Genomic DNA, 57,671 nt, shown 5'->3' with positions numbered 1-57,671 from the left:
TTGACCATATCGTCGGCGAAGGCTTCGTTCGTGCGCCACACCGTGACATGCTGCAAGTGAGCGAATCGCCAGACACCCTGCTCGACGCCCTCGATCAGTGGAAGCCGACCGTCACGCCGAAGTGGGTCGACCAAAAACCCGGCTAACCGCCGGACACCGATACAGGGCAGAATACGCGCCGCTCAACCTCACCTTCGACCCCAGAGGATCGCCCATGGCCAAACCCAATTACTCCTTCGCCAAACGTCAACGAGACCTGGCAAAGGAACAGAAGAAAGAGGAAAAGCTTCAGCGCAAGAAACAAATGGCTGAAGAAGCGGCACTGAACCCTGACGGTGAAGTGGCGACTGATGACGATGATGATGTTGAAGCACCGAAAGATCAGGCGCCCGACGCCTGAGCTGATTGCTGATTCGCTCCCTGAGGGAGCGATCTGTGGCGAGGGGATTTATCCCCGATGGGTCGCGAAGCGGCCTCTGTGTCCGGCCTAATCGAATGAGTTGTCTGGACTGGGCGACTGCTTCGCAGCCGATCGGGGATAAATCCCCTCGCCACAAAAGCTCCTCACGCTCGAGTTGTCTTCAGTCCAGTGGCATCACGGTGACCCGCACTTCCGGGTCGTGGCTACCGCCCCCCAGAATCACCCCTCGCAACGGCGACACATCGGAAAAGTCCCGGCCCCACGCCAGGGTGATGTGCTCCAGCGCCGGCTGCACATTGTTGGTCGGATCGAAATCCACCCAACCCAATACCGGACAGAACACTGACACCCAGGCGTGCGACGCATCGGCGCCGATCAGACGTGGCTGTCCCGGCGGTGGCTGGGTCAGCAGATAGCCGCTGATGTAACGCGCCGCCAGCCCTCGCGAGCGCACACAGGCGAGCATCAGGTGGGCGAAGTCCTGACACACGCCACGCCGGCGCTCCAGCACCTCCACCAGCGGCGTCGCCACCTGCGTGGCCTCGGCATCGAACGTGAACTCGCTAAAAATCTTCTGCATCAAGGCCTGCACTCCCAGCATCAAAGGCCGGCCCGGCGGGAAGCAGCTTTCGGAGAACTCGACGAAGCTGCGTTTCAGGTGCACGTAGGGTGACTGAAAGCGATAACGACAAGCCTCCAACATTGCGGCGGACAACGGCTGACTGCTGTAGGTCAGCGCATTGCACGTCTGCTCCCACGCCGGGGACAGATTGAAGTCCGCCAGCGGTCGCGCCAGCACTTCAACGGTGAGCCGTGCGTTGACCTGTAACTCGTCGTGCGGCCGCTCGAAGGCCAGACGGGTCAGTGGATTGCCGAAGACATCGAGTTCGTCACGCCGGGTTGTCGGCTCCGGACTGATCAGCAATTGCTGTTCGGTGCAGCGCTGCCATGTGCATTCACGGGGCCACAAGTGCGCCAATTGCTGCGCCAGCGACACCGGGCTGTCGTAGTGATAACAAGTGTCGTGGAAGATCTGGTAATTCGCGCTCATCAGACCGACACCGTGCGCTGGCTGACATCATCGACATGGGCAAAGTGGCGCAGGGCCAGGCGATCCGAGACTTGCCCGCTGGCCTCGGCGATGTCTTGCAGCAAGTCCGCCAGACCATCGAGTGCGGCGCGCACGCTGGATTCGCCGAACAGCGAATTCTCCAGACAACCCAGATCAAAGCGTGCCAGACGCTCGACCAGTTGCGGCAGTCCGGCCTCGCGGGGCACGCCGAAATCATCGTTCAGGCGTTTCAGCGTGCGGGTCACCAGTTTCAACTGGAACAACACTGCATGCGGGTTCTGTTCGTCGAGCAGCAACAAGTCGAGCACCGGGATCAACTGCGCCACCGCCAGATAACGAGAACGGTAAGTGATGCTGCTGTTGCCCAGCTCCAGCAGCCACTCAAGCCCCGCCTGATCGAACGCGGCGCTCCCTCGCAGGAACGCCGCAAGGCTGCTGCTGAGAAACTGCAGGCGTTCGATGCGCCGGCCGATCATCAGGAAGCGCCAGCCTTCGTCGCGGGTCATGTCGTCCAGGGCGAACCCGGACAGCGCCGCCAGCGACATCACCAGGCGGTTGAGAAAGTCCAGCAGCTCGCCGAAGTCCGGCGCGTCGGTGTCCAGCTCCATGGCTTCGCGCTGCAACTCCACCAAGGCCTGCCAGTTTTCCCGGGAGAGCTTGCCGCGCACCTGCGAGGCGGCCCACTGCAAGCGCTGCAGGTTGGAACGCAGGCTGAATGACCAGTCTTCACCGAGCAATGCGGCGAGCAGTCGCTCCGGCAATTCACCTTCGTCTGGCAACAACGTCAGCCGCTCGCCGAGATCGACCGCCGCTTGCAAGGCCTGCGGATCATCGCCATCGACATACCGCGCGAGCATGATGCGCAGCAATCGCGCACTGTCATCGCAACGCTCGCAATAGCGGCCGAACCAGAACAGGTTTTCCACCACCCGTGACGGCAGATATGGATCGCGGCGCACCAGATCATGCACACCGACATTGCGCTGAGTTTTCCATTGCTCACCACTCGGCGGGCGCTCGCCCAACACCCAGGTGTCCTTGCTCGCACCGCCGCGTTGCATCGACACCACTTCGGCATCGGCCTCGGCGGCCACCCGGGTCAGGCCACCGGGCAGCACGCGGTAGCCGTCGCGACTGGCCACGGCGTACATGCGCATGCCGATGGCCCGCGGTTGCAACTGGCCGTCCTCGGCTTGCCAGATCGGTGCCTGTGACAGCTGCGCCAGCTCTTGCGCCACGTAGGCATAGGGCCGGGCCTGCATGCGCTCGGCGAGCGCCTGACGCTGTTGCTCACTCAGATCCCGGCCGAACACCGGGGCAAAACTTTGTGAGGGGAAGGCCGGTTTGATCAGCAGCTCCGGCAGTTTTTCCAGGGCCTGCGCCAGCACCGGCGCCTCGCCGCACCACCAGGTGGCGATGGACGGCAGGATCAGCTCTTCGCCAAACAGGTATTGATTGATCTTCGGCAGAAACCCGAGCAACCCCGGTGACTCCAGCACACCGCTGCCCAGGGCGTTGGCCACCAGCACCCGACCCTGCCGCACCGCTTCCAGCAAGCCGGGCACGCCGAGCGCCGAATCGGTACGCAGCTCAAGCGGATCGCAGAAGTCATCGTCGAGGCGACGCATGATCGCGTGGACCCGGCGCAAACCGCTGAGGGTTTTCAGGAACACCGTGGCATCGCGCACCGTCAGATCGCCGCCTTCAACCAGCGGATAACCGAGCTGGCGCGCCAGATAAAGGTGTTCGAAATAGCTTTCGTTGAAGCGTCCGGGCGTCAGCAGCACCACCAGCGGCGCGTCGTCGTCACAGGGCGCCTGCCGCGCGAGGGTTTCCTGCAGGGTACGGAAGAACCCGGCCAGGTGCTGCACCTTCAGATCGCGGTACAACTCGGGAAACGCCCGCGAGACGATGGTGCGGTTTTCCAGCGCATAACCGGCCCCCGACGGCGCCTGGGTGCGATCCGCCGTCACCCACCAGCGCCCGTCCGGCGTGCGCGCCAGATCCACTGCGTACAGATGCAGAAAGTTCTCTTCCGGCGGCGCAATGCCTTGGCAAGGCCAGAGAAAATTGTTGTGACCGAAGACCAGCTCCGCCGGCAACAGCCCTTCGCTGATCAACCGTTGCGGGCCGTACAGATCGGCCAGCACCGCATTGAGCAGGCGCGCCCGCTGGGCGATTCCGGCTGACAGGTGCTGCCACTCGTCAGCGGCGATCACGTGCGGCAACAGGTCCAGCTCCCACGGCCGATCAGCGCCCTTCGGGTCGGCGTAGACGTTATAGGTGACGCCGTTTTCCTGAATCTGCCGGGCCAGCAACGCCTGACGCTGCACCAGTTGCGCCGGGCTGCTGCGCTGTAAATGATCGAACAGCCGCTGCCAGTGCGGGCGCACTGCACCACTGCCATCGAGCAGTTCGTGATAAGTGCCCGCAGTGAGCGGGTAGCGGTCTAGCAGGTCAGGCATGGAAAGCTCGGCAGACAGCAAGGAACGGTCAGACTAACGCAGGCAGATGACGCCCGGATATACGAAAAATCCGCACGTCGCGCAGGAATTAGAAACGTCGCAAATCGAGCGTCATCGGCAGTTCGTCGGAAACGGTCGGATTCGGTATCGGAAGTTTCCCCGGCGTGTGGCCGATGCGGAAGAAACGCGCCATGCGCCGGCTCTCCGCCTCGTTGGCATTGACCGGCAGTGTCTCGTAGTTGCGCCCGCCCGGGTGCGCCACGTGGTACTGACAACCGCCCAGCGAACGTTGCATCCAGGTGTCGAGCAGGTCGAACACCAGCGGCGCGTGCACCGGAATCGTCGGCTGCAGGCAATTGGCCGGTTGCCAGGCCCGAAAGCGCACGCCGGCGACGAACTCGCCGATCCGCCCGGTCGGTTGCAGCGGCACCGGGATGCCGTTGCAGGTCAGCAGGTAACGCTGCGGCGGCAAGCCCTTGAGCCTGACCTGCAAACGCTCCAGCGACGAATCGACATAACGCACCGTGCCACCCGCCGTGCCCTCCTCGCCCAACACATGCCAGGGCTCCAGCGCCTGCCGCAGTTCCAGTTCGATGCCATTGACCGCGTAATCGCCCACCTTGGGAAAGCGGAATTCCAGATGCGCGGCGAACCATTCGGCGCGCAATGGATAACCGGCATTGTTGAGTTCGACGATGACGTCGGCGAAATCCTGCTCGATGAAATGCGGCAGCATGAATCGGTCGTGCAGTTCAGTCCCCCAGCGCGCCAGTTTCGGCGGCGCATAGGGCTCGCGCCAGAATCGTGCAACCAGCGCCCGCAACAACAACTGCTGAGCCAGACTCATGCGCGCATGGGGCGGCATCTCGAAGGCGCGCAGCTCCAACAGACCGAGGCGCCCGGTGGCACCGTCCGGGGAATACAGCTTATCAATGCAGAATTCGGCGCGATGGGTGTTGCCGGTGACGTCGATCAGCAAGTTGCGCAACAGCCGGTCGACCAGCCACGGCGCACACTCCTCGCCCGGCGCCGGCATTTGCGCGAAGGCGACTTCCAGCTCATACAACGCATCGTTACGCGCCTCGTCGACCCGTGGCGCCTGGGAGGTCGGGCCGATGAACAAGCCGGAAAACAGATACGACAGCGACGGGTGGTTGTGCCAATAACTGATCAGACTGCGCAGCAGGTCCGGACGGCGCAGAAACGGCGAGTCCGCCGGTGTCGCGCCGCCGAGCACGAAATGGTTGCCCCCGCCGGTGCCGGTATGGCGGCCGTCGATCATGAATTTCTCGGTGGTCAGGCGGGTCTGGCGTGCCTGTTCATAAAGAAACTCGGTGCGTTCGACCAACTCGTCCCAGGTTGCCGACGGCTGCACGTTGACCTCGATCACGCCCGGATCCGGGGTGATGCGCAAGTTGCTCAGGCGCGGATCGCCTGGCGGTTCGTAGCCTTCCAGCAGCACCGGGCAACGCAGTTCTGCGGCCGTCGCCTCAATGGCCGCGACCAGCTCCAGATAGTCCTCGAGCCGCTCCAGCGGCGGCATGAACAGGTACAAACGCCCCTCGCGAGCTTCGGCGCAAAATGCGGTGCGGGTCAGCCAGTCGGCGGACTCGTCGATCTGCGGCACACGCTCGTCAACACTCGCAGGTTCAGCGTGGCGGTTGAGCTGCGCGGTATCCGGCAACGCGGGAAAATCCTGATTCGGATCCTGAGGATGGATGAACGGATACTCGGCGGCTTTTACCCACGGCTGCGAACCGAGCGGCAGCCGATAGCCCAGCGGCGAATCCCCCGGGACCAGACGGCAATGTTCGTCGCGCAGATACCAGCGCCCGCTCTGCCATTGATCGCCCTTGGCCGTGCGCGCCAGCGGCAGTACCTGGCCGATGACCTTGTCGAGACCCTGGCTGAACACCTTGCGCAGCCGGGCGCGCTCCAGAGGTTCTTCCAGACGCGAATCCTCGGCGCTGACATTGCCCGGCAACGTCCCCTCGCGCCACAGGTAATAGAAATGGTCCTCGTAAGCCGGGAAGACAAAGCGCGCGGGCAATTTCAGACGCTCGGCGACGCTCGCCAGAAAGCGTCCGGCCAGCTCGCCGTCAGCGCCGTAGTCTTGCTGCTCATCGGCGATCAGTGCGTCGTTGTGCCAGATCGGCACGCCATCACGGCGCCAATAACAATTGAGCGACCAGCGCGGCAGCTGCTCGCCCGGATACCATTTGCCCTGCCCGAAATGCACCAGCCCTTGCGGTGCGTAATGCTTGCGCAGGCGCTGGAACAGTTCGGCCGAAAGCCGACGCTTGTCCGCCCCCAGGGCGGCGGTGTTCCATTCGGCGCCGTCCGGGTCATCAATGGAGACGAACGTCGGTTCGCCGCCCATGGTCAGGCGCACATCCCCTTCCAGCAGGTCGGCATCGATCTGGCGGCCCAGCGCCTGAATCGCCAGCCATTGCTCCTCGCTGTAGGGCTGGGTGACCCGTGGGGCTTCCCAGATCCGTTCCACCGACATTTCGTGGCTGAACTCGCACTCGCACGGTTCGACCAAGCCACTGATCGGTGCCGCCGAGGACGGATCGGGACTGCAGGCCAGCGGGATATGCCCTTCGCCGGCGAACAGCCCGGAAGTGGCGTCGAGGCCGATCCAGCCGGCGCCCGGCAGATAGACTTCGCACCAGGCGTGCAGATCGGTGAAATCGACTTCGGTGCCGGACGGACCATCGAGGCTTTTCACATCGGCGGTCAGTTGAATCAGGTAACCGGAGACGAATCGCGCCGCAAGGCCAAGGTTACGCAGCAATTGCACCAGCAACCACGCCGAGTCGCGACACGAGCCAGAGGCGTGTTCGAGGGTGTGTTCCGGGGTTTGCACGCCCGGCTCCATGCGGATCAGGTAATTGATGTCTTCGCTCAGACGCTGGTTGAGCGCTACCAGAAAGTCCACGGCCGGCAACGGCGTGCGGTCGATGCCGTCCAGATAGGCTTTGAAGGTCGGCGTCAGCGGCAGGGTTTCGAGGTACGGCGCCAGCTCCTTGCGCTCATCGGCGGCATAGGTGAAGGGGATTTTCTCGGCGTAGGGCTCAAGGAAGAAGTCGAACGGGTTGAACACGGCCATCTCGGCCAGCAGATCGACTTCGATGCGCAACTCATCGGTTTTCTCGGGGAACACCAGACGCGCCAGGTAGTTGCCCTGGGGATCCTGCTGCCAGTTGATGAAATGCTGCTCGGGCGAGACTTTCAGTGCATATGAAAGAATCCGCGTGCGGCTGTGGGCAGCCGGGCGCAGGCGAACGATCTGCGGGCCGAGTTCGACAGCGCGGTCGTAGCGGTAATGCGTAACGTGATGCAATGCGACATGAATCGACACGGCGTGCCTCCTGCGAGCCCAAGCGTATTCGAAAGCGCGCAAGACTTATGCCATGCACAGGCTTGGGCGCTTTCCCGGAATGCTCAGGGCAGTACAGCACCAAAATCGGGCGATGCGGGGAAATGGTTTGGCCTCATTGCACGTAAATGTTGCGAAGAGCCCCTCACCCTAGCCCTCTCCCGGAGGGAGAGGGAACTGACCGAGTTGACCATTCGAGCTACACCGACCTGAAACTCCGAGCCGAACTGCGATTTTGAAAAGCACACAGATCGGCTCCCTTCCTGGCCCTTTCCCCGGAGAGAGAAGGGACTGACCGAGTTGATCATGCGAACTACACCGATTTGAAGCTCCGAGCCGAACTTCGATTTTGAAAAGCACTCAGATCGGCTCCCTTCCCTGGCCTTTCTCGGAGGAAGAGGGTACGCCGGCGTGAAAGTCTTGAGTCGGACTCAGATCTTGAAAAGCATGAAGATCTGCTCCCTTCCCCCTCGCCCCCCCATGGGGGAGAGGGTTGGGGTGAGGGGGATGGATCTTGCAGCCAACATAAATCCAATCCCGGAAACGCAAAACGCCAACCCGAAGGTTGGCGTTCTGTTCAGCTCAAGCGTTGCTTAGCGCGGGACGACCGGCTTGCGCGCCGGTTTCGGTCCTTTACCCTTGGCCGCGTCCTTACGCTCCTTGGCCGCCTGCTGGTTGCGGGCGAATGCCGCCGCCTTGGCCTGCTCACGCTTGTCCCACGGATTACCACCATCACTGGCACGCGGCGGCAGGCCGTTGTGCTGGGTGAGGATCTTGGTGGTCTTCTCTTTGCCTTCTTTCGCCACTTTATGGCTGCCGGCCGGCGTCGAGTTCTTGCGACGGGCGCTCTGGTAGCTGTCGGTAGACGGCTGGTGCATCGGAATCAATTGGTCCTTGCCCGAACCGATCAGATCAGCGCGGCCCATGCGGATCAGCGCTTCACGCAGCATCGGCCAGCCTTTCGGGTCGTGATAACGCAAGAACGCCTTGTGCAGACGACGCTGCTCTTCGCTCTTGACGATGGTCACGCCGTCGCTCTTGTAGGTGACCTTGCGCAGCGGGTTCTTGCCCGAGTGGTACATCGCGGTGGCGGTGGCCATCGGCGACGGGTAGAACGCCTGCACCTGGTCGGCACGGAAACCGTTGCCCTTGAGCCACAGCGCCAGGTTCATCATGTCTTCGTCGGTGGTGCCCGGGTGGGCGGCGATGAAGTACGGAATCAGGTACTGCTCTTTGCCCGCTTCCTTGGTGTACTTCTCGAACATGCGCTTGAACTTGTCATAGCTGCCGATGCCCGGTTTCATCATCTGGTTGAGCGGACCTTCCTCGGTGTGTTCCGGGGCGATCTTCAGGTAGCCGCCGACGTGGTGGGTCACCAGTTCCTTGACGTACTCCGGCGACTCGACCGCGAGGTCGTAACGCAGGCCGGAAGCGATCAGGATCTTCTTCACGCCCGGCAAGGCACGGGCGCTGCGGTACAGCTGAATCAGCGACGAGTGGTCGGTGTTCAGGTTCGGGCAGATGCCCGGGAACACGCAGGACGGCTTGCGGCACGCGGATTCGATTTCCGGCGTTTTACAGGCGATGCGGTACATGTTCGCGGTCGGGCCGCCGAGGTCGGAAATGACCCCGGTGAAGCCTGGCACCTTGTCGCGGATCTCTTCGATTTCGCGAATGATCGACTCTTCGGAACGGTTCTGGATGATCCGGCCTTCGTGCTCGGTGATCGAGCAGAAGGTGCAGCCGCCGAAGCAGCCACGCATGATGTTCACCGAGAAACGGATCATGTCGTAGGCCGGGATCTTTTCCTTGCCGTACGCCGGGTGCGGAACCCGGGCGTAAGGCATGCCGAACACGTAGTCCATTTCTTCAGTGGTCATCGGAATCGGCGGCGGGTTGAACCAGACGTCGATCTCGCCGTGCTTCTGCACCAGCGCACGGGCGTTGCCCGGGTTGGTTTCCAGGTGCAGCACGCGGTTGGCGTGGGCGTACAGCACCGGGTCGTTACGCACCTTTTCCATCGACGGCAGGCGGATCACGGTCTTGTCGCGGGTCATCTTCGGGCTGGCCAGGATCTGCACGACCTTGGCTTCCTCGGGATCATCCACCGGGCCTTTTTCTTGCTCGATGGCGCAGGCCTGGGTGTCCTGGGTGTTCACGTACGGGTTGATGATCTTGTCGATCTTGCCCGGACGGTCGATACGCGTGGAGTCGACTTCGTACCAGCCTTGCGGCGTGTCACGACGGATGAACGCGGTGCCACGCACGTCGGTGATGTCTTCGATCTTGTGACCGTAGGACAGACGCTGGGCCACTTCGACAATGGCGCGCTCGGCGTTGCCGTACAGCAGAATGTCGGCGCTGGCGTCGATCAGGATCGAGTTACGCACGCGGTCCTGCCAGTAGTCATAGTGCGCGATGCGGCGCAGCGAAGCTTCGATGCCGCCGAGCACGATCGGTACGTGCTTGTAGGCCTCTTTGCAGCGCTGGCTGTAAACCAGGCTCGCGCGATCCGGACGCTTGCCGGCCATGCCGCCCGGCGTATAGGCGTCGTCGGAGCGGATTTTCTTGTCCGCGGTGTAGCGGTTGATCATCGAGTCCATGTTGCCGGCCGCCACCCCGAAGAACAGGTTGGGCTCGCCAAGCTTCATGAAGTCGTCTTTGGACTGCCAGTTCGGCTGCGCAATGATCCCGACGCGGAAGCCCTGGGACTCCAGCAGCCGGCCGATGATCGCCATGCCGAACGACGGGTGATCGACGTAGGCATCACCGGTAACAATGATGATGTCGCACGAATCCCAGCCAAGCTGATCCATCTCCTCCCTGCTCATTGGCAGGAATGGCGCTGGTCCGAAACATTCGGCCCAATATTTTGGATAGTCAAATAACGGCTTGGCTGCTTGCATGTCGACGACCGGTGTTGAGATGAAAAATCGCGGGCGCGGAATATAGCACAAATTTTGACCAATTCCGACGGCAATGGTCGGCTTCTCTTTGAGCCGATACCTTGCCGGTCTCGCCCCCCCCCTGCGGCGCCAAAACCGGCCACACAACCTGACTCCCCATCGGCCAGCCATTATCGGCAGCCGATGTGACAACCCTTCAAGGATGAAGAAATGTCACCGAAACCACCCATCAGGGGCACGGCAATTGTCGATGTCCATCCACGTCCCGGCGCTGTCGTCAGCGGGCAAGCGCCGCGCACGCGAGTATCCAGCGCCGGTGCGCGCCCCCCTGCCCGGTATACACCGGACAGCCCTGATCTGGATGCTATCCACCGCGTGCCTGCGGTCACAATCACGGCGGCGTCCTCCTCGCCTGTCAGTCACCGTCCTGAGATGCGATCGCTGGAAGATTACTGGCAGAGCGCCGATATCCGCTTGCCGCCTGCCGATGACCAGGGATTACGGATGTTCAAGGGACGCTACTACGTCGACCTGCCAGACGACCGCGTCGCGCTGGTGAAGAAGGATCCGGACACGGGACTCTACCGGGCCCGCCTGCCCAGTGAGCTCAGCCCCTCCGGCCCCGTGTTGATACGCGATGCACAGAGCCGGCTGTGGCATCCGCTCGATGATGCCAGACCGGCCACTTTTCTCCTGTCTGACGCACGCCTCGAAGCCTTTCGTACGGCGCTCGATTTCAGCGGTATCGAACCCGGGACGGATCGTCTGTACCGATTCAACGGCAAGCTGTATGCAGTCATCGCAGAACACGCGTATCAGGTGCTGCATGATCTGGACGCGTCCTCACCGAGGTCGACGGTCATGCGCATCGTTCATCCCGCAGATCCCGTGGCCCGGGACCACGGCAATATTTACATCGGGACACGCCCGGGGCGCTCGGAGCCGATCGTTTTCGATGCGCGGCATGGCTGGGTCGCCGCCCAGGTGGGCGGTACCAGCGGGATGCGCAGACGGGGGCAAACGTCCGCCGCCAGCCATTCAGCCGATCTGGCCTTGGAGCTGCGGTTGATGGATCTGGAATTAGAGCAGGCGATCACCATGACCGATCAGCTGGGATACCGATGGCTGGCAGCCAAAGACAAGCAGAACGAGCGAAACATCCTGGTGCAACTGGAAGACCAGCACCGGCGAGAACTGGGAATACTGGAAAAAACCGTCAGTCTGCACCTCGAACACAAGGAGGCCGTCGTCGCCATCAAGGGCCGTGAGGCCTACAAAAACAAACTGATCACGCTGCGCAAGGGACAGATCCTGTCCTGCAACCAGTTGATGATCGCCAACGATTCACGCAAGTTGCTCGACGGCCCGATCTTCGGCGGCCCCGACACCGAATACCGCGCAGTCGCCGCACATCTGGCGGACAAGCTGGCAATCATGAAACAGCGTGAGCATTTTGCCGAGGAACTGTTGCACAAGTGGCGCCTGTCCGAGGAGGAGTTGAAGGCGGCGGCGTACGACCCGATAGAAATTCATGAAATCGTCGCCTTCTGGGTCTATGCCGAAAGTCGCACGCTGCCCGATGCCGCAACCTCCCTGGCCAGCCATGACTTCAATGCCAAGTACCTGGCGTATTCGTTCGGCCAGGTAACGTTCTCCTACCGGGCACTCAAGGGCATGCCGGAAGAAACCCGCGTTGCGGTGCTGAGCAGCCTGTTCGACCAATGCACGGCCATTCGCGCCGCGTTCGAACACATGCCGTTGCCGCCCGGCGCCGAGCCTGCCCGTTCACACGCAAAGATCGTCGAGGCGGTCCAGGCTTTCGAAACCACACTTGAAGAAAGCCTGAACCGTTATCACCGGCAATTGCTGAAGACGTCGATGCTGCCGGCGCACGAACAGCCCATCGACTTCGACTTCATCCCGCCGCAGGACCGCAGCGCACCGCCCGCCAGCCTCCGACGGGTTTTCCGCGCCAGGCACCACGGGGTCGACAAGATCAAGGTCGGGCGCCCGCGCCGCTCCGAGACCGGCGTGGAAGTGATTGATGTCATGAGCCCCGTGGACGCCGTTCAGGTCATGCATACCTACGCACTGCAAGAAGGCCAGTGGCGCCCGATCGTGCCTCTGCAGGCCACGCCTCTGCCAGCGCTCAGGGCACAGGCCGGGCAGCAACTGCAACGCACGCAATCCTGGCTCGACCGGGCCTGGCAGGACGAACGGGAAAAACGCAATGCCACCAATATTGTCGAGTTTCTCGTCAGCAAGGCGGACGCTTGCGATCACCTCGCCAGACAGATCGATACCGCTCCCGATCGCACCGACGCCGACACCGCCACCTTCGTCCAGCGTCTGCAGCAGGACAGCCTCCGCCTGCGCAGCGAAGGCGAACACATCCGGATTCGCCTGTACAAAGACAAGGCGTTTCTCAGCGCCGACCGACTGGCCTACTTGATCGCCAAGGAACAGATCAGCGTGGTGCAGACCCAGCCACGCACGGTCTCCGGCAAGGGCTCGGACAAACACTTTCTCGACGTTTATTCGCTCAACGACAGAAGCACCGGCGCCCCCCTCTGGCACGCGCACTTTCACTACGACCGCATGAACAGCCCCAAGCAGGGCTTCACCGCACGCGGCGGCCACCTCAAGACCCTCGAGCAGAGCCGCCTGGGCATTACCTCGCAACGCAGGGACGCCCGAAGCGGACACGAGCATGCCCCCATCTGGCGCGAAAGCATTGATGGCAAAACTGCACAGAAAATATTCGAACTGGCGACATGAGCCACTCACAGCACACTTTTCAAGGATGAAACCATGGTGATCAAACCACCCACCCGCCTCAATGTAGCGGTCGACGTTCACCCTCCGGCCCGGCCTCCGAGTACGCCCCCCCCTTCACACCACATCGACGCAGGCCGGGTCAATTCGACACGCCGCACAGTGCCATCGCGGTCCGAGACGGGCGACATCAATGCGGACGCGATAATGCCCACGCGGGCGCCTTCGGTGACGCTCAACGAGTCGCCCCTCAGGAGCCAGCCGACAACACCGCAGTCGATCGAGGGTTACAGCATGCCGGCCATCCCCGCGCTGCCGGACGCCAACAGCGATGGCTTCAGGGTGCACAGGGGACGGCGCTACGTCGATCTGGCCAACAGCCGTGTCACGCTGGTTGCGAGAGATCCGGACACGGGACTGTTCAGAGCCCGACTGCCCAGCGAGCTGATCGCTTCCGGCCCGCTGCTTCTGCGCGATCCCGTCAGCCGGCTCTGGCACCCGCACACGCCACTCGACGCGGACAGCTTGCCGCTGACCGATACGCGTCTGGCTGCCTTTCGCACGGACCTGGACTTCAGGACTGCCGCCGCCGATGTCGACGGTCTGTTCAGTCACGCAGGCAAACGCTACGTGGTCATCCGTGGCCATGCTTATCAGGCATTGCAGGATCTCGATGCCTCCACGCCCGAACGGGCGGTCTGGCGCATCGTCAAACCGGCTGACCCCGTGGCCACCGACACCGCCAATACCTATAACGCCAGTCGCGCCGGGGCAACCCTGGCAGTCACCCGAAACGAGCGAAACGAATGGCTGGCAATCAACACCGGTCTCAAGGGCGGCATGCCACGCCATCCGGCGTTCAAACCGATACATGACGAACTGATGCAGCGCTACCAGCCCATTCATAACGCGCACAAGGCCATTGAAAGGTCATCGCAACAATACGATGCCCTGCATGAGCAGGTGCGGCTGCAACCCGAAGGCAGTACCGAAAGAACCGAGGCCCTGATCAAGCTTGAAGTGCACATGCTCAAACTCCTCAAAATGCAGGCGGACTTCGTGCAGTCGCTGATCGATAACAGGGAATGGCTCAAGCATTTGAAAGCCAGCGGGCAATATAAGCGGGAATTGCGAACGTTCCAGAAGGAACGGGTGGAGAACCTGAACCGGCTCATGGTGATCATGGACATGCGAGTCAAACCTCTCGCCTTGGCCGTGTCCGTAAGCACTTACCGGAGAGTCATTACCCATCTGAACAAGAAGCTCAAGCTGCTCGAAGACCGTCAGGCCTTGATGGAACACATCAAGAAATCCGACCCCAGCTCAGTGTCTGACCTGGATGAATTGAACAACAAGCTCCCCGGCGTCGATCAGATCAAATTCAACCAGTTGACGCTTTACCTGCGCCTGCTGACGGATGACTCTCCGAATCCGCCCAGTCCGGGCATGGAATCGTTACGGGCGATCGACCTGTTCACCGAAAGTCTGAAGAGCATTCCCGAGCACCAGCAACCGTTGGCGTTGTTATTGGCCGTCGATCAGCTAAAGAACGAGAAAGGCCGATTCGCAGCGTTAATGACGCTGGAAAGTCCGGAAAAGGTCGGCTACATCAAAGAAATCATTACGCTGATCGAGCAATACGAAAGCAAAATCGAAAGTCGCCTGACCACTATCTATGACAGGTTCGAGCGCAACACCGAGCTTCCGCATCTCGATCAGGAGATCGATTTCGACTTTGTTCCGCCGCAGTCGAATACCTCGCCAGCCGTTCCGGCGCCGCCCAGGAAAATGTTCCGTACCCGCCAACACGGCACTTACAAGGTACTGGTGGGAGAAACGGAAATCGCTGCCGATGGTAATGTCACGCTCAAGGTGCCCGACCCGTTCCGCCCCGACAGCCCGCCGCAGCGCTACGAAAAACACCAGGGCGAATGGTTGCCGGTGCGCCCGCACATTGTCGACACACCACGGCCCGAACGCCTCAGCGAAGCCCGTCGCCTGCTGGCCGGCGTCGCCGGACACTTGGCCGAAGCAAAATCCAGGGAAGCCAGAAAAACCAACCCGACGGATATTCTCGAGTATCTGGGCGCCGAGGCCGATCGCCTCAACGATCAGGCAAGATTGCTGGAAAACCATCAACAGGCCGTCGATGACAGCGAAACTGCCGGGCTGGTCGCACGCTTGCGCAGCGCTGGCGACTCACTGACCGAAGAAGGACAAAACGTTCTGGTGCGCATGTACAAAAACAGAGCCGTGCTGGATGTCATGCGCCTGAATTATCTGCTCGACCATGGCGAACTCGATGTGGTCCGTAAGGTGTCTCGCAAACCGATGGGCAAAGGCGCGAAAAAAACATTTCTCGACGTTTATTCGATCAATGATCGCTCTGACACCACGCCGTTATGGGAAGCCCATTTCCACTACGAGGCCCACGACAGCCATGCGCTGAATTTCACGGTCAAGGGCGGGCATCTGAAAACCCTTGAGCAGGCCGGACGCGGCACGTTGTCCCAGCGCCGGGATGAACAGGCCGGTTTACCGCACGTGGCCATCTGGCGTGAAACCTTCGATGGCAAAACCGCACAAAAAATATTCAACCTGGCGGCTTAAGACCGCCGGATAAACCTCAAGGCAATGACGCCAAATGCCTCACGGCTCTCGTTCGCGAGGGTCGAGGGGCAACCCTGCAAGGATGAAAATATGAAGATTCGCCCCCCCGTCAGAGGCACCACCACTGTCGACATCCATTCCCCTGCGACCTCCCCCGCACTGGCCCCCTCGTCGTCGCTCGACAGACCGGGCCGGATCGATGTCTGGGCGCCAACCACGATGCTGGCGCGGTACCACCCCGAGCCTGGCAGAGCACGACCCGACGTCAATCCCGATGCGATTGCGCCAGCCCCTCCATTGACCGTTCATGAGCTGCCGACGGCTGCAACCCTGCCCTCGCCCCGTGCGCAAACAACCATCGAGTCCTACTGGATCGCCACTGGCGCACGCTTGCCGGAGGCTGACGCACAAGGTTTTCGTACACTCAAGGGACGCCCATATGTCGATGTGCCGGACGGCGGCATCGTGCAGATCGGCATCGATCCGCTGACCGGTCTGTACCGCGCCAGACTGCACAGCGAACTGACCCCTTCCGGCCCGGTGCTGGTGCGTGATGCCGACAGCGCGCTCTGGCATCCGCGCCCGGACCTTGAGTCGATCATCTTCACACTGTCCGAGACCCGCCTTGAAGCCTTCCGGACAACGCTGGACTTCGCCCACGTCGAAGTCGATGGCGACGGCCTGATCCGTCACGAGGGCAAACTCTACGTGGTGATCCACGAACGCACCTATCAGGTCCTGCATGATCAGGAGGCGTCGTCGCCCCACGCGGCGGTGATGCGCATCATCCGGACGCAGGATCCGGTGGCCCGTGACCCGGACAACGTGTATATCGCCACTCGTCCCGGCCGATCGGAAGCCATCGTGTTCGACCCCCGGGATGGCTGGGTGGGCGTCAACGTCGCGGGAACGGGCGGAATGCGCCGTGGCGAACCGGAACGGCCGGTGCGCCAAAGTCTGGCCGAGCGCTTGGCCGCTTTCGTCAATCGCCCGAAAAGGCTGGAGCCTCGCGTGCGCAAACTGTTCCCCTCCTTTGACGATCAACAGGTTGCGACCTGGCTCCAGTCGTTTGGCGACACCGCCAGCGCCGCGCTGACTCGCAAGGAAGCTGAATACAAAACCCTGAAAAAGGATTTGCTTGCCTGGATCGAAAGCGGCGCGCAGACCTCCTCAGCTTCAGAGGTCAAGGCGAAGCTGATCGCCGATGAGATCAAACGCTGCTGGCGTCACGAGACCGCGGCGCGGCTGATATTGCCCGCCGAAGGCATATCCCTGCCGGTACTGAGCGCGGATTTCCGTCACGTGCGCGTGTTAACGCTTTCGGGCGTCAACGGGTCGGCTGCCGCCGAGACTTTTCTGTCCGGTTTTTCCGACCTGCGCAGCTTGTCCATCAAGCATTCCAGCCTTGAAAAACTACCGGCTCCGGTGGCGGACATGCGCAAGCTGACACGGCTGGACTTGAGTTCGAACCACATAGAACTGGATCAGCAAGGCGCTGCAAGGCTGGCCGGCCTGAACCAGTTGATCTCGCTCGACCTTTCCCATAATCCTTTGAACAACACACCGGACTTCAGTGGCATGACCGGATTGAATTCGCTGGATCTCAGTCACACCGGAATCACCCACTGGCCGACAGGCCTGGAGGAGATGAGCGCATTGACAGACCTGAATCTGAGCCACAACGCGCTTCGGGAAGTGCCACAGGCCTTCATTAATCCGGCCGCAGAACGCCTGGCGTCAGTGGCGCGTATCAACTCGGTCACACACCTGGCGGGGAACGACTTCCCTCCGGGCTACTGGAGAGAATTCGACAGTTACTGGCGGCGACTGAACAGAGAACATCCCGAGCTGATCAAGACGACGCACCCGACAGCCTTTGATACCGAAGATTCAGGGGTTCAGCGCTATCGGCGCTTGTATCCGGGCAAAAGCATCAAGGCCTGTCGGGACTTCATCTGGAGCCTTGAACAGGACGCCGCAGGCATCCGGCTCAATAACCTCGAACAGGAGTTCAGCATGCTGAAAGGCCAGCTCGATGCCTGGGTGTTTTCCGGCGGTGGCATCCGTCAGCGCTATATTCGGGCGAATCAATTGCAGATCAACGCGCAAAACCGTAACGACCGGACCGAGGCGAGCAATCGGATACTCGCTTGCTGGCGGCGTGAAACACCCCAGAAACTGGCCAACGACCAAACGCCGATCGGCCTCGAGCTGGACCTCAGCGGTCTGAACCTGCCCAGCCTGCCGGACATTGATGTGGACTTCAGTCATGTCGGTTCGCTGAAACTGAGCAACATGAGCCTGAGCACGTCGCCCGAAGGTTTTCTGACCCGTTTTCGCCATGTGCGCTGGCTGGACCTTTCGCGCAATCAACTGCGTGAACTACCGCCCGCCGTTGGCGAAATGCACGGTCTGACCCGTCTGTTTTTGCAGGACAACCAGATTGCCCTGACCGCCGAGAGCGCCCAGGTTCTGGCTGGACGCAGCACACTGCGCGCCCTGTGGCTGAACGACAACCCTCATTTGGCTATCACCCCGGACTTCAGCCAGATCCTCGATATGCGCTCGCTCAATCTGGCGAGCACTGGCATCGACGCATTCCCCACGGGACTTGTCGACCAGCCCTTGCTCGACACCGTCAATCTGCGTCACAACCGGATCACGGAAATTCACGACGCGGTCATCGCGCCACCGGACGAGCGCCTGGCGCACACCGCACGGGTCAACAACGTCACCGACATTGGCAGAAATCCGTTATCCGCCGAAACCCTTACACGCCTCAACCGTTACAACGAACGCCTGATAGAAGCCGAGACACCGTTGACCGGCCGCAACAATCTGATCGACTCCGCCCGCGGACGGGGCCCGGCCGTCGTTCGGGCCATGGCTGATGACCCGATGGCACGCTGGACCGCCGGCCTGTCCGCCGACGAGGTGTCCGCCAGAAGAACTCAATGGCAGACCCTGCGTGATCAGCAAGGTTCGGACGGTTTGTTCGATACCCTTGAACGCTTGCTGCAAGATCCCGCCGGCCACCAGGCACTGCAGCAAAGGGTCTGGAAGGTGATTGATAGCATCACCGAAAACAGTCCGGAGTCCGAACGCTTGCGCAGGGAGCTTTTCTCTCGGGCGGGCGAAGCGACCTGCTGTGACCGGGCGGCCTTCACATTTGCCAATCTTGAAGTGCGGACAATGATGTACAACGCGCGGACCCAGGCCCGTGACCAGGCACAAGGCCCGGAGCTGTCAGCGCTTTCCAAAGCGTTGTTCCGCCTGCACGAGGTGGACAAAATCGCATCGGCGGACATCGCACGGCGTGAAGCGGCCATCAGCGAAACGCGAGGAACCCAGGCAGGCGCGGCCCATGTACAGGAAGAGGTCGAAATCCGGCTCGCCTACCGCCACGGCCTGAAAGATCGCCTGCAACTGCCGGGACAACCCGAGCGGATGGGCTTTGCACAGTTGGCCGACGTGTCAAAGGCCCAATTGGATGCCGCCTACGAAAAGGTCATTGCGCTGGATAATTCTCCAGAAGAATTTCAGGCGTTGATCTCGCGGGAGTTCTGGCAGGAATTCGTCACACACAAGTACCGGTCGCAGTTCGAATCCCAGCGTCAGCCATTCCAGGATCGTCAGGCAACGCTCGACGCTGCACATAACGCGAAGACACTGGCGTTTGCCGACTATGACGAGCAGTCAAGAGCACTGCAGGCTTCACTGGCAATCGAGGAAGCGGCGCTGGTCGAGACGCTGACCCGGCAAGAGCTGAGTGAGCAGGCTGCCCGCACCACGGACGAACAGACAACCCGCGAAGCTGAATGACACTGAGAGAGACCGTTGGCCGAATGATGTCGGCCGACGGTCACTCGTCGTCGTCGAAGTTGTAACTGCCCGGCGCGAGGTTTTCGAAACGCGTGTACTTACCGATGAACGCCAGACGGATAAAGCCGATCGGGCCGTTACGCTGCTTGCCGATGATGATTTCGGCAATGCCCTTGTGTTCGGTTTCCGGGTGATACACCTCGTCCCGGTACACGAACATGATCACGTCGGCGTCCTGCTCGATCGCTCCGGATTCCCGCAAGTCGGAGTTCACCGGGCGTTTGTTCGGGCGTTGCTCCAGGGAACGGTTGAGCTGTGACAGGGCAACCACCGGGCAGTTGAATTCCTTGGCCAGCGCTTTCAGGGATCGCGAGATCTCGGAAATCTCGTTGGTCCGGTTGTCACCGCTGGAGCCGGGAATCTGCATCAGTTGCAGGTAGTCGATCATGATCAGGCCGATATCGCCGTGCTCACGCACCAGACGCCGGGTGCGCGCACGCATTTCCGACGGACTGATACCCGCAGTGTCGTCGATGAACAGCTTGCGATCGTTGAGCAGATTGACTGCCGAGGTCAGGCGTGGCCAGTCGTCGTCTTCCAGTTGGCCGGAACGAACCTTGGTCTGGTCGATACGACCCAGCGACGACAGCATACGCATGATCAGCGATTCACCTGGCATCTCGAGGGAGTACACCAGCACGGCCTTCTCGCTGCGCAACACCGCGTTTTCCACCAGGTTCATCGCAAAGGTGGTTTTACCCATCGACGGACGGCCCGCGACGATGATCAAGTCGGCCGGTTGCAGACCACTGGTCTTCTCGTCGAGGTCGGTGTAACCGGTGGACAGGCCGGTGATGGCGTTGTCGGTGTTGAACAGGGTGTCGATGCGGTCGATGGCCTTGGTCAACAGTTCGTTGACGCCCACCGGGCCGCCGGTCTTCGGCCGCGCTTCGGCGATCTGGAAGATCTGCCGTTCGGCCTCGTCGAGGATCTCTTCGGCGGTGCGACCTTCGGGGTTGAAGGCGCTGTCGGCGATTTCGGTGCTGATGCCGATCAACTGGCGCAACGTCGCCCGCTGGCGAACGATCTGCGCATAGGCCTTGATGTTGGCGACGGACGGCGTATTTTTCGCCAGCTCGCCGAGGTAACCGAGGCCACCGACCTGCGAGGTCTGCCCTTCCTTGTCCAGTTGCTCGGACAGGGTCACGACGTCGATCGGCATGTTCTGATCGGCCAGTTTGGCGATCGCACGGAAGATCAGACGGTGGTCATGCCGATAGAAATCGCCGTCGGAGACTTGATCGAGCACGCGTTCCCAGGCGTTGTTGTCCAGCATCAGACCACCGAGCACAGCCTGTTCGGCCTCGATGGAATGCGGCGGCACCTTCAGGGCAGCGGTTTGCAGATCGTATTGCTCGGGAGCGGAGATATCGTTCATGGCCACTTGTGTTTGTTTGGAAAAACAGGGAATTCAGAAAGACAAAGGGCACGACCTGTAAACAGGATCGTGCCCGATGTTAACCGTCTGACGGACAAGCCGCCAGCCGATCAGGTGTTGCTTAAGCTGCTACCACGACAACGCGTACGGTGGCTTCAACTTCGGCGTGCAGGTGCACAGCCACGTCGAATTCACCCACGTTGCGGATGGTGCCGTTCGGCAGACGAACTTCGCTCTTCTGCACTTCAACGCCGGAGGCGGTCAGTGCGTCAGCGATGTCGTGAGTACCGATCGAACCGAACAGCTTGCCTTCGTCGCCAGCGGTGGCAGTGATGGTCACTTCCAGCTCGGCCAGTTGGGCAGCACGGCTTTCAGCCGATGCTTTACGGTCTGCGGCGGCTTTTTCCAGCTCAGCGCGACGCTCTTCGAACGCAGCCAGGTTGGCAGCGGTCGCAGCGGTAGCTTTGCCGAAAGGCAGCAGGTAGTTACGACCGTAACCGGCCTTAACGTTTACTTTGTCGCCCAGGTTGCCCAGGTTGGCGATTTTTTCCAGAAGGATCAGTTGCATGTGGAAATCCTCTTAACTTTTAACCTTCACCGTTCGCGCTGTCGGTGTCTTTCGACACGTGACGACCGCGAAAATCAATCAGGCTGTCGACAATGGCCAGAACCACGAGCAACGGATAGATCAGCTGCATGAACAACAGCAGCGTGACGTACAACCCCACCAGCCAGAAACCGGCCAGTCGCTTCTGCCCGACCAGCCCGTGAATCAGGGCGAGTCCGGCGAACACCAGCGGTACACTGCACAACGGCGTCAACATGGCCATCTGTGCACCGAGATTCGGGCCCAGAAGCATCAACGCCAGCAGCAACATCGCCGGCCCCAGCGGGATCCGGATGGCGCGAAACTCGCGACCAAAACCACCCGGGTTGTACAACAACGCCTGCCAATGCCGCCCGACAATCAGGCTCAGCACGCTGACGATCTGCAACAGTGCCGCAATCAGTCCGGTCAGCACGGGTGCAATCAGGGACGCGAAATGCGCTTGCTCATCGACCGACAATTGCTTGTAGGTTTCACCGAGAAGCGCCGGCATGACCTTTATCAAGGCCTGCGCGAGCATCTCGATCTGGGCCGCAAACGCCGCCCCGAGCACCACTGAAAACACCACGCCAATCGCTACGCTGACCAGCAGCGTACGAACCCAGGACTCACTTGCGCGCAAAACCAACGCAAGTCCCGAAGACCCCAGCAGCACCAGAAGTGCCCGTGGGTCATCGGCATACAGCCACCAGATCAACGCCGGCAGCAGCCCCAGAGACAGAACACCCAGGGCGTCCGTCAGTCCGCGCCGCAGCAGCACAAGGCTCCCTGCGGCAGCACCCAACCAATACAACAACGGCAATGTTGCACATCCGGCCACCACGAGAGTGGCCTGCATACGGCCTCGCATGATGAACTCAGCTAAGGCACGCATGCATTCAATCCTTTGCTACTTGTCGACTGCCCGGTCTCAGCGGCCGTGGCTGTCGGTGTAGGCCAGCAGGGCCAGGAAGCGGGCGCGCTTGATAGCGGTGGCCAGCTGACGCTGATAACGAGCTTTGGTACCGGTGATGCGGCTTGGAACGATTTTGCCGGTCTCGGATACGTAGGCTTTCAGAGTGTTGAGATCTTTGTAATCGATCTCTTTCACGTCTTCAGCGGTGAAGCGGCAGAATTTACGACGACGGAAGAAACGTGCCATTTGATAGGCTCCTTAAAAGGTCCGTGGATTACTCGTCAGCGTTATCGCTGTTGTCGCTGTCATCACTATCAGCGCTATCAACGCCTTCGTGCTCAGGACGGTCGCGACGCTCACGGCGCTCACTGCGGTTTTCTTCAGCCTTGAGCATCTCGGACTGGCCAGTAACGGCTTCGTCGCGACGGATGACCAGGTTACGGATCACTGCATCGTTGTAGCGGAAGTTGTCTTCCAGCTCGGCCAGAGCCTTGCCAGTGCACTCAACGTTCAGCATCACGTAGTGAGCCTTGTGAACATTGTTGATTGCGTAGGCCAGTTGACGACGGCCCCAGTCTTCCAGACGGTGGATTTTGCCGCCGTCTTCTTCGATCAGCTTGGTGTAACGCTCAACCATGCCGCCGACTTGCTCGCTCTGGTCAGGGTGGACCAGAAAGATGATTTCGTAATGACGCATGAATGCTCCTTACGGGTTGTAGCCTGCCGCTCAAAAACGGTCAGACAAGGAGTGAATGACACTTATGGACTTGCTGGCGCGGGGCACATCGGTGCCTGCCGTCACAGCAAGGGGCGCAATTGTAGAGAAGGGACTGCAGAGGTGCAAGGCAATTGGTGAATATTTGAACAGCAGCTGTAAGCATCGAGCCTCAAGCTGCAAGCGGGTCCGCTTTTAGCTTGAGGCTTGCAGCTAAATGCTTAAGGCTTGCGCGAAGCGGCAGCCTTGGCCTTGGCGCCGCGTTGACGCTGCGCTTCGAACAGGCACACACCGGTCGCCACGGACACATTGAGGCTGCTGACGCTGCCAGCCATCGGCAGGTTCACCAGATAGTCGCAGTGCTCGCGCGTCAGGCGGCGCATGCCTTTGCCTTCGGCGCCCATGATCAGAATGGTCGGGCCGGTCAGGTCCTGGTCATAAATGCTGACCTCGGCCTCACCTGCCGTGCCAACCACCCACAGACCGCGCTGCTGAAGCTTTTCCAGGGTGCGGGCGAGGTTGGTCACTGCCACCAGCGGAATCACTTCCGCCGCGCCGCAGGCGACTTTGCGCACCACGGGCGTCAGGGTCGCCGACTTGTCTTTCGGCACGATCACCGCCAGCGCACCGGCGGCATCCGCCGAACGCAGGCAGGCGCCGAGGTTGTGCGGATCGGTCACGCCGTCGAGCACCAGCAACAGTGGCGCGCCTTCGGTGCGATCAAGCAGCTCATCGAGCATCGCCTCGCCCCAGACCTGGCTCGGACTGACGTCCGCCACCACGCCCTGGTGCACGCCCTCAACCCAGGCATCCATTTCGCGACGCTCGGCCTGACCGACCTGAACGCGGTTTTCATTGGCCAGCTCGATCAGGGTCTGCACCCGCGGATCGTTGCGGCTTTCGGCCAGCCAGATCTGCTTGACGCGTTTCGGATGGTGACGCAGCAACGCTTCTACCGCGTGAACGCCGTAGATTTTTTCCAACTGACTCATGACTTCGCCTTCGGTTTACGTGCCCCGCCACTTTTGGCTGGAGCAGAACCCGCTTTCGGCGGGCCTTTACGGTGTTTGCTCGGTTTGGCTGGCTTGCCGCCGGTCGCCTTGTCAGGCGCCGACCGTCCGGTCTTTCCCCCGGACGCCGCTTTACCACCGTTTTTGGCATCGGAAAGCAGCGCTTTCTTCATTTCACGGCTTTTGCGCAACTCGGCGTTTTTCGCCACGGCGTCGCTCGGGCGATAGGCTTCTACGGCTTTTTCCTTGGCAGGACGACGGCTGGCAGTTTTAGCCGGGGCCTTTTCTTCCGAAGCCTTGGCCGCTGGAGCTGCAGTTTCAGCACCACGTTTTTTGCGACCGATCGGCGCGCTGATGGTTTTTTCGGCCATCTCGAAGTCGATCTTGCGCTCGTCGAGGTCGACGCGCATGACACGCACTTCAACGGTATCGCCGAGACGGAAGCTACGACCGGTGCGCTCGCCCGCCAGGCGGTGATGCACAGGATCGAAATGGTAGTAGTCACCCGGCAGCGCGGTGACGTGCACCAGGCCTTCGACGTAAATATCGGTCAGCTCGACGAACAGGCCAAAACCGGTCACGGCGGTGATCACGCCCGGGAACGATTCGCCCACGCGATCCTTCATGAACTCGCACTTGAGCCAGTTCACTACGTCGCGGGTCGCTTCGTCGGCACGGCGCTCGCTCATCGAGCACTGCTCGCCGAGTTGCTCCAGCGCCGCCTCGTCGTAAGGATAGATCCGCGCTTTCGGGATGGTCATCGCGCCGGCACGACGAACGTGCGGGGTGTCCTGCTTGGAATGGATCACGCTGCGGATGGCGCGGTGCGTGAGCAAGTCCGGGTAACGACGAATCGGCGAGGTGAAGTGGGTATAGGCTTCGTAGTTCAGGCCGAAGTGACCTTCGTTCTGGGCGCTGTACACCGCCTGGCTCAGGGAGCGCAACATCACAGTCTGGATCAGATGGAAGTCCGGACGGTCCTTGATGCTCGCCAACAGGGCCTGATAATCCTTCGGCGACGGGCCATCCTTGCCTTTGTGCAGGGACAGACCGAGTTCGCCGAGGAAGGCGCGCAGTTTTTCCAGACGCTCCGGTGGCGGGCCGTCGTGGACGCGATACAGCGCAGGAATTTCGTGCTTCTTGAGGAATTCGGCGGTGGCCACGTTGGCCGCCAGCATGCATTCTTCGATCAGCTTGTGTGCGTCGTTGCGGGTGGTCGGACGGATTTCGGCAATCTTGCGCTCGGAACCGAAGATGATCCGGGTTTCCTGGGTTTCGAAATCGATCGCGCCACGCACGTGACGAGCCGCCAGCAGCACTTTGTACAGCGCGTAAAGCTGCTTGAGGTGCGGCACGACGTCGGTGTATTCGCCACGAAGCTTGCGGGCTTCGGTGGCTTTCGGGGTTTCCAGCATCGCGCTGACCTTGTTGTAGGTCAGACGCGCGTGGGAGTGAATCACCGCTTCATAGAAGCAGTAGTCGGTCATTTCGCCGGACTTGGAGATGGTCATCTCGCAAACCATGGCCAGACGATCGACGTGCGGGTTAAGCGAGCACAGGCCGTTGGACAGCTGCTCAGGGAGCATCGGCACCACACGTTCAGGGAAGTACACCGAGTTGCCGCGCACCTGGGCTTCGTTGTCCAGCGCCGAACCGATCTTCACGTAGCTGGAAACGTCGGCAATCGCCACGTACAACTTCCAGCCACCGGAGAACAGGCGCAGCTTGCCCGGTTTGGCTTCGCAATAAACAGCATCGTCGAAGTCGCGGGCGTCTTCGCCGTCAATGGTGACGAACGGCAGATGGCGCAGGTCGACGCGCTTCTCTTTGTCTTTTTCTTCGACTTCCGGCTTGAGCTTGGCCGCTTCTTTGAGAACGGCTTCAGGCCAGACGTGCGGGATGTCGTAAGTGCGCAGAGCGACATCGATTTCCATGCCCGGCGCCATGTAGTTGCCAACCACTTCAACCACGTCGCCTTGCGGCTGGAAGCGCGGCGTCGGCCAGTGGGTGATTTTCACCTCGACGAACTGACCGATCTGCGCGTTGGCGTTGCGCCCCGGAGTGACCAGCACTTCCTGCTGGATCTTCGGGTTGTCCGCGACGACGAAGCCGATACCGCCTTCTTCAAAGTAGCGACCGACGATGGTTTCGTGCGCACGGGACACCACTTCGACGATCACGCCTTCGCGGCGACCACGACGGTCGAGACCGGAAACACGTGCCAGCGCACGGTCGCCATCGAACACCAGACGCATTTGCGCCGGGCTCATGAACAGGTCGTCGCTGCCGTCGTCCGGCACCAGGAAGCCGAAACCGTCACGGTGACCGCTGATGCGGCCGAGGATCAGGTCGAGCTTGTCGACCGGCGCGTAAGTGCCACGGCGGGTGTAGATCAGTTGAGCATCGCGCTCCATGGCGCGCAGACGGCGGCGCAGGGCTTCGATCTGGTCTTCTGTGGTCAGACCAAACTCTTCGACCAGTTGCTCACGGGCAGCAGGCGAACCCCGATCGGCGAGATGCGCCAGGATCAGTTCGCGGCTAGGAATAGGGTTTTCATATTTTTCCGCTTCACGAGCGGCCTCGGGATCGAGGGACTGCCAATCGGCCATTAGAGAGTTTTCACCTTGTCTATATGCGGGTTAGTTTGGCATAGGCGCCATGAAACGGGAAATTTCCGACTATATAAGGCCCTTATGAGGGTCTGTATCGTCGCTTGAAAGCCGTTTTGAACACCGCCGGTAAAAAAAATCATATTTTTTGCTGACAGGGGTTTACAGTTAAAAAGACGCTCCGTATAGTGCGCGCCATCGACGACGCACAAGCGTTAACGATACTGCCCAGATGGTGAAATTGGTAGACACGCCAGCTTCAGGTGCTGGTGACCTTACGGTCGTGGAAGTTCGAGTCTTCTTCTGGGCACCAATTTCGAGTTTGAGACTAGATCAGTTTCAAAGCTCACACAAAACCCGCGAAAGCGGGTTTTTTGCATTCTAAGCCCGGGTTTTCTTAAAACTGATTTATTAAAATTAAATCAGGGGTTTACAGATCAAAACGCGCTCCGTATAGTGCGCCACATCAACAGCGGCAACGCTAGCGATGATTGCCCAGATGGTGAAATTGGTAGACACGCCAGCTTCAGGTGCTGGTGACCTTACGGTCGTGGAAGTTCGAGTCTTCTTCTGGGCACCAATTCAAATTCAAGGTTACGGCCTTGAGTTTCCCAAAAACCCGCGAAAGCGGGTTTTTGCGTTTCTGGCTTCCCGAAACCCCATCACCATCGCACCTATCAAAACGCCAGCCCCACCGCAAGGCGCACTTGAGAAATAATATCGTTTATCATTGTTGCAAGTTTTTGCAATGCGACAGTGAGGAACCCTGCGAATGACGTTTCGAAATACCCTGCGCCGAGGCTTGACCTTCACCCTGCTCGGCCTGGCACTCGCCTCTCCCCTCACCCAGGCTGCCGATGCGGTTTCCCTGACTCTCTACAACGGCCAGCACAAGGAAGTCGGCGACGCGATCGCCAAGGCCTTCGAAGCCAAGACCGGCATTCACGTCAACGTGCGCAAAGGCAGCAGCAACCAGCTCGCCAGCCAGATCATCGAGGAAGGCGACCGCTCCCCCGCCGACGTCATTTACACCGAAGAATCCCCACCGCTGAACAACCTTGGCGAACAGGGTCTGCTGGCCAAGGCCGATGACGCGACCCTGGCCGTACTGCCGGAAAAATACGTCGCGGCTAACGGCACCTGGATTGGCGTGACGGCACGCGTTCGCGTGGTCGCTTACAACCCGAAACTGGTCGACGAAAAAGACCTGCCAAAATCAGTCCTGGATTTCGCCAATCCACAGTGGCAAGGCAAAGTCGGCTTCGTGCCAACCAGCGGCGCGTTTCAGGAACAAGCCGTGGCCATCATCAAGATGCATGGTCGTGACGCCGCCGAAGAATGGCTGACCGGCCTGCGCGCTTTCGGCAAGACCTACAGCAACAACATGGTCGCGCTCAAAGCCGTGGAAAACGGCGAAGTCGCCACCGTGCTGGTGAACAACTACTACTGGTTCGCCCTGCAACGGGAAAAAGGCAAGCTGGACTCGAAACTGCATTACTTCACCGGCGGCGACGTCGGCGGCTTGATCACCGTGTCCAGCGCTGCCGTGCTGAAATCCAGCAAACATCCAAAAGAAGCTCAACAATTTCTTGCCTACATGGCCAGTGAAGAAGGTCAGCGCGTGATCACCCAGACCACCGCCGAATACCCGCTGCACAAGGGCATGGAATCGGATCGCGGGCTTAAGCCGTTCAGCGAGCTGGAAGCGCCGAACGTGACCCCGGCCGATCTGGGCAATGCCGAAGAAGCGCTGGAACTGGAACGTGAAGTTGGCTTGAACTGATGGCCGCATCGTTATCCGCCCCCGCCGCGCGCGGGGGTTACGTACCCCGGCGCAAGCGACCGTCGATCTGGCTGGTGCTGCCGGTATTGCTGCTGGTGGTGATGAGCGTATTGCCATTGGCCTACGTCGGACTCAAGGCCTGGCAAGCGGGCTGGGCCGAGGCGCTGCACCTGTTGTGGCGCCCTTACGTGTTCGGCCTGCTGCGCAATACCCTGGCGCTGATGGTCGGTGTGACCATCACCTGCGCCGTGATCGGCCTGTCGCTGGCCTGGCTGCTGGAGCGCAGCAATTTGCCGGGGCGGCGCCTGTGGGGCGTGATCCTGTGCCTGCCGTTCGCGGTGCCGGCGTTTGTCAGCAGCTTCACCTGGGTGTCGCTGAGCGCGCAGTTCGAAGGCCTCGGCGGTGCAATTCTGGTGATGAGCCTGTCGAAATACCCGCTGATCTTTCTGCCGGTCGCGGCGACCTTGCGCAATCTCGATCCCTCCCTTGAGGAATCCGCCCGCACCCTGGGACAGAACCGCTGGGGTGTGTTTTTCCGCGTCACCCTGCCGCTGCTGTGGCCGTCGTTGCTGGCGGGCTCGCTGCTGATTGCCCTGCACATGCTGGTTGAATTCGGCGCGCTGTCGATCATCGGCCTGCAAACATTCACCACGGCGATCTATCAGCAGTTCGAGCTGGAGTTCAGCAACGCCAATGCCGCGATGCTGTCGGCGGTGTTGCTGGCGCTGTGCCTGGTGCTGTTGTGGCTGGAACTGCGCGTGCGCGGCAAGGGTCGGCATGTGCGCACCGGCCAGGGTGCCGCGCGTCAGGCCGAGCAAGTGCGGTTGGGGCCGTGGGCGGTTGCCGGTCAGTTGTATTGCCTGTTGCTGGCGATTGTCGGCAGCGGGATTCCGCTGGGCATGCTCGCGTACTGGCTGGCGGTTGGCTCATCGGCAGCCTTCCCGGTCGGGGCGATCACCGAGGCCCTGCTGTCTTCGCTGGCCTTGTCGCTCGGTGGCGCCGCGCTGTGCCTGCTGCTGGCGGTGCCGGTCGGGTTGCTGGTGGTGCGTTACAAGGGCCGACTGGCGATCTGGGCCGAGCGCCTGCCGTATCTGCTCCACGCCTTGCCGGGCCTGGTGATCGCGCTGACGCTGGTGTATTTCGCCCTGCATTACGTGCCGGTGCTGTATCAGACGTCGGCGCTGTTGCTGATTGCCTATGCATTGCTGTTTTTGCCGCTGGCGCAGGCGCCGATTCGTACGGCACTGAATAAGGCTGCACCGCAGCTGGAAGAGGCCGCGCGTACCTTGGGGGCGTCGTCGTTCACAGCGTTTTGCCGGGTGACATTGCCGATCATTTTCCCGGCATTGGGCGCGGCGTTTGCGCTGGTGTTTCTCGATGCGATGAAGGAACTGACCGCGACGCTGTTGCTGAGCCCGACCGGGCTCAACACACTGGCGACGGAAGTCTGGGCGCATACCGCGAATGTCGAGTTTGCGGCGGCGGCGCCTTATGCGGCGCTGTTGATTTTGGTGTCGGGGCTGCCGGTTTATTTACTTACGACCCGGATGTATCTGAGCCGCTGAAATAGCTATCGCGAGCAGGCTCACTCCTACATCGGAATGCGTTTCCGCTGTAGGAGCGAGCCTGCTCGCGATGAGACCAAACCAGACAGCATCAAGCCCTGAACTGCCCCAGACTCGCCTTCAACTGCGCTGCCAACCCATCCAGCACCTTGCCACTGGCCGTGGTCTCCACTACCGCTTGCGCCGCCTTCTCGGCCTGCGCATGAATCGTCTCGACTCGCCCACGTACAGCCTGAGCACCCTGCGCCTGATGCGCGGCTGCTTGTGTCGCGAGGCCAATCGCCGCATGCACCTGCTCGACCGAGGCCTGCACCGACTGTTGCAGCCGCGCACTGTCGCGCAACACCAGCAAACCTTCGCTGGCCTGACGCCCGGCCTGACCGATAGCCTCTACCGCCTCACGTGCGCCCTGCTGCAAGGCGACGATGTGCGCCTGAATGTCGCCGGTAGAGCTTTGCGTCTTGCTCGCCAAGGCACGCACTTCGTCCGCCACCACGGCAAAACCACGACCGGTTTCACCGGCCCGCGCCGCCTCAATGGCCGCGTTGAGCGCCAACAGGTTGGTCTGCTCGGCGATGCCGTGAATCACCGTCAGCACCACTTCAATCTGTTCACTTTGTTGCGCCAGGCGCTCGATGACTTTCGCCCCGGTGTCGACCTGCCCGGCCAGCGCTTCGATCAAACTGCCGACCTTGGCCGAGGTGCGAGTGTTTTCATCGGTGGCCTGACGAATATCCACCACCTGCTTCAACGCCGCTTGCATCGCCTGACTTTCCGATTGCGCCTCATCGGCCATTTGCGACAGCGCGCGCAAGCTCTCGGCCACTTCGTCACGCTGCATCCCGGCCGCCGCATCGGCACCGGCATTGCGCAGGGTCATGGCACCGATCTCGACACCGGTACGCTGGGCCACGTCGCCCGCCTCACGCACGATCGGTTGCAACTTATCCACAAAGCGATTGACCGCCGACGCCATGTCGCCGATTTCGTCCTTGCTGTTGATCTGCACGCGCTTGGTCAGGTCGCCCTCGCCCGCCGCCAGATCGTCCATCGCTGCGTTGAGCATCTTCAGGCGATTGACCACCCGATGCCCCAACACCACGGCCAACAGCAGCAACACTGCGCAACCGACCAGCGCCAGGCCCAGGCCGATCCGCCAGCGCAGAGTCGCCGCAGCGTCCTGCACGGTACTGGTGGTATTGGCTTTCATCTCGGCGGCGGTGGACTGCGCCGATTGCAGGCGCCCGCGCATCGCGCTGGCGCTATCGGCAGCGGCCCCCTTGAGGCTGTCGCCGACCAGTTGATCACTGCTGGCGATCAACGCCGAGAAACGTTTATCGAGCGCCGCCAGATCGGTTTCCACCGACGCGGTCGAGACGCCCATCAGCACCTTGCCGATTTCCACGCCGTTGGGGTTGATCGAGGCTTCGAGGTAGTAGACCGACGGATCGTTTTTCGCCGCATCCAGCACTTTATCCAGCGCACGCTCGCCCTGACCCTTTTCCAGCAGGGCCTTGTTGATCGGGTTTTCGCGATTGAGATAACGGGTCAGGTGCTGGCCGGTGGCGTCGTCGTAGACCACAAACAACACATTGGGATTGCGCTGGGCGCGGCGGGCGAACTCGGACAGGGTCGGCACGTCGCTGTCCCACATGGCGCGGGGTGCGACCGAGGCGAGCAATTGCGCCATGTCATTGGCCGAATCTTTCAGATCCTTTTCCAGCGTCGCACGCAGTTGCGCCTGCTCTTCTTTCAGGCGCGAAGACAGGCCGGCAGTCAGACGCTGACGGGTACTGGCGGACAAGGCATCGAGGCTCGACGTGACTTCACGCCCGGCCTGCTCCAGCTCACCGGAGAGTTTCTGGCTGTCAGTCCCCAGGCGCACACCCAGATCGGCTTCCAGCGCCGTGACGGTGCTCCGCGTCAGGGCAACGGCCACCAACACCTGCACCAAAAGAGCGATACCAAGGGTAACGAACACGGGGCGCAACAAACGGCTTTGTAACAGTGAGAGAACGGCCGACACTGTGAATACCTCTACTTCTGACGCCATTAATTTGATGGCACTCTTGTAGACAGATTCACAGCAAAGGTCATGCCGTCCAACAGGCATAAACGACAAAGGCCCCGATGAAGGGGCCTTTGTGGTTTTACATCAACGACTTATCAAGCAAACGGATGACGCAGAACGATGGTTTCGTTGCGGTCCGGGCCCGTCGAAATAATGTCGATCGGCGCGCCGATCAACTGTTCAACGCGTTTGATGTAGGCACGAGCGTTAGCCGGCAGCTCTTCCAGGGTCTTGGCACCCACGGTCGACTCGGTCCAGCCCGGCACTTCTTCGTACACAGGCTGCAGGCCCACGTAGCTGTCAGCGTCGGTCGGTGCAACGGCGTTGCCCTGTGCATCTTTGTAGCCGGTGCAGATGTTGATGGTTTCCAGACCATCGAGTACGTCCAGCTTGGTCAGGCAGATGCCCGAGATGCTGTTCACATCAATAGCGCGACGCAGGATAACGGCGTCGAACCAGCCGCAACGACGGGCACGGCCGGTGGTAGCGCCGAACTCGTGACCTTGTTTGGCCAGGTGTGCACCCACTTCGTCAAACAGCTCAGTCGGGAACGGGCCCGAACCTACGCGAGTGGTGTAAGCCTTGGTGATGCCCAGGATGTAATCGAGGAACATCGGGCCAACGCCCGAACCGGTCGCCACGCCACCGGCGGTGGTGTTGGAACTGGTCACGTACGGATAGGTACCGTGGTCGATGTCGAGCAACGAACCCTGGGCGCCTTCGAACATGATGTCTTTGCCGGCGCGACGCAGGTCGTGCAGCTCGGCCGTGACGTCCAGCATCAGCGGCTTGAGCAGTTCAGCGTATTCCTTGCACTCGGCCAGCGTCTTTTCAAACTCAATGGCCGGCTCTTTGTAGTAACCGACCAGCATGAAGTTGTGGTAATCCACCAGCTCACGCAGTTTGTCTTCGAAGCGCGGCATGTTCAGCAGGTCGCCAACGCGCAGGCCACGACGTGCAACCTTGTCTTCGTATGCCGGGCCGATGCCGCGACCGGTGGTACCGATCTTCAGCTCGCCACGGGCCTTTTCACGAGCCTGGTCCAGCGCTACGTGGAAGGACAGGATCAGCGGGCAGGACGGGCTGATACGCAGGCGCTCGCGCACCGGTACGCCTTTCTCTTCCAGCTTGGTGATTTCTCGCAGCAGAGCGTCAGGCGCAACCACCACGCCGTTGCCGATCAGGCACTGCACGCCTTCGCGCAGCACGCCCGACGGGATCAGGTGCAAGACGGTTTTTTCGCCGTCGATCACCAGGGTGTGGCCAGCGTTGTGGCCACCTTGGTAGCGCACTACGGCGGCAGCATGTTCGGTCAGCAGATCAACGATCTTGCCTTTGCCCTCATCACCCCATTGGGTGCCCAGGACTACGACATTCTTACCCATAACACTTGTCCTCATTCGCGCAAACTTGGTGCCGGCGTTGGCCGGCAGGAAAACTCAAGAAGCCAGTGGCGATACTTGCCAAAGCCCGTTCTGCTGAATCAATTGCCGGTCGCAGTCCGCATCACGGGCGGCGGCCAAAGGTTGTCCAGGCAAGGCCTGAACGACACGCTGACCCTCACTGCGCAACTGGCAAACCTGCTGCCAGAGTGCCGCATCCGTACTGTCAGGCATCCAGATACCGCCAGACGGTAGCTCGATCTCAGCACGCCCCAGGGTCACCAGGGTTTTCAAATCGGTAGAGAAGCCGGTTGCCGGGCGGGCACGACCGAAGTCGGCGCCAATGTCGTCGTAACGACCGCCCTGAGCGATGGACTGGCCAACGCCCGGCACGAACACCGCGAACACCACACCCGTGTGGTAGTGGTAGCCGCGCAGCTCGCCCAGGTCGAAATACAGCGGCAGCTGCGGGAAACGCGCCGACAGACGCTCGGCGATCGCCAGCAAATCTTCCAGTGCGGCCAGCACCGGCGCCGGCGCATTGGCCAGACGCTCGCGGGCAGCGCTGAGCACTTCACGACCGCCACACAGATCGACCAGAGCGCGCAGCATGCCGGACAGGTCGGCCGGCAAGCCTTCGGTCAAGGTAATGACCTCGTCGATGGCCTTGCGTTGCAGCGCATCGAACAACTGCTGCTCGACTTCACCGGACAGACCGGCAGCGCGCGCCAGACCACGGTAGATGCCGACATGACCGAGGTCCATGTGCACATCCGGCACATCGGCCAGTTGCAGCATGGCCAGCATCAGGCTGATCACTTCAACGTCACTGCTCGGGCTGGCATCGCCGTACAACTCGGCGCCCAGCTGGATCGGGCTGCGCGAGGACGACAGTGCACGCGGCTGGGCATGCAGTACGCTGCCGGCGTAGCACAGGCGGCTCGGGCCTTCGCGCCGCAGGGTGTGCGCATCAATGCGCGCCACTTGCGGCGTGATGTCGGCACGGAACCCCATCTGCCGGCCCGATTGCGGGTCGATGACCTTGAAGGTACGCAGATCCAGGTCCTGGCCCGCGCCGGTCAGCAGGGATTCCAGGTACTCGATATGGGGAGTCACGACAAACTCGTAACCCCAGCTCTGGAACAGATCCAACACCTGACGACGCGCGACTTCAATGCGCGCCGCTTCCGGTGGCAGTACTTCTTCGATGCCATCTGGCAGCAGCCAGCGGTCTACCGTTGCCATTACGCCATTCCCCTTTGATCCGGGCGGCCAGCCCGAGGGCGAGCCTTGAGTGAAGCAGAAAATGACCGGCGCGTTGAAAACGCACGCGCATGAACGACGCGGCGAAAGGCCTGTTACCGGCTTCGCCCATCACTTTCCTCGAAAAACGCTCGGGCCATTCAACCCGGCACCTGCAACAAAAAACAGCAATCAAACGTGCAGACGCAAAAAAGCCGGGAATTTCCCGGCTGCCGCATCATACACACGTTTTCCCAAAGGATCACCCCGCCCGAGGTTTTAGCCGCCGGGCGGAGTGATTCAGGTCAACGTCGTATCAAGGCTTGGCCTTTTCCAGGTAACGGAAAAAGTCGCTGCTTGGGTCGAGGACCAGTACGTCGGACTTGTTCGCGAAGCTTTCACGGTAGGCGCGCAGGCTACGGTAGAAACCATAGAATTCCTGATCCTGACCGTAGGCCTTGGAGTAGATCGCAGCGGCCTGGGCATCGCCGTCACCGCGAATCTCTTCGGATTCACGATAGGCTTCCGCCAGCAGCACGCGGCGTTGACGATCGGCGTCGGCACGGATGCCTTCGGCCAGCTCGTTACCCTTGGCGCGGTGCTCGCGAGCTTCACGCTCACGCTCGGTGCTCATACGCTCGAACACACTGCGGTTCACTTCTTTCGGCAGGTCGATGGCCTTGACCCGGACATCGACAACTTCGATCCCCAGCTCCTTTTCCGCCATCCTGTTCAGCGACGCAGTGATGTCAGCCATCAGCGCATCACGCTCACCCGACACCACTTCGTGCAGGGTGCGCTTACCGAACTGGTCACGCAGACCGGATTCCAGACGACGGGACAGACGCTCGTCGGCGATCTGCTTCAGACCGGAAGTCGCGGTGTAGAAGCGCTCGGCATCTTTCACGCGCCACTTGGCATAGGCATCGACCATCACGGCTTTCTTTTCCAGGGTCAGGAAGCGCTGCGTCGGTGCATCCAGCGTCATCAGGCGTGCGTCGAATTTACGCACCTGGTTAACGTAAGGCACTTTCACATGCAGGCCCGGCTGAACATCAGCCTGAACCACACGGCCGAACTGCAGCAGCACCGCACGCTCGGTCTGAGCGACGATGTAGAAGCAATTCCAGCCCACCAGGACTACAACGACGCCAACAATAAGGGCGATCAGCGATTTATTGCTCATCAGCGGGTCTCCCTTGTGCGCGACTGCGGCAGGTCAGTGACATGCGGCGTGACGTCCGTGTTGCTGCTGGCGGCGGCCGAACCGGTGACCGGTGCATTGCTGCCCGAACTGTTCTGAATCATTTTGTCCAACGGCAGGTAAAGCAGGTTGCTCTGGCCGTTCTTGTTGCCGGTCACGAGTACCTTGCTGGTGTTGCTGAAGACTTCCTGCATGGTGTCCAGATACAGACGCTCACGGGTGACTTCAGGGGCCTTGCGATACTCGGCGACCAGTTTGGTGAAGCGATCAGCCTCACCCTTGGCGCGCGAGACCGTTTCGTCGCGGTAACCGTTGGCATTCTCGATGATACGCTGGGCCTGACCACGGGCTTCCGGCACCACGCCGTTGGCATAGGTTTCAGCCTGGTTACGCGAACGCTGCTCGTCTTCACGGGCACGGATCACGTCGTCGAAGGCTTCCTGCACTTCACGCGGTGCCGCTGCGCTCTGTACGTTGACCTGAGTAACGGTGATACCGGTGCGATAGGTATCGAGGAAGCGTTGCAGACGCTCCTTGATTTCGCTGGCCATCAATTCACGACCTTCGGTCAGCACCTGGTCCATGGCGGTGGAACCCACCACGTGGCGCAGGGCACTGTCGGTCGCATGCTGCAGGCTGATTTCCGGCTGATCGACGTTCAGCACGAAATCCTGCAGGTTGCTGATCTTGTACTGCACGGTCAGCGGCACTTCGACGATGTTCTCGTCTTCGGTCAGCATCTGGCCCTGCTTGGTGTACGCACGCTCACGCGTGACGTTTTCCATGTACTTCTTGTCGATCGGCGGGAAGTAAATGTTCAGGCCCGGGCCGACGGTCTCGTAGTACTTGCCGAAGCGCAGCACCACGGCTTGCTCCTGCTCGTCCACCACATAGACCGCGCTGTACAGCCAGACAGCCGCCAGCACCACGAGGCCGATGCCGAGCAGACCGCCGAAGCCGCCACCGCTCCTGCCCGAACCACCGCCGTCATCACCACCGCGTTTCTTACCACCACCGAACAACCCGTTCAGGCTTTCCTGCAGCTTTCGGAAGGCCTCGTCGAGATCCGGTGGCCCCTTGCGGTCGCCGTTATTGCGGCGCTTGCCACCCCAAGGATCCTGATTATTCGAGTTGCCACCCGGCTCATTCCAAGCCATAGCGCTCTCCATCTGATAAAGCAAAGACGCACCCACGGCGCGCCAACCAATGCTACAGAATGCCTGCCGTTGCGGCACAACCGCTTTGTCAGGCTTTTATTGCAAAGTGTGTTGCTCGATGAATTCCATCGGCTGCAATCCTTCGCGGCTTACCAGTCGATTCAGCTCGACCCGGGGCAAACGAACGGCCAGCAAACTGATGCCTTCTTCGTCGTGTTCTTCTTTCTGCACCGCACCGATCTCGAAAAACTGCGCACGCAGTCGAGCGAATCGTTGCGGCAAACGCAAGGTGCCCACGAACAAATCACTGCCCAGCAACTCGGCGATGGCTTGCTCGAGCAGCTCCAGACCCGTGCCATCACGCGCCGACAGCCAGACCCGTTGCGGCTTGCCATCGGCATCGCGCTGGATTTGTGGCTCAACGCCTTCAAGCAAATCGAGTTTGTTGTATACCTCGAGGATCGGCAAGTCCTGGGCCCCAATCTCGCCCAGCACCACCATCACCTGCTCGATCTGCAACATGCGATCCGGTTCGGCGGCATCAATCACGTGCAACAGCAGGTCGGAGTTGCTCGACTCTTCGAGCGTAGACCGAAATGCCTCGACCAGCTTGTGCGGCAAGTGACGAATGAAACCTACGGTGTCGGCCAGAACGATCGGCCCAAGGTCGTCCAGTTCCAGACGGCGCAAGGTCGGGTCCAGCGTGGCGAACAACTGGTCAGCCGCGTACACCTCGGACTTGGTCACGTTATTGAACAGCGTGGACTTGCCGGCGTTGGTGTAGCCCACCAGGGACACAGTGGGAATATCCGCACGGGACCGGCCGCGTCGCGATTGCTCACGCTGGCTGCGGACTTTCTCCAGACGGCCCTTGATCTGGCGCAGGCGCACCCGCAGCAGACGACGGTCGGTTTCCAGCTGGGTTTCACCCGGGCCGCGCATGCCGATACCGCCACCCTGACGCTCAAGGTGAGTCCAGCCACGAACCAGTCGGGTGCTCATGTGGTCAAGCTGGGCCAGTTCGACCTGGAGCTTGCCTTCATGGGTCCGGGCGCGCTGGGCGAAAATATCGAGAATCAGACCGGTACGGTCAATCACGCGACACTCGAAAACACGTTCGAGGTTACGTTCCTGACTGGGCGTGAGGATGTGATTGAAAATCACCAGATCGGCCTTCTCGGCATGGACCAGGTCTCGCAACTCCTCGACCTTGCCACTGCCAATCAGGTATTTGGCGGTTGGCCGATGACGCGGTACGTTAAAAAACGCAACGGTCTCGGCGCCCGCCGAATTAGCCAGTTCCTGAAACTCCTGCGGATCTTCGCGCGCCTCAGGGTCCTGTCCATCCAAGTGAACGAGAATGACTCGCTCACCACCACCGTGGCGCTCAAAGAACAAAGGAGACTCCTATCAGGCGTTACCTGGCTCAGCGTCACCTGCTTCGGATTCGGTTGCGCTAGGCAGACGAATTGGACGAACCGGCACTACTGTCGAGATAGCGTGTTTGTAAACCATCTGGCTCACGGTGTTTTTCAGCAGGATCACGAACTGGTCGAACGACTCGATCGTGCCTTGCAGCTTGATACCGTTGACCAGGTAGATGGAAACCCCAACTTTCTCTTTACGTAAAGTATTCAAGTAAGGGTCTTGTAGCGAATGCCCTTTTGACATGTGCCGCACTCCTTTAAGGATTCAATAATAAAAATAGGTAATTCAGATGGCTTTGGCCGCCACACCCCCAAGGATAGACGGCAATTGCAAGGACTCAGCTCAATATGGAGATGGTCCCGAGGTATTTCAAGGCGCGTGGCAGATTGTCGCAATCAAGACTGTCCAGCCAGTGTAAATCTTCCCAGCTGCGCAGCCAGGTGAACTGGCGTTTGGCCAATTGGCGCGTGGCGATGATGCCGCGCTCCTGCATTTCGGCCAACGTCAGCTTGCCATCCAGGTAATCCCAGACTTGGCGGTAACCTACTGCACGTATAGACGGCAACCCTGAATGCAGGTCACTTCTTTTACGCAGGGCTACGACCTCGTCGATGAATCCCTGTTCCAACATATTTGTGAATCTTTGTTTAATGCGCTCGTGCAATACCTGACGGTTTGCCGGAGCAATCGCCAAGTTCGCGACAGTATAGGGCAATTGTTGCAGTCCCGAAGCGGCGGCTTCAGTACTTTGCGCAGATTGTTGCTGACGCAGAGCAGTCATGCTCTGACCGCTGACCCGATAAACTTCCAGTGCCCGACTCAAGCGCTGCGGATCGTTCGGATGAATCCGCGCTGCCGAGACCGGGTCGATGACCGCCAACTGATCGTGCAGGGCCTGCCAGCCAAGGCGTGCAGCCTCTTCCTCGATCTGCGCACGAACCCCGGGATCGGCCGCCGGCATGTCCGCCAGACCTTCGACCAAAGCCTTGTAATAGAGCATCGTGCCGCCCACCAGCAGCGGAATTTTCCCCCGTGCGGTGATCTCGGCCATGGCTTGCAGGGCATCGCGACGAAAATCGGCAGCGGAATAGGCTTCACTCGGATCGAGAATGTCGATCAAGCGATGGGGAAATTCGGCCAGCAGCTCTTTCGACGGCTTGGCGGTGCCGATGTCCATGCCACGATAGACCAGCGCCGAATCGACACTGATCAGCTCGCACGGCAGCACCTTGGTCAGTTCGATGGCCAGGTCGGTCTTGCCCGCAGCGGTCGGGCCCATCAGGAAAATTGCTGGAGGGAGCTGGCTCATCAACGACCGCGCAGGAACAGTTTGTCCAGATCGTCCAGGCCCAGTTGGGTCCAGGTCGGTCGGCCATGGTTGCATTGACCGCTACGCTCGGTGTTTTCCATGTCGCGCAGCAGGCCGTTCATTTCCGGCAGGGCCAGACGCCGGTTGGCGCGGATCGCGCCGTGGCAGGCCATGGTGCCGAGCAGTTCGTTGAGGTGCGCCTGAATCCGGTCGCTGGTGCCGTACTCCATCAAATCCGACAGCACGTCGCCGACCAGGCGATTGGCTTCAGCCTGTTTGAGCAACGCGGGGATCTGGCGGATGGCCAATGTTTCCGGGCCAAGACGCTGTAGCTCGAAACCGAGGCGCTGGAACCACGCGGCGTGCTCTTCAGCGCAATCGGCCTCACGCTGACTCACCGCCAGCGATTCCGGCACCAGCAACGGCTGGCCGCTGAGAACCTTCGCTGGCCATGGCAATTTTCAGGCGTTCGTACATGATCCGCTCGTGGGCGGCATGCATGTCCACCAGCACCAGACCCTGGGCGTTCTCGGACAGGATGTAGATGCCTTTGAGCTGCGCCAGCGCGTAACCCAGTGGCGGAATGTCCTCCTGACCGGCCGGCAGCGCGTTGGCATTGGCCTCGGGCAGCGGCGCGAAAAACTCACGGTACGCGGCTTGAGCCTCGGCGGCTGGCGGCACCGCCGATTGCGGCCGCGGCGTGTACTGATACTGATAAGCGCCGCCAGCACTGGCGCCAGACGAGGTATTGAACGCCGGTTGCGCCTGTGGCTGCTCGAGCAGCGCATTGGCCGCCAGACGCATTTCACCCTGCGGACCGAACTCGCCAGCCTCGATACCGGTTGGCCGCACGACAGCGGTCGTCACGGAACCGGCCAACTGATCCTCGGGGCGCACATCGCCCAGTGCGCGGTGCAGCGTGCCGTAAAGGAAGTCATGCACCATGCGCCCGTCACGGAAGCGCACTTCGTGCTTGGTCGGGTGGACGTTGACGTCGACCGCGGCCGGATCGACCTCGAAAAACAGCGCGAAGGTCGGATGCCGGCCGTTGAACAGCACGTCGCGATAGGCCTGGCGCACCGCGTGGGCCACCAGCTTGTCGCGTACCGCGCGGCCATTCACAAAGAAATACTGCAAATCCGCCTGGCTGCGGTTGAACGTCGGCAAACCGACCCAGCCCCACAAGTGCAGGCCATTGCGTTCAATTTCGATCGGCAAGGCCTGCTCAAGGAAGCCCGAACCGCAGATCGCCGCCACACGCCGGGCGCGGGCCGCATCATCGTGAGCCTCGTGCAGACTGAGGATGGTCTTGCCGTTGTGGCGCAGGTGGAAGGCCACGTCGAAACGCGCCAGCGCCAGACGCTTGATCACTTCTTGCAGGTGATCGAATTCGGTTTTTTCGGTCTTGAGGAATTTGCGCCGCGCCGGGGTGTTGAAGAACAGATCGCGCACCTCCACCGACGTACCGACCGGATGTGCCGCGGGCTGAACACGAGGCGCCATGTCGCGACCCTCGGTCTCGACCTGCCACGCCTGGTCGGCATCGCGGGTGCGCGAGGTCAGGGTCAGGCGCGCCACAGAGCTGATCGACGCCAGTGCTTCACCGCGGAACCCCAGGCTCATCACCTGCTCGAGGTCTTCGAGGTTGCGGATCTTACTGGTGGCGTGACGGGCCAGCGCCAGCGGCAGGTCATCGGCAGAAATGCCGCTGCCGTCGTCGCGCACCCGCAGCAGCTTGACGCCACCCTGCTCGACGTCGACGTCGATGCGTTTGGCACCGGAATCGAGGCTGTTTTCCAGCAGTTCCTTGATCACCGAGGCCGGGCGCTCGACCACCTCACCGGCGGCGATCTGGTTCGCCAGCCGTGGGCTGAGCAGTTCGATGCGGGCAGTGTTCAGCACCTGGCTCATTCTTTGGACGCCAGTTCGGTGCCAGGAATGGTCAGGTGCTGACCGACTTTCAGCTCATCGCTGCTGAGGTTGTTGGCGCTGCGCAGGGTCGCGGGCGACACCTGGTAACGCACCGCAATCATCGCCAGCGTCTCGCCCGGACTCACGCGGTGATCGCGCGGACCTTGGGCGATCTTGCCGGAGTCACGCAGCCAGGCAATGTAAGTGCCCGGTGGCGGGTTTTGCTGGAAGAACTGGCGTACACCGCTGCTGATCGAACGGGCCAGCGCCTGCTGGTGGCTCGATGCCGAGAGTTTGTTCGCTTCGTTGGCGTTGGAGATGAAGCCGGTTTCGACCAGGATCGACGGGATGTCCGGCGACTTCAGCACCATGAACCCGGCCTGTTCCACACGCTGCTTGTGCAGCGGCGTCACCCGGCCGATGTTGGTCAGGACTTTCTGACCGACGTTGAGACTGGAAGTCAGCGACGCGGTCATCGACAGGTCGAGCAGCACACCGGCGAGCATGCGGTCCTTGTCGTCAAGGCTGACGTTGCCGGCGCCGCCGATCAGGTCGGAACGGTTTTCGCTGTCGGCCAGCCAGCGGGCGGTCTCCGACGTGGCACCGCGATCGGACAAGGCAAACACCGACGCACCGAAGGCGGCCGCCGACGGCGCGGCGTCAGCGTGGATCGAGACGAACAGGTCAGCACCCTTCTTGCGGGCGATTTCAGTACGGCCACGCAGCGGGATGAAGTAGTCGCCAGTACGGGTCAATTCGGCGCGGAAGCCTTTCATGCCGTTGACCTGACGTTGCAGTTCGCGAGCGATCTGCAGCACCACGTCTTTCTCACGCTGGCCGCGCGAGCCGGACGCGCCCGGGTCTTCGCCGCCGTGGCCGGCGTCGATCACCACGATGATGTCGCGCTTGCCGGCCGGCGCTGGCGGTAACTTGATGGCGGGTTCCGCAGGCGTGACCGGCACCGCAGGCACCGTCGCCACTTGCGGCGCTGGCGCAGGCGGCGGAGCGGCATCGGCCGGGTTGTCGAACAGGTCGACCACCAGACGGTTGCCGTATTGCGCGTTCGGCGCCAGCGAGAAGCTTTTCGGGGTGACGGCTTTTTTCAGGTCGATGACCACCCGCAGGTCGGTCGGCGTGCGCTGGGCCGAGCGCATCGCAGTGATCGGTGTGTTCGCAGTGGAGACTTTCAACGGCGCGCCGAGGGTGGCGCCATTGATGTCGATCACCAGCCGGTCCGGTGCGGTCAGGGTAAAGACGCTGTGCTGCACCGGGCCGCTGAGGTCGAAGACCAGCCGCGTGTTGTCCGGCGCCCGCCACAGGCGCACGCTGTTGACCTTTGTCTCGGCCACAGCGTTGACGGTTACTGCCATCAACATCAGTCCAGCGGCAGCCACCAACGCGCGAAAGCGCATACCTAACCCCATCATTTAATTGGATTCCAATGCCAAAGCGGCACACCAGGCCTCGCCACGCGAGCCTTGGGATAAAATTTTCAGCGAACGCCCGCTGTCTTGCGGGCTAATGGTAATGGTCAGGTCAGGCTTTGGCAAAAAGCCTGCACCTTTATCGGGCCACTCGATCAGGCACAGCGCATCGTCTTCGAAATAGTCGCGGATGCCGAGAAACTCCAGCTCCTCCGGATCGACCAGGCGATACAGGTCGAAGTGGAAGGCACGGACGTCGCCGATCTCGTAGGGTTCGACCAGGGTAAAGGTCGGACTTTTCACCGCCCCGACATGCCCCAGGCCACGAATGATGCCCCGCGACAGGGTGGTTTTGCCCATGCCCAGATTGCCTTCGAGAAAAATCAGGCCGTGGCCCTGGGTCACGCGGGCGATCCGTGCGCCAAAGTCGCTCATGGCCTGTTCATCGGCCAGGTACAGGGTTACTTCAGACACGGTGCATGCTCCTCCAACAACTGACGAATGGCTGGAATCAAATCACTGGCCGCCAGCCCACGGCCCAATTTTCCTTGCTGCATGCCGGCATTGGCGTGCAGCCAGACGGCCAGGCACGCCGCATCGAAGCCGTCCATGCCTTGCGCCAGCAGCGCACCGGTCAACCCCGCGAGCACATCGCCGAGGCCGGCGCTGGCCATGGCCGGATGGCCCTGATGACACAGCGCCAGACGCCCGTCGGGATGGGCGATCAAACTGCCGGCGCCTTTGAGGACGACGACGGCTGAGTATTTCTTGCTCAGCGTCCGTGCCGCCGCCAGACGATCGGCCTGCACATCGGCGGTACTGATCCCCAACAAACGCGCGGCCTCACCCGGATGCGGGGTGATCACGCAATCCTTGGGCAGACGGACAAATCCGCCGGCGAGCAGATTCAATGCATCGGCGTCCCATACTTGCGGCAACGGCGCATTCGCTGCGGCCGACAACAACGCCCGCCCCCAACTCGCCTGCCCCAGCCCCGGCCCGACCACCAGCACCGAAACTTTCTCGAGCAAACCCATCAACTGATTGGCCGATGACGCGCCCAAAGCCATGGCCTCCGGCACACGGGTCAGCGCCGCCGGGACATGCTCCGGGCGCGTCGCCAGCGAGACCATGCCTGCGCCACTGCGCAAGGCGGTTTCGGTACTGAGCAGGATCGCCCCGCCAAAGCCATGATCGCCACCGATCAGCAACACATGACCGAAGCGACCCTTGTGGGAGGTTGGAGCGCGTGCCGGCAACCGCGGCAGATTAGCCGCGTTGAGCCGGCAAGCCGCGACCGGAATGTCACGGTAGGTCTCAGGTGTAGCCTGCAGACCGCTGAACACCAACTCGCCGACACAATCTGCCGCGTCACCGGTGAACAATCCCGGCTTCAGACCAATGAACGTCACTGTAAGGTCAGCACGCACAGCAAGACCTAGCTCTCGCCCGTTATCGGCACACAACCCGGAAGGAATATCGACCGCCACCACTGGCAGGCCGCAGGCGTTGATCGCGGCAATCGCGGCGGCATAGGGCTCACGCACCTCGCCACTCAAACCGGTACCGAGCAGCGCATCGAGGACCACGCCGCGCAACTCGGCCGGGGCACTCCAGCCCTGCACCGCAACACCTTCGGCCAGTGCCTCGGCATGGGCCAGCGCTGCGTCGCCTTGCAACCGCTGCGGCTCACCGACCGCCAGCACCCGTACCGCCCAACCGGCACGCTGCGCCAGCACGGCCAGTAAATAGCCGTCGCCAGCATTGTTGCCACGCCCGGCCAGCACGGTCAGTTCTGTGGCTGAGGGCCAGCGCCGCACCAGTGCACGCCAGCACGCATACGCGGCGCGCTGCATCAATTCGAAGCCCGGCGTGCCGGCAGCGATCAGCCGCGCGTCGAGCTCGCGCACCTGGGCGGCGGCGTACAGCGCGTCGGGTAATTCATCTTTCGTGTGCGGCATGCGTCTTCGGGCTCCGATGTCTGGCAGAATTATACGCACCTCAGCTCCGGTTTCTCTCGCCTCATGTCCGCCATCCCCACAGATCTGCCCGCCCTCGCCCAATCGATCAAGGATTGGGGCCGCGAGCTGGGCTTCCAGCAAGTCGGCATCAGTGGCCTGGACCTCGCCGAGCATGAGCAGCACCTGCAACGCTGGCTCGCAGCCGGCTACCACGGCGAAATGGATTACATGGGTGCACATGGCAGTAAACGCTCGCACCCCGAGGAACTCGTCCCGGGCACTTTGCGCGTGGTTTCGCTGCGCATGGACTACCTGCCCGGCGACACGCAAATGGCGCAAATGCTGGCGCAACCGGAGAAAGCTTACGTGTCGCGCTATGCCTTGGGCCGCGATTACCACAAATTGATCCGTAAACGCGTGCAACAATTGGCCGACAAGATCCAGTCCGAGATCGGCCCGTTCGGTTTTCGCGCGTTCGTCGACAGCGCGCCGGTATTGGAAAAAGCCATCGCCGAGCAGGCCGGGCTAGGCTGGATCGGCAAAAACACGCTGGTATTGAACCGTAAGGCTGGCAGTTACTTTTTCTTGAGCGAACTGTTCGTCGACCTGCCGCTGCCGGTGGACGAACCCCACAGCACCGAACATTGCGGTCGCTGCACGGCGTGCCTGGACATCTGCCCGACCAACGCTTTCGTCGGCCCCTATGTGCTGGACGCCCGGCGCTGCATCTCTTATCTGACCATCGAACTGAAAAACGCCATCCCCGAAGACCTGCGCCCGCTGATCGGCAACCGCGTGTTCGGCTGCGACGACTGCCAGATCGTCTGCCCATGGAACCGCTTCGCCCGACCGTCCGGGGAAAGCGACTTCAAGCCACGGCACAATCTGGACAACGCCGAACTGGCCGAGCTGTTTCTGTGGGACGAGGACAAATTCCTCAGCAGCACCGAAGGCTCGCCGCTGCGCCGCGCCGGTTACGAACGCTGGTTGCGTAATCTGGCCGTGGGCCTGGGCAATGCACCGTCGAGCATTCCGGTGCTGGAAGCCTTGAAGGCGCGCCGCGACTACCCATCCGATCTAGTCCGCGAACACGTCGAGTGGGCACTGAAACAGCACGGCCTCGCGTAATCACACAATGTTGGAGCGGCCGAAGGCTGCGATCTTGTGACTTTGATTTTTACCAGACAAGAGCAAAAGCTCGCAGCCTGCGGCAGTTCCTACAGGGAATCGCGTCAGGGCTGATCGTTATAAACGAACTTGGGCATTTCCCAGTGGAAACGGATCGCCAGCAGTCGTAGCAGGAAACCGCCGAACAAGGTAATCAGGATCGCCTGCTCGCCCGGCACATTCAGGTACAGACAGAGCATGTAGCACCACGCCGCCGCGAACGAGACGCTGGCGTACAGCTCGCGACGGAAGATCAGTGGGATGTCGTTGCAGAAGATGTCGCGCAGGATGCCGCCGAAGACCCCGGTGATCACGCCGCTGACCGAAGCCACCAGCATGCCGTGGCCCATTTCCAGAGCGGTCATGCAGCCGATCAGGGTGAACGCCACCAGGCCCACCGCATCGAGCACCAGGAACAACGAACGCAGATGACGCATCCAGCGGGCGGTGAACACGGTGAGCATCGCTGCCGCCGAGGTCAACACCAGGTATTCCGGGTGTTTGACCCAGGTCAGCGGGTAGTGCCCGAGCAGCACGTCGCGCACCGAGCCGCCACCCAGCGCCGTGACACAGGCGATCAGCACCACACCGAACCAGTCCATGCCGCGCCGTCCGGCAGACAGCGCGCCAGTCATGGCTTCAGCAGTAATGGCAATCAGATAGAGCATCAGCAACATGGCGGCGGTCCAGGCAGGAAGGCGCGCAGTCTAGCCATTTCGGTGCCGCACCAGAAGGGGGCGATGCCATTCCAGATTACTCGGTGAACGCGATACCTGTGGCGAGGGGATTTATCCCCGTTCGGCTGCGCAGCAGTCGCAAAACCTGCACACGCGGTCTCTCCGTTTTAATGCACGGGGATCGCTTCGCAATTCAACGGGGATAAATCCCCTCGCCACAAAAGCCATCACCCACCGAATCCGAAGTCAGAACTTGATGAAGTGCTTGCGGTAGTGCTGCAGCTCGGCGATCGACTCGCGGATGTCGTCCAGCGCCAAGTGGGTGCTGCCCTTCTTGAAACTGTCGCGGACATCCGGCGCCCAGCGTGCGGCCAGCTCTTTGAGCGTGGAGACATCGAGGTTGCGGTAGTGGAAGTAGCTTTCCAGCGCTTTCATGTGGGTATAAAGGAAGCGCCGGTCCTGGCAGATGCTGTTGCCGCAGATCGGCGACTTGCCCTTCGGCACCCACTTCTCCAGGAACGCGATGGTTTCGGCCTCGGCTTCGGCCATGCTGATGCGGCTGTCGCGCACCCGCTGGGTCAGGCCGGAGTTGCCGTGGGTGCGGGTGTTCCACTCGTCCATGCGGACGAGCACTTCGTCGCTGTGGTGAATGGCGATCACCGGGCCTTCGGCCAGGGTATTGAGGTCACTGTCGGTGACGATGGTGGCCATTTCGATAATGACGTCGTTTTCCGGATCCAGACCGGTCATTTCCAGGTCGATCCAGATCAGGTTCTGCGGGTTTTGCATATTCGGGCTCCTAGGCAATGCTGCGCAGTTTAGCCTAGGCCAGTGCCCGGGCGTGCTAAACTCGCGGCCGTTTTACCTAATCGCTGCATTCTTCAGACGGAACACCCATGGCCAAACGCCAACTCAATCGTCGTCAAAACTGGCGCATCGAAAAGATTCAGGGCGAGCGCGCCGCCCGCGCCGCCAAACGCGAGTCCTCGGCGGTCGAAGCCCTTGAGGGCGGCGACCTTGGCCCGGAACAAACAGGCCTGGTAATCGCCCACTTCGGTGTGCAGGTCGAGGTCGAAGCTGTTGACGGTGATCAGGCCGGTCAGGTGTTCCGCTGCCACTTGCGCGCCAACCTGCCCGCGCTGGTAACCGGCGACACAGTCGTCTGGCGTGCCGGCAACCAGGGCATCGGGGTGATCGTCGCGCAACTGCCGCGCACCACCGAACTGTGCCGTCCGGACAGCCGTGGCCAGCTCAAGCCAGTAGCCGCGAACGTCGACATGATTGTCATCGTCTTCGCGCCGCTGCCCGAGCCGCATGCCAACCTGATCGACCGCTATCTGGTCGCGGCCGAACACGCCGGCATCCGCCCGTTGCTGCTGCTGAACAAATTCGACCTGATCGACGAGCAGAACGCCCCGGCACTCAATGCGCTGCTGGCGGTGTACCGCACGCTGGGTTATCCGGTGCTGGAAGTCTCGGCGCATCACGGCAACGGCATGGAACAGCTGCAACAGCAGCTCGACGGCCGCATCAGCGTGTTCGTCGGCCAGTCCGGTGTCGGCAAGTCGTCGCTGGTCAACAGCCTGCTGCCGGAAGTCGAAACCCGCGTCGGGCCGTTGTCCGAGCTGTCCGGCCAGGGCACGCACACGACAACCACTGCGCGCCTGTTCCACTTCCCCGGTGGCGGTGAGCTGATCGACTCCCCGGGCATCCGTGAATTCGGCCTGGGCCACGTCAGCCGCGCCGACGTCGAAGCCGGTTTCATCGAGTTCAACGACCTGCTCGGCACCTGCCGCTTCCGCGACTGCAAGCACGACCGTGAACCGGGTTGTGCACTGCTCAAGGCCCTGGAAGACGGCCGCGTGCAGCAGCAGCGGATGAACAGCTACCGCTCGATCATCGCCAGCCTGCCGGAAAACGGCTACTAAACACCTGCACCGGCAGCACCTCGCCCGAGGGCTGCCGGATGTCGGACCGCGCCTGACAAATCCCCGATTTCGTTAAACGTCAGACTTTTCTGACAGGCCTGCGCATGCCCGCCTGCAGGACATTTCTCTTTCACCGCCCAGCCCTTGTAGGCAAGCTCCAGATGCCTAGATTGGGGTCCTCCTTCGCACCTTTGCGACCTTCGAGGAACCCTATGCAGACCTATCACCTGTTCATCAGCCATTCGTGGAACTACGCCCACGCTCACGACAATCTGGTACGCCTGCTCGGCGCCAAGCCGGATTTCAGTTTCAAGAACTTTTCCGTGCCGCCACATAACCCGATCATGGGTGCGCAGACTGACAAGCAGCTCGAAGAAGCCATCGAAAACAAGATTCGCCCTTGCTCGGCGGTGCTGATCATGGCCGGGATGTATTCGACCTACAGCAAGTGGATCAACAAGGAAATCGAGATCGCCAAACGGATGGGCAAGGTGATCATCGCGATCAAGCCATTCGGCGCCGAGCGCATTTCCACCGTGGTGCGTGAAGCGGCGCACGCCGAATGCGCGTGGAACACCAACAGCATCGTCAGTGCGATTCGCCTGCACACGGCGGTGTAACCATGCGCAAGGGACTGTTTATCGGCATCAACCACTACGCCCATGTCGCTCCTTTGAGCGGTTGTAACAACGACGCAATGGCCATGGCTTCGGTACTGGAGCGCCACGCCAACGGGCGCCCGAACTTCAGCAGCAAAGTGCTGACCTCCTCTGAGGAGAACCTGACGCTCAAACACATGAAACAGCAGATCCAGAGCCTGTTCTCAGGCGACTGTGACGTGGCACTGCTGTACTTCGCCGGTCATGGGCAGTTCGACACCAGCATCGACGAAGGGCTACTGATTCCTCAGGACTACCAGCCTGGCGGAGACGGTATCCGCATCAGCGACATTCTGCTGTGGGCTGATCAGGCGTCGCAGATCAAAAACAAAATCATCATTCTCGATTGCTGCCAGGCCGGAGCAGCAGGTGCCATGCGCAATTTACGCGGCGGCAGCAGTGTGATCGGCGAAGGCATGACCATTCTCACCGCCTGCAAAAAAGAACAGTCCGCCCTCGAAAGTCGCGGCCACGGTGTGTTCACGGATCTGTTGCTGCAAGCGCTGCATGGTGGCGCCGCCAACGTGCTCGGCAAGGTCACCCCCGGTAGCGTCTATTCGTTTGTCGACAATGCGCTGGGAGCCTGGGAACAGCGTCCGGTATTCAAGACCAACGTGTCGCAGTTCGTGCCACTGCGCGAAGTGGCACCGCTGATTGCCGAGGAAACCCTACGCAAACTCAAGGACTGGTTCCCCGAGCCGAGTTTCGTCTTCAGGCTCGACCCCAGCTACGAGCCCACCGAAGCGCTGTTCGACCCCGAGCACGGCGACATCTTCAAGCAACTGCAAATGTGCAATCGCCACAGCCTGATAGAACCGGTGGGCGCCGAACACATGTATTACGCGGCCATCAACTCCACCGGCTGCCGCCTCACCGCCCTCGGTGCCTACTACCGCGAACTCGCCCTAAAAGGACACTTCTGATGCCCGTATTCATCAGCTACCGCCACATGGATCGTCCACAGGCCATGGCCATCAATAGCCAATTGATGCAGGCCAACATCAAGACCTACCTCGACGTGCTCGACCCGGAATCGCAGACCACCGACGACATCACCGAGGTCATCACGCGCAACATCACCGAATGCACGCACCTACTGGCAGTGGTGTCAGAGAAAACCGCATTGTCGTGGTGGGTGCCGTTCGAAATCGGCGAGGCGACGATCAGCAATCGGCGGATCTGCTCATTCAAGACCGGCCCCACGCAATTGCCGGCTTATCTGGATAAGTGGCCGAAGCTGAGCACACCGGCCGATGTGGATTTCTTCATCGACGCTTATCGCAGCGAAGGAACAATCAAGCGCTCGATGACGCTCGACTCGGTGACCGGTAATCAATCGACACGCAGCGCCAACAAGACCAATGCCGAGATGTTCCATGAGGGATTGAAGAACCGTATCCGGCGCGGCTTCTAACCCCACCAGACACAAAAAAGCCCCGAACATTCGGGGCTTTTGCTGTCCACCTGGCCTACTTCGGCTCAGGCTTGCGAAACGCATACAGATGCTGACGCACGATCCCGCCCGGCAGCTCCTTGCCAAATACGCCATAACGCACCGGCCACTCTTTCGGCGGCAGCTTGAACGTGCCGAACAGCATGTCCACCAACGGCGTGTGGATCGCGTAGTTCTTGTAGATGTAGTCCTTGTGCCGGGCATGGTGCCAGTGGTGATAACGCGGCAGGACGATCAGGTAGTTCAGCCAGCCACCATTGATTCGCACGTTGGCGTGGGCAAGTACCGCTTGAACACCGACCAGAATCACGTAGGCATTCAACGCCTGAGGCGCGAACCCCAGCAGCATCAGCGGCACCAGTACGCCGGTGCGGGTCAGCAGGATTTCGATGAAGTGCACGCGCGAACCGGCAAGCCAGTCCATGTGGGTGCTGGAGTGATGCACCGCGTGGATACGCCACAGAAATGGCACCACATGGTAGAGACGATGCAGCCAATACTGGCCGAGATCCGCCACCAGCACCGCGAGCAGGAACTGCACCACCAGTGGCAGGCTCTGGACGCTGGCCTGCAACCCCGGCGACACCGCCCAACCGGCGATGTAACCCGACGAGGCGGTGATGAAAATCAGGATGAACTGCACCAGCATGTGGCTGACGAAAAAATAGGTCAGGTCGGTGCGCCAGTGCGGGCGCAGGATGTTTTGCTCGGGGTCCTTGGAATAGAGCTTTTCCAAAGGAATGAAGACGATCGCCGACACCAGCAGCGCCAGGACGAACCAGTCCAGACCCAGCGAGTAAGGGGTCTGCCCGATTTCGCTGACTTGCACGTTGGTGCCGCCGAGGAACACCGCCAGCCCCGATGCGACCAGCCCGGTAATCCCCAGGCGCTTGCGCTTGTTGAGCAGGATGTTCAGGGTGCCGAGGCTGAACGACAGCACCAGCCCGAGCAACAGCGTGGTGCGTGCGAACTGCTCGTCATAGACCTTGCGCAGTTCGGCGGTGGTCAGCCATTCAGGAAACAGGAAACAGAGCACCGCCAGCAGGCTCAACAGCCCGAGGGTGGCTGAAATATAGCCACTGACCCGCCCCTCACCAAATTTGAAAGGTGCGTTGCCGTGCCGTTGAAAATAGGCTTTGAGTCTTTCCATAACTGATCTTCCGTGAATGCGATAACTGCGACTGCTCATTGCGACGCAGGCAGAAACCAAAAAGCCACGGTGGCCGTGGCTTTTTGTCGGTTACTGCTTCGGCGCGACAGCCGGTGCAGTGGCCGGTGGCGCAGCGGGTGCCGGCGGCGCAGTTCCCGGCGCGGCCGGTTTCGGCGCGGCGTCGTCGAACAGGTTGAGCCGTTCGCGCAGTTCGTGCGCCGGCACCGGTTGCTGATCCGCCGGCAGCGCGTTCGGATCGACCGGTGTCGCCGGAGCGTTACCGTTCTGGCTGTCATCCGCCGGCTTGGCCGGATCGGCACCTTGCGCCCCTTCGATGGCTGCCTGAGCCTTCTTGGTCAGGACCACAATGTCGATGCGACGGTTGACCGGGTTGAACGGGTTTTCCTTGTCGAACAATGCCGACGAGGCATAACCCACCACCCGCGCCACCTGCGACTCCGGATAGCTACCGGCAACCAAGGCACGCCGGGCGGCGTTGGCGCGGTTGGCCGAGAGCTCCCAGTTACCGAAATCGCCGGTGCCGGTGTACGGCTTGGCGTCGGTGTGGCCGCTGATGCTGATCTTGTTCGGCACCGCTTTGATGGTGTCGGCCATGGCCAGCAGGATGTCTTCGAAGTACGGCTTCAGACGCGCCGAGCCCGAGTCGAACATCGGCCGGTTTTCGGCGTCCATGATCTGGATGCGCAAGCCGTTCGGGGTGATCTCGAACAGGATCTGATCCTTGAATTTCTGCAGTTGCGGGTTCTCGTCGACCTTGTTCTGCAGCTCTTGCAGCAACAGCTCCAGGCGTTCTTTCTCGACCTGCTCGGCCATGCCTTCGACCTGCTCGGTGTCGACCGTGACCTTGTCCGGTTGCGGCTGCGACTTCACTTCGGGGTTGAGGGTGTTTTCCGGCGCGAGAGTCGGCGTGCCGCCCAGATCAATGATGTATGGCGTGCCGCTTTCGGAGAAGCCGACCGGGTCCTTGAAGTAACCGGCGATGGCGATCTTCTGTTCCGGTGTGGCGGTGGACAGCAGCCACAACACCAGGAAGAACGCCATCATCGCCGTGGCGAAGTCGGCGAAGGCGATTTTCCACGCCCCGCCGTGATGCCCGCCGGCGATGCGCTTGACGCGCTTGATGATTATCGGCTGGTTATTTTCCATGACTTAACGACCGCGAACGGCTTGTTCCAGCTCGGCAAAGCTTGGACGGTGGGCCGGGTACAGCACCTTGCGACCAAACTCGACCGCCAGCGATGGCGGCATGCCGGAAGCGGAAGCCACCAGCGAGGCTTTGATCGCTTCATAGACGTTCAGCTCTTCCTTGGCATCGTGAGCCAGGGAGTGCGCCAACGGACCGAAGAAACCGTAGGCCGCGAGAATACCGAAGAAGGTACCGACCAGTGCCGCACCCACGTGCAGACCGATGGATTTCTGATCGCCTTCACCCAGCGAAGCCATGGTCACCACGATACCCAGTACCGCCGCGACGATACCGAAACCCGGCATGGCGTCGGCGATGCCGTTCACCGCATGGGACGGGTGCTCGAGGTCTTCCTTGAGGCTGTAGAGTTCCATGTCGAACAGGCCTTCCAGCTCATGCGGAGCCATGTTGCCGGAGGACATGATGCGCAGGTAATCGCAGATGAATGCGGTCATGCGCTCGTCTTTGAGCACGGCCGGGTACTTGGCGAAGATCGGGCTCGCGGCGGCGTCTTCGATGTCGCCCTCGATGGCCATCATGCCTTCGCGGCGGCTCTTGTTGAGGATCTCGTAGATCAGGCCCAGCACTTCCAGATAGAACGTGTGGCTGAAGCGCGAACTGAACATGCTCAGGGATTTCTTGAGCACGTGCATCGTCATGTAACTGGGGTTGGCCTGCAGGAATGCACCGAGGGCCGCACCACCGATGATCATCACCTCGAAGGGCTGGATCAGGGCGGCAATTTTGCCGTGGGAGAGCACGTATCCGCCGAGCACGCTCGCGAATACGACGATGATGCCGATAATTTTAGCCATAGGTAGAAAGTACTTATTTAAGTCGGGTTCAAGGTCATATTCGGAAGTTAAAAAATCTCTTCTTCTACTTATCGGCAAAACTGCGCCAGACTATAGCCAGTTCAGGCGAAAAGCCAATTTAGCCCATGCCGGGCGCGTCTACAGTCAGTGAAGATCTCGTCCAGACATGGCTAATGAAACGAACGTCCCACACGCAAAACCGACCACCCTCGAGGGCTGGGTAAAGTTGCTCGATGGCGTGCTCCTGCCCGTGCCGCAAGAGGCTCACGACAAAGTGTGCCGCGCGATCCGTGACAACCGCAGCTCGCTACGCGACATCGCCGAGCTGATGCAGGACAGCCCGGCGCTGGCCTTGAGCATCATCCGTGAGGCGAATCGTCACACCCATGGCACCATGTCCGCACCGGCGGAAAACCTCGAGGTGGCGATCAACCGTCTGGGTCTGGCGCGCACCGAAGAACTGCTGGCGCGCTTGCCGGCCCAACCGCAGATGCAGATCCCCAAGGCCCTGCGCCAACTGCAAATGATCAGCCAGCACGCCACGCAACAGGCCAATGGTTTTTTCGCCAGCCGCCTGGCGCGACTGTGGCAGGACATCCATTGGGGCAGCCTGTTGTTTCTCTCGCCGTTATGGCCACTGGCGCTGAAGTTTCCCGAGTTGCTCGAAGAATGGGAATTGCGGGTGATCCACAAGGGCGAATCGGCTCCGGTGGTCGAGAAGCAACTGTTTGGCGTGCGCCTGCTGAAGATCGCCGAGGCGCTGGTGCAAGTCTGGCACCTGCCGATCTGGGTGCAGCAAGGCTATAAATTGCTGCTCAGCGAACAGCGCGAACTGGTCAAAGTGCTGCGCATCGCCCGCGACAGCGAACACCCGTTGCGCCAGCAGAATCGCCTGGATGACGATCCGACCCTGCGTCGCTGGCTCAATCAGCCGGCCAACACCGTGCTGCTGGCCAACGGTCTGGCGTTATCGGCGCAACAGGCCTGGGACAGTCCGCACAGTGAGCGCTGGCAGTACCTGACCAGCCTGTATCTGCAAATCTCGATGGATGAAGTGCAACAGCAGTTGCACCAACAAGCCGCCAACAGCGCACGCCACCATGCGATGCCGGACCTGTGGCACCCGGCGGTGTCGCTGTTGTGGCCGTGGGGCACGCACCGTTTGCCGGCGGGCATGCTGCCTGCCGCCGCGCCGTCCGCTGAAGACCTGAGTCAGTGGCGCCGGCAATGTGCCGAATTGCTCGCCGAACCGAGCCGCTTCACCAATGCCATGAGCCTGACAGTCGCTGCCCGCGATGCTCTGGTCGCCAGCGGCATGCGCCGGGTGATGATCCTGATGGCCGATCGCACGCAGTCCAATCTGCGCGTGCACCAGACTTTCGGTTTGCCGAAAGACGCCGCCGCGCTGAATTTCGTTGTCAGCCAGAGCAAGGTGTTGCAGCGCCTGCTGGCGCAGCAGGCACAGGTGCGGATCAACCCCGAGAACAATGCACAATTTTCCGCGTTGTTGCCGCCGGGCCTGCGCTCGCTGTTTCGCGGCGAACATTTGTTCCTGCGCTCACTGGTCAACAATGGCCGGGTGATCATGATCGTCGTGGCCGACCAGGGCGGCGGGCCGTTCGCCGACATCACCGCGCAGGCGTTCGGCAAAACCGCGCAGTGCATCGAAAAAGCCCTGCACAGCTTTAGCAGCCGTGGCCGATGAGGCTGCGCTACAATCCCCCCCTTTGTGCTCTGGAGACCTCACATGTCTGACTTCTCTGGCTTGCCGCTCGTCATCGAGCCGAGCGACCTGCTCCCGCGTCTCGATTCCCCTGAACTGATTCTGGTGGATCTGACCAGCCCTGCCCGCTATGCCGAAGGTCACCTTCCCGGCGCACGTTTTGTCGACCCGAAACGCACCCAGCTCGGTCAGCCGCCAGCACCGGGATTGCTGCCGGCCAAGGCCGACCTGGAGGCGCTGTTCGGTGAACTAGGCCATCGCAAGGACGCGGTCTACGTGGTCTATGACGACGAGGGCGGCGGCTGGGCCGGGCGTTTCATCTGGCTGCTCGACGTGATTGGTCACGACAACTACCACTACGTCGACGGCGGCTTGCCGGCGTGGCTGGAAGCCGGCATGCCGATGTCGATCCAGATACCTCCCGCCGTCGGCGGCCCGGTGGCGCTGACCCTGCACGAAGAACCGACCGCCACTCGCGAATACCTGCAAAGCCGGCTCGGCGCCGCCGATCTGGCGATCTGGGATGCGCGCGGGCCGCTGGAGTATTCCGGTGAGAAGGTGCTGGCGGCCAAGGGTGGACACATTCCGGGCGCGGTCAACTTCGAATGGACCGCCGGCATGGACAAGGCACGCCAGTTGCGCATTCGCACGGACATGCCGCAGATCCTCGAAGACCTCGGGATCACCAAGGACAAAGAAATCATTACCCACTGCCAGACCCATCACCGGTCGGGCTTCACATATCTGGTGGCCAAGTCCCTCGGTTATCCGCGGGTCAAGGGCTACGCCGGTTCCTGGGGCGAATGGGGCAACCACCCTGACACGCCTGTCGAGATTCAAGGTTTTTAAGGACAACTAATGAAAGAGCGTCTGTTTATCCTCAGCCAGTACCTGCTGCCTCATCACCTGCTGTCGCGCCTGGCCGGCTGCATTGCCGAGTGCCGCGTGCGCTGGTTCAAGAATGCCTTCACCCAGTGGTTCGCCAAGCGTTATCAGGTGGACATGTCGCAAGCACTGGTCGAAGACCTGACCGCTTACGAGCACTTCAACGCGTTCTTCACCCGTGCACTGAAAGACGGCGCACGTCCGCTGGACGAAACTCCGGGCGCGATCCTCAGCCCGGCCGACGGTGCGGTCAGCCAGCTCGGCCCGATCGAACACGGTCGGGTGTTCCAGGCCAAGGGCCACAGCTTCAGCGTGCTGGAACTGCTCGGCGGTGATACGGCCAATGCTGCTCCGTTCATGGGCGGCGATTTCGCCACCATCTACCTGTCGCCGAAGGACTACCACCGCGTGCACATGCCGCTGGCCGGCACCCTGCGCGAGATGGTCTACATCCCGGGCCGGATCTTCTCGGTCAACCAGACCACCGCGGAAAACGTTCCGGAGCTGTTCGCCCGCAACGAGCGTGTGGCGTGCATCTTCGACACCGAGCGCGGGCCGATGGCCGTGGTGCTGGTCGGCGCGATGATCGTCGCTTCGATCGAAACCGTGTGGGCCGGTCTGGTCACCCCGCCGAAGCGCGAGCTGAAAACCTTCCGCTACGACGAAGCCGCCCGCGCACCGATCCATCTGGAAAAAGGCGCCGAACTGGGCCGCTTCAAGCTGGGTTCGACCGCAATCGTGCTGTTCGGGCCGGATCAAGTGAAATGGGCTGAAGAACTGGTCGCCGGTTCGCCAGTACAAATGGGCCAGGCTCTGGCACTGCCAACGGCCTGATATCTCCGC

42 protein-coding genes, 2 tRNA genes and 1 pseudogene (1 of these 45 running past the window's edge) are annotated in these 57,671 nt (G+C 61.2%); 17 read left to right on the top strand and 28 right to left on the bottom strand.

Features of this window, described 5'->3' with window-relative positions; translation table 11 throughout:
- Together ACXX9E_RS08350 and ACXX9E_RS08345 are read left to right on the top strand one after the other, a co-directional pair.
- On the top strand, positions 1-146 hold the 3' end of the coding sequence (locus ACXX9E_RS08350) for a cytokinin riboside 5'-monophosphate phosphoribohydrolase (RefSeq protein WP_123470940.1). It extends 442 nt beyond the left edge of the window; the window shows 146 of its 588 coding nt (coding positions 443-588); its start codon lies off the left edge, out of view; its stop codon occupies positions 144-146.
- Between the two features lie 68 nt (positions 147-214).
- On the top strand, positions 215-400 hold the full coding sequence (locus ACXX9E_RS08345) for a hypothetical protein (protein WP_123470938.1): 186 nt from the start codon (positions 215-217) through the stop codon (positions 398-400).
- A 181-nt stretch (positions 401-581) separates the two neighbouring features.
- Here the strand turns inward: ACXX9E_RS08345 and ACXX9E_RS08340 are convergent, their stop codons facing one another.
- The 4 genes from ACXX9E_RS08340 to ACXX9E_RS08325 all read right to left on the bottom strand — a co-directional run bounded on the left by ACXX9E_RS08340 (position 582) and on the right by ACXX9E_RS08325 (position 10,246).
- The gene (locus ACXX9E_RS08340) at positions 582-1,472 is read right to left on the bottom strand and encodes a transglutaminase family protein (protein ID WP_336347870.1); all 891 of its coding nucleotides are present in this window, start codon (positions 1,470-1,472) and stop codon (positions 582-584) included.
- On the bottom strand, positions 1,472-3,958 hold the full coding sequence (locus tag ACXX9E_RS08335; RefSeq protein ID WP_222833777.1) for a circularly permuted type 2 ATP-grasp protein: 2,487 nt from the start codon (positions 3,956-3,958) through the stop codon (positions 1,472-1,474). Before ACXX9E_RS08335 ends, ACXX9E_RS08340 begins: the two co-directional genes overlap by 1 nt.
- Before the next feature lie 88 nt (positions 3,959-4,046).
- The gene (locus ACXX9E_RS08330; RefSeq protein ID WP_458555276.1) at positions 4,047-7,322 is read right to left on the bottom strand and encodes a transglutaminase family protein; all 3,276 of its coding nucleotides are present in this window, start codon (positions 7,320-7,322) and stop codon (positions 4,047-4,049) included.
- A gap of 611 nt (positions 7,323-7,933) precedes the next feature.
- Complete coding sequence (locus ACXX9E_RS08325; protein ID WP_123470930.1) at positions 7,934-10,246, bottom strand: YgiQ family radical SAM protein; 2,313 nt, start codon at positions 10,244-10,246, stop codon at positions 7,934-7,936.
- Between the two features lie 432 nt (positions 10,247-10,678).
- On the opposite strand from ACXX9E_RS08325, the gene ACXX9E_RS08320 reads away from it, so the two are divergent.
- From ACXX9E_RS08320 to ACXX9E_RS08310, 3 genes are all read left to right on the top strand, one after another.
- Positions 10,679-13,024 (top strand): hypothetical protein, encoded by a 2,346-nt coding sequence (locus ACXX9E_RS08320; protein WP_458555275.1) that lies wholly within the window; start codon positions 10,679-10,681, stop codon positions 13,022-13,024.
- A 291-nt stretch (positions 13,025-13,315) separates the two neighbouring features.
- Complete coding sequence (locus ACXX9E_RS08315; protein WP_458555274.1) at positions 13,316-15,631, top strand: hypothetical protein; 2,316 nt, start codon at positions 13,316-13,318, stop codon at positions 15,629-15,631.
- Between the two features lie 90 nt (positions 15,632-15,721).
- Entirely contained in the window at positions 15,722-19,453 is a 3,732-nt protein-coding gene (locus ACXX9E_RS08310; protein ID WP_458555273.1) for an NEL-type E3 ubiquitin ligase domain-containing protein, read from the top strand.
- A gap of 40 nt (positions 19,454-19,493) precedes the next feature.
- On the opposite strand, the gene dnaB is transcribed toward ACXX9E_RS08310, so the two are convergent.
- From dnaB to rnr, 7 genes are all read right to left on the bottom strand, one after another.
- Positions 19,494-20,891, bottom strand: a complete 1,398-nt coding sequence (dnaB, locus tag ACXX9E_RS08305; protein ID WP_053277211.1) for a replicative DNA helicase — start codon at positions 20,889-20,891, stop codon at positions 19,494-19,496.
- Between the two features lie 121 nt (positions 20,892-21,012).
- Positions 21,013-21,459, bottom strand: coding sequence for a 50S ribosomal protein L9 (gene rplI / locus ACXX9E_RS08300; protein WP_003221136.1), 447 nt, complete (start codon positions 21,457-21,459; stop codon positions 21,013-21,015).
- A 19-nt stretch (positions 21,460-21,478) separates the two neighbouring features.
- Positions 21,479-22,372 carry a hypothetical protein gene (locus ACXX9E_RS08295; RefSeq protein WP_123470927.1) on the bottom strand — a complete coding sequence of 298 codons (894 nt, stop codon included), beginning with the start codon at positions 22,370-22,372 and terminating at the stop codon, positions 21,479-21,481.
- A 36-nt stretch (positions 22,373-22,408) separates the two neighbouring features.
- Entirely contained in the window at positions 22,409-22,639 is a 231-nt protein-coding gene (gene rpsR / locus ACXX9E_RS08290) for a 30S ribosomal protein S18 (RefSeq protein ID WP_002551829.1), read from the bottom strand.
- Between the two features lie 28 nt (positions 22,640-22,667).
- Complete coding sequence (gene rpsF / locus ACXX9E_RS08285; RefSeq protein ID WP_123470926.1) at positions 22,668-23,090, bottom strand: 30S ribosomal protein S6; 423 nt, start codon at positions 23,088-23,090, stop codon at positions 22,668-22,670.
- A gap of 239 nt (positions 23,091-23,329) precedes the next feature.
- Complete coding sequence (gene rlmB / locus ACXX9E_RS08280) at positions 23,330-24,100, bottom strand: 23S rRNA (guanosine(2251)-2'-O)-methyltransferase RlmB (protein ID WP_128614582.1); 771 nt, start codon at positions 24,098-24,100, stop codon at positions 23,330-23,332.
- Complete coding sequence (gene rnr, locus ACXX9E_RS08275) at positions 24,097-26,727, bottom strand: ribonuclease R (RefSeq protein WP_458555272.1); 2,631 nt, start codon at positions 26,725-26,727, stop codon at positions 24,097-24,099. Before rnr ends, rlmB begins: the two co-directional genes overlap by 4 nt.
- A gap of 226 nt (positions 26,728-26,953) precedes the next feature.
- On the opposite strand from rnr, the gene ACXX9E_RS08270 reads away from it, so the two are divergent.
- The 4 genes from ACXX9E_RS08270 to ACXX9E_RS08255 all read left to right on the top strand — a co-directional run bounded on the left by ACXX9E_RS08270 (position 26,954) and on the right by ACXX9E_RS08255 (position 30,075).
- Positions 26,954-27,040: transfer RNA gene (locus tag ACXX9E_RS08270), tRNA-Leu, on the top strand.
- Positions 27,041-27,220: 180 nt separating this feature from the next.
- Positions 27,221-27,307: transfer RNA gene (locus ACXX9E_RS08265), tRNA-Leu, on the top strand.
- Positions 27,308-27,499: 192 nt separating this feature from the next.
- The gene (locus ACXX9E_RS08260) at positions 27,500-28,510 is read left to right on the top strand and encodes an extracellular solute-binding protein (protein WP_458555271.1); all 1,011 of its coding nucleotides are present in this window, start codon (positions 27,500-27,502) and stop codon (positions 28,508-28,510) included.
- Positions 28,510-30,075, top strand: a complete 1,566-nt coding sequence (locus ACXX9E_RS08255) for an ABC transporter permease (RefSeq protein WP_458555270.1) — start codon at positions 28,510-28,512, stop codon at positions 30,073-30,075. The genes ACXX9E_RS08260 and ACXX9E_RS08255 overlap by 1 nt, the downstream gene beginning before the upstream one ends.
- 91 nt (positions 30,076-30,166) lie before the next feature.
- Here the strand turns inward: ACXX9E_RS08255 and ACXX9E_RS08250 are convergent, their stop codons facing one another.
- From ACXX9E_RS08250 to ACXX9E_RS08195, 12 genes and pseudogenes are all read right to left on the bottom strand, one after another.
- Positions 30,167-32,101 (bottom strand): methyl-accepting chemotaxis protein, encoded by a 1,935-nt coding sequence (locus tag ACXX9E_RS08250; protein ID WP_123471170.1) that lies wholly within the window; start codon positions 32,099-32,101, stop codon positions 30,167-30,169.
- 140 nt (positions 32,102-32,241) lie between these two features.
- Positions 32,242-33,531: an adenylosuccinate synthase gene (locus ACXX9E_RS08245; RefSeq protein WP_123470917.1), complete on the bottom strand. Its 1,290-nt coding sequence runs from the start codon at positions 33,529-33,531 to the stop codon at positions 32,242-32,244.
- A 54-nt stretch (positions 33,532-33,585) separates the two neighbouring features.
- Positions 33,586-34,773, bottom strand: coding sequence for an ATP phosphoribosyltransferase regulatory subunit (locus tag ACXX9E_RS08240; RefSeq protein ID WP_123470915.1), 1,188 nt, complete (start codon positions 34,771-34,773; stop codon positions 33,586-33,588).
- A 313-nt stretch (positions 34,774-35,086) separates the two neighbouring features.
- Positions 35,087-35,956, bottom strand: a complete 870-nt coding sequence (hflC, locus tag ACXX9E_RS08235; protein WP_123470914.1) for a protease modulator HflC — start codon at positions 35,954-35,956, stop codon at positions 35,087-35,089.
- Positions 35,956-37,131, bottom strand: coding sequence for an FtsH protease activity modulator HflK (gene hflK, locus ACXX9E_RS08230; protein ID WP_123470912.1), 1,176 nt, complete (start codon positions 37,129-37,131; stop codon positions 35,956-35,958). The genes hflC and hflK overlap by 1 nt, the downstream gene beginning before the upstream one ends.
- A 96-nt stretch (positions 37,132-37,227) precedes the next feature.
- Positions 37,228-38,529, bottom strand: coding sequence for a ribosome rescue GTPase HflX (gene hflX / locus ACXX9E_RS08225; protein WP_123470910.1), 1,302 nt, complete (start codon positions 38,527-38,529; stop codon positions 37,228-37,230).
- 12 nt (positions 38,530-38,541) lie between these two features.
- Positions 38,542-38,802, bottom strand: coding sequence for an RNA chaperone Hfq (hfq, locus tag ACXX9E_RS08220; protein WP_007902656.1), 261 nt, complete (start codon positions 38,800-38,802; stop codon positions 38,542-38,544).
- 94 nt (positions 38,803-38,896) lie between these two features.
- A complete protein-coding gene (gene miaA / locus ACXX9E_RS08215; RefSeq protein ID WP_186748569.1) occupies positions 38,897-39,868 on the bottom strand; it encodes a tRNA (adenosine(37)-N6)-dimethylallyltransferase MiaA in 972 nt (323 codons plus the stop codon).
- A pseudogene (gene mutL, locus ACXX9E_RS08210) lies at positions 39,868-41,779 on the bottom strand (DNA mismatch repair endonuclease MutL). The gene miaA and the pseudogene mutL overlap by 1 nt, the downstream one beginning before the upstream one ends.
- The gene (locus tag ACXX9E_RS08205) at positions 41,776-43,206 is read right to left on the bottom strand and encodes an N-acetylmuramoyl-L-alanine amidase (RefSeq protein WP_123470904.1); all 1,431 of its coding nucleotides are present in this window, start codon (positions 43,204-43,206) and stop codon (positions 41,776-41,778) included. Before ACXX9E_RS08205 ends, mutL begins: the two are co-directional and overlap by 4 nt.
- Positions 43,207-43,677 carry a tRNA (adenosine(37)-N6)-threonylcarbamoyltransferase complex ATPase subunit type 1 TsaE gene (tsaE, locus tag ACXX9E_RS08200; RefSeq protein ID WP_007967425.1) on the bottom strand — a complete coding sequence of 157 codons (471 nt, stop codon included), beginning with the start codon at positions 43,675-43,677 and terminating at the stop codon, positions 43,207-43,209.
- Complete coding sequence (locus tag ACXX9E_RS08195; protein WP_457236770.1) at positions 43,665-45,164, bottom strand: NAD(P)H-hydrate dehydratase; 1,500 nt, start codon at positions 45,162-45,164, stop codon at positions 43,665-43,667. Before ACXX9E_RS08195 ends, tsaE begins: the two co-directional genes overlap by 13 nt.
- A 63-nt stretch (positions 45,165-45,227) precedes the next feature.
- On the opposite strand from ACXX9E_RS08195, the gene queG reads away from it, so the two are divergent.
- Entirely contained in the window at positions 45,228-46,292 is a 1,065-nt protein-coding gene (queG, locus tag ACXX9E_RS08190) for a tRNA epoxyqueuosine(34) reductase QueG (protein ID WP_123470900.1), read from the top strand.
- Between the two features lie 104 nt (positions 46,293-46,396).
- Here queG and ACXX9E_RS08185 read toward each other — a convergent pair whose 3' ends face one another.
- Both ACXX9E_RS08185 and orn read right to left on the bottom strand, forming a co-directional pair.
- Positions 46,397-47,008 carry a trimeric intracellular cation channel family protein gene (locus tag ACXX9E_RS08185; protein WP_123470899.1) on the bottom strand — a complete coding sequence of 204 codons (612 nt, stop codon included), beginning with the start codon at positions 47,006-47,008 and terminating at the stop codon, positions 46,397-46,399.
- Positions 47,009-47,254: 246 nt separating this feature from the next.
- Positions 47,255-47,797 (bottom strand): oligoribonuclease, encoded by a 543-nt coding sequence (gene orn / locus ACXX9E_RS08180; protein ID WP_458555269.1) that lies wholly within the window; start codon positions 47,795-47,797, stop codon positions 47,255-47,257.
- 107 nt (positions 47,798-47,904) lie between these two features.
- Here orn and rsgA point away from each other — a divergent pair, with 107 nt between their 5' ends.
- From rsgA to ACXX9E_RS08160, 4 genes are all read left to right on the top strand, one after another.
- The gene (gene rsgA, locus ACXX9E_RS08175) at positions 47,905-48,936 is read left to right on the top strand and encodes a small ribosomal subunit biogenesis GTPase RsgA (protein WP_016985702.1); all 1,032 of its coding nucleotides are present in this window, start codon (positions 47,905-47,907) and stop codon (positions 48,934-48,936) included.
- A 212-nt stretch (positions 48,937-49,148) separates the two neighbouring features.
- Positions 49,149-49,556, top strand: coding sequence for a TIR domain-containing protein (locus tag ACXX9E_RS08170; protein ID WP_123470896.1), 408 nt, complete (start codon positions 49,149-49,151; stop codon positions 49,554-49,556).
- Between the two features lie 2 nt (positions 49,557-49,558).
- Complete coding sequence (locus tag ACXX9E_RS08165) at positions 49,559-50,518, top strand: caspase family protein (RefSeq protein WP_322375030.1); 960 nt, start codon at positions 49,559-49,561, stop codon at positions 50,516-50,518.
- Positions 50,518-51,009 carry a toll/interleukin-1 receptor domain-containing protein gene (locus tag ACXX9E_RS08160; protein WP_123470893.1) on the top strand — a complete coding sequence of 164 codons (492 nt, stop codon included), beginning with the start codon at positions 50,518-50,520 and terminating at the stop codon, positions 51,007-51,009. Before ACXX9E_RS08165 ends, ACXX9E_RS08160 begins: the two co-directional genes overlap by 1 nt.
- A gap of 55 nt (positions 51,010-51,064) precedes the next feature.
- Here the strand turns inward: ACXX9E_RS08160 and ACXX9E_RS08155 are convergent, their stop codons facing one another.
- The 3 genes from ACXX9E_RS08155 to motA form a co-directional block, all read right to left on the bottom strand.
- The gene (locus tag ACXX9E_RS08155) at positions 51,065-52,198 is read right to left on the bottom strand and encodes a sterol desaturase family protein (RefSeq protein WP_123470892.1); all 1,134 of its coding nucleotides are present in this window, start codon (positions 52,196-52,198) and stop codon (positions 51,065-51,067) included.
- Between the two features lie 90 nt (positions 52,199-52,288).
- On the bottom strand, positions 52,289-53,365 hold the full coding sequence (gene motB / locus ACXX9E_RS08150; protein WP_128616217.1) for a flagellar motor protein MotB: 1,077 nt from the start codon (positions 53,363-53,365) through the stop codon (positions 52,289-52,291).
- 3 nt (positions 53,366-53,368) lie between these two features.
- Positions 53,369-54,220: a flagellar motor stator protein MotA gene (gene motA, locus ACXX9E_RS08145; RefSeq protein WP_123470887.1), complete on the bottom strand. Its 852-nt coding sequence runs from the start codon at positions 54,218-54,220 to the stop codon at positions 53,369-53,371.
- 166 nt (positions 54,221-54,386) lie between these two features.
- Here motA and ACXX9E_RS08140 point away from each other — a divergent pair, with 166 nt between their 5' ends.
- From ACXX9E_RS08140 to asd, 3 genes are read left to right on the top strand one after another with little or no spacing between them, the layout of a single operon-like run.
- Positions 54,387-55,925, top strand: a complete 1,539-nt coding sequence (locus ACXX9E_RS08140; protein WP_458555268.1) for an HDOD domain-containing protein — start codon at positions 54,387-54,389, stop codon at positions 55,923-55,925.
- Positions 55,926-55,967: 42 nt separating this feature from the next.
- Complete coding sequence (gene rhdA, locus ACXX9E_RS08135) at positions 55,968-56,792, top strand: thiosulfate sulfurtransferase (protein WP_222833788.1); 825 nt, start codon at positions 55,968-55,970, stop codon at positions 56,790-56,792.
- 9 nt (positions 56,793-56,801) lie between these two features.
- Entirely contained in the window at positions 56,802-57,662 is an 861-nt protein-coding gene (gene asd, locus ACXX9E_RS08130) for an archaetidylserine decarboxylase (RefSeq protein WP_458555267.1), read from the top strand.
- The last annotated feature ends 9 nt before the right edge of the window (positions 57,663-57,671 follow it).

Source organism: Pseudomonas sp. GNP014, assembly GCF_054344005.1.
The sequence above is the reverse complement of the archived record's forward strand: the minus strand, read 5'-3'. Positions and strand labels throughout refer to the sequence as shown.

Bases quoted from the DNA above. Each gene is read 5' to 3' on its own strand.
- ACXX9E_RS08345 (WP_123470938.1), top strand. From the start codon at position 215: ATGGCCAAACCCAATTACTCCTTCGCCAAACGTCAACGAGACCTGGCA.
- ACXX9E_RS08340 (WP_336347870.1), bottom strand. From the start codon at position 1,472: ATGAGCGCGAATTACCAGATCTTCCACGACACTTGTTATCACTACGAC.
- ACXX9E_RS08335 (WP_222833777.1), bottom strand. From the start codon at position 3,958: ATGCCTGACCTGCTAGACCGCTACCCGCTCACTGCGGGCACTTATCAC.
- ACXX9E_RS08325 (WP_123470930.1), bottom strand. From the start codon at position 10,246: ATGCAAGCAGCCAAGCCGTTATTTGACTATCCAAAATATTGGGCCGAA.
- ACXX9E_RS08320 (WP_458555275.1), top strand. From the start codon at position 10,679: ATGCGATCGCTGGAAGATTACTGGCAGAGCGCCGATATCCGCTTGCCG.
- ACXX9E_RS08315 (WP_458555274.1), top strand. From the start codon at position 13,316: ATGCCGGCCATCCCCGCGCTGCCGGACGCCAACAGCGATGGCTTCAGG.
- ACXX9E_RS08310 (WP_458555273.1), top strand. From the start codon at position 15,722: ATGAAGATTCGCCCCCCCGTCAGAGGCACCACCACTGTCGACATCCAT.
- dnaB (WP_053277211.1), bottom strand. From the start codon at position 20,891: ATGAACGATATCTCCGCTCCCGAGCAATACGATCTGCAAACCGCTGCC.
- rplI (WP_003221136.1), bottom strand. From the start codon at position 21,459: ATGCAACTGATCCTTCTGGAAAAAATCGCCAACCTGGGCAACCTGGGC.
- ACXX9E_RS08295 (WP_123470927.1), bottom strand. From the start codon at position 22,372: ATGCGTGCCTTAGCTGAGTTCATCATGCGAGGCCGTATGCAGGCCACT.
- rpsR (WP_002551829.1), bottom strand. From the start codon at position 22,639: ATGGCACGTTTCTTCCGTCGTCGTAAATTCTGCCGCTTCACCGCTGAA.
- rpsF (WP_123470926.1), bottom strand. From the start codon at position 23,090: ATGCGTCATTACGAAATCATCTTTCTGGTCCACCCTGACCAGAGCGAG.
- rlmB (WP_128614582.1), bottom strand. From the start codon at position 24,100: ATGAGTCAGTTGGAAAAAATCTACGGCGTTCACGCGGTAGAAGCGTTG.
- rnr (WP_458555272.1), bottom strand. From the start codon at position 26,727: ATGGCCGATTGGCAGTCCCTCGATCCCGAGGCCGCTCGTGAAGCGGAA.
- ACXX9E_RS08260 (WP_458555271.1), top strand. From the start codon at position 27,500: ATGACGTTTCGAAATACCCTGCGCCGAGGCTTGACCTTCACCCTGCTC.
- ACXX9E_RS08255 (WP_458555270.1), top strand. From the start codon at position 28,510: ATGGCCGCATCGTTATCCGCCCCCGCCGCGCGCGGGGGTTACGTACCC.
- ACXX9E_RS08245 (WP_123470917.1), bottom strand. From the start codon at position 33,531: ATGGGTAAGAATGTCGTAGTCCTGGGCACCCAATGGGGTGATGAGGGC.
- ACXX9E_RS08240 (WP_123470915.1), bottom strand. From the start codon at position 34,773: ATGGCAACGGTAGACCGCTGGCTGCTGCCAGATGGCATCGAAGAAGTA.
- hflC (WP_123470914.1), bottom strand. From the start codon at position 35,956: ATGAGCAATAAATCGCTGATCGCCCTTATTGTTGGCGTCGTTGTAGTC.
- hflK (WP_123470912.1), bottom strand. From the start codon at position 37,131: ATGGCTTGGAATGAGCCGGGTGGCAACTCGAATAATCAGGATCCTTGG.
- hfq (WP_007902656.1), bottom strand. From the start codon at position 38,802: ATGTCAAAAGGGCATTCGCTACAAGACCCTTACTTGAATACTTTACGT.
- miaA (WP_186748569.1), bottom strand. From the start codon at position 39,868: ATGAGCCAGCTCCCTCCAGCAATTTTCCTGATGGGCCCGACCGCTGCG.
- ACXX9E_RS08205 (WP_123470904.1), bottom strand. From the start codon at position 43,206: ATGATGGGGTTAGGTATGCGCTTTCGCGCGTTGGTGGCTGCCGCTGGA.
- ACXX9E_RS08195 (WP_457236770.1), bottom strand. From the start codon at position 45,164: ATGCCGCACACGAAAGATGAATTACCCGACGCGCTGTACGCCGCCGCC.
- queG (WP_123470900.1), top strand. From the start codon at position 45,228: ATGTCCGCCATCCCCACAGATCTGCCCGCCCTCGCCCAATCGATCAAG.
- ACXX9E_RS08185 (WP_123470899.1), bottom strand. From the start codon at position 47,008: ATGTTGCTGATGCTCTATCTGATTGCCATTACTGCTGAAGCCATGACT.
- orn (WP_458555269.1), bottom strand. From the start codon at position 47,797: ATGCAAAACCCGCAGAACCTGATCTGGATCGACCTGGAAATGACCGGT.
- rsgA (WP_016985702.1), top strand. From the start codon at position 47,905: ATGGCCAAACGCCAACTCAATCGTCGTCAAAACTGGCGCATCGAAAAG.
- ACXX9E_RS08170 (WP_123470896.1), top strand. From the start codon at position 49,149: ATGCAGACCTATCACCTGTTCATCAGCCATTCGTGGAACTACGCCCAC.
- ACXX9E_RS08165 (WP_322375030.1), top strand. From the start codon at position 49,559: ATGCGCAAGGGACTGTTTATCGGCATCAACCACTACGCCCATGTCGCT.
- ACXX9E_RS08160 (WP_123470893.1), top strand. From the start codon at position 50,518: ATGCCCGTATTCATCAGCTACCGCCACATGGATCGTCCACAGGCCATG.
- ACXX9E_RS08155 (WP_123470892.1), bottom strand. From the start codon at position 52,198: ATGGAAAGACTCAAAGCCTATTTTCAACGGCACGGCAACGCACCTTTC.
- motB (WP_128616217.1), bottom strand. From the start codon at position 53,365: ATGGAAAATAACCAGCCGATAATCATCAAGCGCGTCAAGCGCATCGCC.
- motA (WP_123470887.1), bottom strand. From the start codon at position 54,220: ATGGCTAAAATTATCGGCATCATCGTCGTATTCGCGAGCGTGCTCGGC.
- ACXX9E_RS08140 (WP_458555268.1), top strand. From the start codon at position 54,387: ATGGCTAATGAAACGAACGTCCCACACGCAAAACCGACCACCCTCGAG.
- rhdA (WP_222833788.1), top strand. From the start codon at position 55,968: ATGTCTGACTTCTCTGGCTTGCCGCTCGTCATCGAGCCGAGCGACCTG.
- asd (WP_458555267.1), top strand. From the start codon at position 56,802: ATGAAAGAGCGTCTGTTTATCCTCAGCCAGTACCTGCTGCCTCATCAC.